The following is a 56,257-nucleotide window of genomic DNA, read 5'->3' on the forward strand; positions in this document are numbered from 1 at the left end:
TGAACACCAACGGCTCGGTTGGCGGCTTAAACTCCAGCTCGCTGGCGTGGTCGGCGTAGTTCAGCCCCAGCGCGAACAGCGTGCCGTCAGCAGGCGGCAACCAGCGGAATTCGCCTTCTTTTAACACCGTGCCATCGTCCAGGTGAACCTGATCGCGTTCATCGACCAGCACGTCGCGTACTCGTCCCTGCCATTCAATGCGTGCCTGTTTCATGCCAGCTCTCCTTCTGCGACAACCGGATTTTCCAGCGCCGGGAAACCGTCGGCGAGAATACGTACGCGGTCGCCGGGGCGCAGCGTGACGCGGGAGTGGGGCGTACCGATGAGGATCGCGTCGCCAGGATTGAGGGTAGCGAACTCGCTTAAGGCGCTCAGCAGCTGCGCGGCGTTACGCTGCAGATCGCCGGTATGCCAGCTATCCGCCTCGCGGCCGTTGATTTCGGTGATGATGGTCAGGTTATCGACGTTGCGCACCGCCGACAGCGCGCCGACGGGGCAGAAGCCATCGCGGCACTTCGCCTTGATCGCCGGGCGATAAAAACTCTCTTCCGGCAGGCTCACGTCGTTAGCCAGCGCGTAGCCGGCGATATAGTTCGCCGCCTGTTCCGCCGCCACTTTACGTGCGGTTTTGCCGACAATCAGCGCCACGGTGGCGCCGCTTTGTACGGTTTCGCCCTGCGGATAGGGGATCGACTCGCCATCGCCAATCACGGTATTGCGCGGCTTGATAAACCAGACCGCGGTTTTCGGCGGGGTCTTGTAGGGGGCCTGTTGAAACGCTTCGCGCCAGGCGTCGAGCTGGCTGCGATGATTGAGCGCAACGGCGAAGATGGTACCTTTCATTCACCACTCCTCTGGAACTCATTTCGGATTCGAAGGGATTTCATTAATATGTTAATGATCATCTTTTATGCTTTGCGGCCAGGTTTAGCAACTGGAAGTGAATGTTTTGTGATCTGATTAACACAATATTTACACTTCAATTACTTATTCGTTTTTAATCAATAAGTTGAATATTTTTCAGGAAAAGGCTGGTACTTTTCAGGTGCAGAAACCGGTTGTACATGGCAGGATTAAAGCTAATTGTTAAGTTGTTAATAAGTTTTGGATGAGGCTGTAGAGGGGATACTATGCATGATTCATTAACCATTGCCTTGTTGCAGGCGCGTGAGGCGGCGATGGCCTACTTTCGGCCGATCGTCAAACGGCACAATCTCACCGAACAGCAGTGGCGGATCGTGCGAATTCTCGCCGAACGTCCGTCGATGGACTTTCACGATCTGGCCTTTCGCGCCTGTATCCTGCGCCCCAGCCTGACCGGGATTCTGACGCGCATGGAGCGGGATGGGCTGGTGCTGCGCTTAAAGCCGGTTAACGATCAGCGCAAGCTGTACGTCTCGCTGACGCCTGCCGGAACCGCACTGTATGAAAGCGCCCAGGCCGAAGTGGAAGAAACCTATCGCCTGCTGGAGGCCCAGTTCACCACGGAAAAGCTGCAGCAACTGACCTCGCTGCTGGAGGAGTTTATTGCGCTTGGCGTCCCTGCCGGGCGCGGTGATGAAGAAGAGTAGCGGTTACGGCTCGGCGCTCAACCTGGCGAGGGCAATAAGCGTTTCCGTGCGGGCGGGAGCCAGCGGTTCTCTTGGCTGCGGCAGCGGCCAGCCATACAACCAGCGGGCGCTGGCGGCGCAGGTGCGCCCCTGACAGGCGCCCATTCCGCAGCGCTGGGTCAGTTTGGCCTGCGGCCAGCCTCCGGCGGCCGCCACATCGCCGCAGCGTACATCTTCGCAGCGGCAGAGCAGGCTCTCCGGCGTCGCCGCGTTTTTCAAAGATTCCGCCAGCCGGAAGGTACGGTTAATGGCCGCGGCGAAGCGCTGCCAGCGGGCGCGACGGATAAATAACGCCTGCGCTTGCTGGCTGGCCCCGGCGGCGGCATACCCGGCGATTTCGCCCTCCGCCTGCGCCAGCTCGCTACCACCGAAACCGGTGCACTCGCCGGCGGCGTAGATATCCGCGATGCTGGTTTGCTGCCAGCGGTTAACCTGGATCGCCTCCTGTGCCGTGGCGCAGCCAAACAGCAGCCCCGTCTCGATATTGGGCACCAGCCCGTAGCCGATAGCCAGCCGATCGCAGGCGATAGTTCGCTCAACGCCGCGCTGGCGCAACGTCACGGCTTCCAGCCGCGTTGTGCCGTGAGCGCGGATCGCCTGCGCGCCGCTCAGATAGCCTTTCGGAGCCAGCGTCGCTAACTGTCGCAGCTTCTGCGGCCAGCGCCACAGCCCGCTGGCGAAGCGCAGCAGCGCCGGGAGCGGCGCTTGCTCAATGATATTAGTTACGTCGCCTCCGGCCTTGTTCACCGTATCCGCCACCGCCAGCAGCAGCGGACCACTGCCGGCAATCACCACCTTTTCTCCTTTCAGCGACAGGCCCTGTTTGATTTGCGCCTGCAAGCCGCCCGCGCCGGTTACGCCGGGTAAGGTCCAGCCGGGAAAGGGCAGCGACAGCTCGCGCGCGCCGCAGCAGAGGATCAGTTTTTGCCAGTAAACCACGCCAGCGCCGTCGACGGTTTCAAACAGCACGCTGTGCGCGGAGGGACGGGCAATCAGCCGCGCGCCGTTCACCACCCGGATGGCGGCAGACGCGGCGATGGCGTCGCGGTAGCGCCGGGCCAGGACGGGCAGCGTCGCCTGCGGACCGGCACGCCAGATTTGCCCGCCAGGGGCGGGGTTATCGTCGAGAATAATCACCTGTTTATCGCAGGCGGCGGCGGAGAGCGCGGCCGCCATGCCGGCGGGGCCGGCGCCGAGGATTAAAATGTCACAGCGCAGCGTGTTCATCGCGGCTCCTTTCTATTTGCATATCGGACCGGCACAGGGTCTGGCAGGCCAGCACCCGTAGGCCATCGACGGTGACCCGGCACTCCTGGCAGACACCCATGCCGCAAAACGGCGCGCGTGAGTCGCCCTTGACCGCCTGGCGGGTGGTGGGATCGCCGGTCAACGCCAGCGCCGCCGCCACGCTAATGCCTTCCGGCACCGTCAGCGCTTCGCCATCAATGGTGATAGTGAGAGTGGTCTTCATGCGATCGCCTCCTGTTGACACAAACGGGCCGGGAGCCAGGCGTCTGGCGCCAATGGGCAGCGTTCATCGAGGATCTGCGCCGCCAGCAGTTCAGCCGTGGCCGGGGCGGTGGTGACGCCCAGCCCTTCATGGCCCAGCGCCAGCCATACGCCACGGCGCGTGGGATGCGGGCCGATCAGCGGGTTGCCATCCTGCGAGGCGGCGCGCAGGCCGCTCCAGCAGCGGATGATATTCAGCGTCGCCAGCGCCGGCACAAAATGGCGGGCGCGGTCGAGCATCTGCCCCAGTAAGGGCAGATCCAGCAGCCGCTCGCGGTTATCAAACTGACGCGACGAGCCAATCAGCAGCTGGCCGGTCGGCCGCGGCTGAAGGTTAAACGCCACTGAGGTGCCGCCGCCGTGGGCGCTGGCGCCGTAACCCAGCTCAACCAGCTGATGATGCACCCGCGGCCGGTAGCGATCGGTAATCGCCAGCTGGCCCTTTTTCGGTCGCAGCCAGTTTTCCGCTAACAGCGCGTTGGCTTCAAGTCCGCAGGCCACCACGATTGCCCGCGCCTGGAGTCGTTTGCCGCTGGCGAGCAGCACCTGCGGCTCTTCAATCGCCTGGGCGCTGTCGTGCAGGCAGGTGAGATGGTTTCCGGCATCGGCCATCAGCCAGCGGGCGACGTTTGGCGCGTAGACGATACCATCGCCTGGCACCCACAGGCCGCCCGCCAGCCCGCCGCGCAGCAGCGGCTCGCGCCCGGCGATCTGCTGAGGGGTCTGGCGTTCGCTGGGTACCTGATAGCTGGCCATCCGCCGCTGTTTTTCGCCCGCGACGGCCATCTCTTCTTCGCTTTCCGCCAGCCACAGCGTGCCGCAGCCGCGCCAGGCGCAATGGTCGGGCATTCGCGGCGTGATAGCGCGCCAGCGTTCCAGCGACCACGCCGACAAGGCAAGCTCGGCGGGGTCATCATCCATGCACACCAGATGGCCCATACCGGCCGCCGTCGCGCCTGGCTGACCGTTATCGATAAGCGTCACGCTCTGCCCCCGCTTCGCCAGCTGCCACGCGCAGGCGGCGCCGATGATCCCGGCGCCGATCACGATGACATCGCACTGCTTCACGGTGCGATCCCCCAGCAGAAGGGATCGTCAGGGTTGAGGATCAACTGGTTATCGCCGCATACCCAGGCTTCGCCGCGGATCGTTGGAATGATGCCTTCAGCGGTGCGCTGGTAGCTGGCGGTAAACTGGCTGCCGATGATGCTGGCCTGACGCCAGATTTCTCCTGGCTGCAGCTTGCCATCCTGCGCCAGGCAGGCCAGCTTGGCGCTGGTGCCGGTACCGCACGGCGAGCGATCCCAGGCCTTTCCCGGACAGAGTACGAAGCTGCGGCTGTCGGCGGCATCGTCAGCGGCGAACAGCTCGATATGGTCGATAATGCCGCCGTCATCGCCGCGGATCCCCGCCGCTTCCAGCCCCTCGCGTACCGCCCAGGCGTAGTCGGTGAGCTGTGGAATCTGTTCGGGGGTAATGGCGAACGGGTGGTCGTTAATCAGAAAAAACCAGTTACCCCCCCAGGCAATATCGCCGATGACGGGACCCAGCGCGGTCTCAACGCGGATCTGTTTTTTCCAGCGGCGGGCCGGGACGTTTTGCACCGATACGCTGCCATCGTCGTGCAACGTGGCGCTTACGTCGCCGACCGGGGTTTCAATCAGATGTACGCCGGGCTGGATACGCCCAAGCCAGGCCAGCGAGGCGATAAGCCCGATGGTGCCGTGACCGCACATATTCAGAAAACCGGCGTTGTTGAAGAAAATCACGCCAGCGGTAGCCGCCGCCGAGACCGGTTTGCACAGCAGCGCGCCGACCAGTACGTCATTGCCGCGCGGTTCGAGAATGGCCGCCTGACGCCACTGGTCGAAGTCGCGGGCAAAGCGGTCGCGGCGCTCCTCCATGTTGCCGCCGCCGAGGTCGGGGAAGCCGTCAACGATCAGGCGGGTCGGTTCGCCGCCGGTATGTGAATCAATAGCTCTCAGCGTAACAGGGGGGCGTGGCGCGATCATCAGACTCTCCGGAAGTTAACAACATGTTTCATCATGCTGGCGCAACCTTCCCCGGCCTGCTTGAGCGCTTTCGTCAGAGAAAATGACGAAATCTGCACAGTAATCAGCACGGTATTTTTCAATTTTTCATAGTTATTTCTTATTAATCATTTGCTTAATGCTGTGGTAAACCGAAAGTGACCATTGCGCCAGTGGATAAATCAGGGGAAGGCGTAAAGCGGATCCAGGATCGCAAAACCGAGGGTTGCTGCTTGAGGTGTTAACAGAAAGTGAATAAATATCCTCCGGTCACTTACATGAGGAGGCCTTATGATCGGTGTTTCTGATGCGGCGCCGCCGCGCGCGGTTAACCAACCTGAGCTGGCCGTCGATGAGTTGAGCCAGATCTGCGAAGGGCTGGCGCGCCAGCGGCCGGAAAATATGCCAGCGCTGCTGAATGCGCTGGCGCTGATTGCGCCCCTGCTCAATGCCATTCCTAATGTGGTCTTTTTTATCAAAGATCGTCAGGCGCGGTATCTGCTGACGAACCTGACGCTGGCCCGCCGCTGTGGTTTCAAAAGCGTCTCCTCGCTGCTGGGCAAAACCTCCGCCGATGTCTTTCCTTCCGCGCTGGGTCAGGGCTACACCGAACAGGATCTTCGGGTGTTGCGGGAAGGGGTGACCCTGCGCGATCAGCTGGAAATGCATCTCTACAATGGCCGCGAGCGCGGCTGGTGTCTGACGCAGAAACTGGCGCTGCGCGATATCAGCGGCCAGGTGATCGGCATGGCCGGGATCTCTCACGATCTGCAGGAGGCCCACGCCCGCCATCCGGCGTGGCAGCGGCTGGCGATCGTCGACGATCATATCCGCCGCCACTATCACCGGCCGATCGCCATGGAAGAGTTAACCGCCTTAAGCGGGATGTCGATTGCGCAGATCGAACGCTACTGCAAACGGATCTTTCATCTCACCCCGCGGCAAATGATCCACAAAGTGCGCCTGGAAAAAGCCACCGAACTGCTGGCTGGCGATACGCCGATTACCGATATCGCCCTGCAGTGCGGGTATACCGATCACAGCGCTTTCAGCCGCCAGTTCAAGGCGATGACCGGCTCGACGCCGCGTGATTTTCGCCTCACGCTGCTCGGATAAACGCTGGCTCACACTTTTGTCGACTGTGCTAATTTCGTCATCGTATTGAGGGAAAACCGACAAGCCGCCGGTTCCGCGACACGTCAATCTGTCAGTGAATATTCACCATTCATTCACTTCGACTTAACAAAATGACGACAAGGAACTGAGCATGAGCAAAAAAGCGATTCACTGGAGCGGCGTATTCCCGGCGGTCAGCACGCAGTTTCGTAGCGATTTCACCCTCGATTTAGACGCCACTCACGCGGTGATGAAAAACCTGGTCAAAGATGGCGTTTCCGGGCTGGTGGTGTGCGGCAGCGTAGGTGAAAACACCTCGCTGAGCACCGATGAAAAACTGCAGATTATCGAGGTGGCGAAGGATGCCGCGGGCGGCAAAATTCCGGTCATCGCCGGGGTGGCCGAGTTCACCACCGCCTTCGCCCAGAAAATGGCGAAAGAGGCGGAGCGCGTCGGCGTCGACGGGATCATGGTGATGCCGGCGCTGGTCTACTCCTCAAAACCGCATGAAACCGCGGCCCACTTCCGCAGCGTGGCGAGCGCTACCGACCTGCCGATTATGGTCTACAACAACCCGCCGATTTACAAAAACGACGTGACGCCGGACATTCTCGCCACCCTGACCGACTGCGACAACATCGTCTGCTTTAAAGACTCCTCCGGCGATACCCGCCGCTTTATCGACCTGCGTAACACCGTTGGCGACCGCTTCGTACTGTTTGCCGGGCTGGATGACGTGGTGGTGGAAAGCATCGCCGTCGGCGCGGAAGGCTGGATCTCCGGAATGTCCAATGCCTTCCCGCGCGAAGGGGAAACACTATTCCGCCTCGCCCGCCAGCAGCGTTACGAAGAGGCGATGGCGCTGTACCGCTGGTTCATGCCGCTGCTGCATCTCGATGCGCGTCCGGATCTGGTGCAGTGCATCAAGCTGTGTGAAGAATTGCTGGGTCGCGGCAGCGCCATTACCCGTCCGCCGCGTCTGGCGCTGGAAGGCGAAACGCGCCAGCAGGTGGTGGCGATCGTTGAACAGGCGCTGGCCACTCGTCCGACGCTGCCGGATGTCGGCCTCTGAGCACAGGAGTCAATATGAATGCATCTCAGACCATGGCGGGACGGCAGTTTATCGCCGGACGCCGTATTGCCAGCGGTGAGGCGACGCTATTGAGCCTGCGGGCGGTGGACGGCGAAGCCACCGGCCACCGCTTTTATCCGGCTTCCCGCGGGGAAGCCGCACAGGCCGCAGAAGCCGCGCAGCAGGCCTTTGCTGTTTATTCACAAACCACGCCGCAGCAGCGGGCGCACTTTCTCAACGCCATTGCTGATGAACTGGATGCGCTGGGTGAGGCGTTTTTTGCTATCGCTGGGCAGGAGACCGCGCTGCCGCAGGCGCGGCTGCAGGGTGAACGGGCGCGCACCAGCGGCCAGTTGCGGATGTTTGCTGGCGTGATCCAGCGCGGCGATACCTTCGCCGCCCGTATTGATACCGCCTTAGCCGACCGTCAGCCGCTGCCGCGCCCGGACCTGCGCCAGTATCAGCAGGCGTTAGGGCCGGTGGCGGTGTTTGGCGCCAGCAACTTTCCGTTGGCCTTTTCCACCGCTGGCGGCGATACCGCCTCGGCGCTGGCGGCTGGCTGCCCGGTGGTGGTGAAGGCCCATCCGGGCCATATGGCCACCGCCGAGCTGACCGCCGAGGCGATCGTCAGGGCGGTGGCGCGGTGCGGTTTACCCGGCGGCGTATTCAATATGATTTTTGGGACCGATATCGGCGCCGAATTGGTCCGTCATCCGGCGATTCAGGCCGTTGGCTTTACCGGTTCGCTGGCCGGCGGTAAGGCGCTGTATCAGTTGGCGCAGCAGCGCCCGCAGCCGATCCCGCTGTTTGCTGAAATGTCGGCGATTAACCCATTGATTATTCTGCCGCAGGCGCTGCAGACCCGGGCCGAAGCGCTGGCGAATGAGCTGGTGGCGTCATTTACCCTCGGCGGCGGGCAGTTCTGTACCCGTCCGGGGCTGATTCTGGCGCTGCGCGGCGCCGGGCTGGAACGCTTTAAGTCGGCGCTGTGCGCGGCGATAGCGGGCTCTTCGCCGCAGGTGTTGCTCAATGCGCCGACCCTTCAGCACTACCGCCAGGGCGTGGCGGCACTGGCGGCGCACCCGCGTATCGAGAAGCTGGCGAGCGGCATCGCTGCCGGCGCCGGGCAGGCGCAGACCCTGCTGTGGCAGGCTCAGGTCGAGGATCTGCTGGCGCAGGATACGCTGCTGCAGACCGAAGTTTTCGGCCCGCTGTCGCTACTGGTGGAAGTGGACGACGCGGCCCAACTGCAGGCGGTGGTGAAAGCGCTGCAGGGGCAGCTCACCGCGACGCTGCACGCCGAGGCGGATGATGGCCCGCTGGCGGCGAGCCTGCTACCGCTGCTTTGCGAAAAGGCCGGACGGGTGCTGTTTAACGGTTATCCCACCGGCGTGGAAGTGTGCGATGCGATGGTCCACGGCGGTCCGTGGCCGGCGACCACCGACGCACGCGGGACCTCGGTCGGCAGCCGGGCGATTGAACGCTTTCTGCGCCCGGTCTGTCTGCAGAACGCGCCCGCCGCCCTGTTACCGCCGGCGCTGCAGGATGCGAACCCTTTGAACCTGCTGCGCCTGGTCAACGGCCAGTGGACCCGGGAAGCGATTTCCTCCTCTCATTGACGCAAGGGCATCACCATGACCATTCACTCTACGCATAACAGTCAAACCCGCGTTGCAGAGTCGGGTAAGTTTAAAAAACAGCTGACCCTAACCGATCTCACGTTTATCGGCCTGGGAGCGATTTTCGGCTCCGGATGGTTATTCGCCGCCAGCCACGTGGCCTCCATTGCCGGTCCGGCCGGGATCGCCTCGTGGGTAATTGGCGGTTTTGCGGTATTGCTGCTGGGGATTGTCTACTGCGAGCTGGGGGCGGCGCTGCCGCGCGCCGGCGGTATCATTCGCTACCCGGTCTTTTCCCACGGTGAGCTGATGGGCTATCTGCTGGGGTTCATCACCCTGATTGCGTTCTCCAGCCTGATCTCGATTGAAATCGTCGCCGCCCGGCAATATGCCGCCGCCTGGTTTCCGGCGCTGACCCAGCCGGGCTCCAGCTCGCCGACGCTGCTGGGGTGGGTGGTGCAGTTCTTGCTACTCTGTTTCTTCTTTGCGCTTAACTACTACAGCGTCAAGACCTTCGCCCGTTCAAACAACTTCATCAGCGTGCTCAAGTTTTTGGTGCCGCTGCTGGTGGTGGTGACGCTATTCACCTTCTTTAAACCGGAGAACCTGCACGCGCAGGGAATTGCGCCGTTTGGCATGTCCGGGGTGGAAGCGGCAATTAGCGCAGGCGGGATTATCTTTGCCTATCTTGGGCTGACGCCGATTATCTCGGTGGCCAGCGAAGTGCAAAAGCCGCAGCGAACCATTCCGATCGCGCTGATTTTATCGGTGGTGCTGTCGACAATTATCTATGTGCTGCTGCAGATTGCGTTTCTCGGCAGTATCCCCACCGAAATGCTGAACGGCGGTTGGGCCGAGGTGAGCAAACAGTTCTCGCTGCCGTATCGCGATATTGCCATTACCCTCGGGATGGGCTGGCTGGCCTTTATGGTGATAAGCGATGCGATCATCTCCCCGAGCGGCACCGGCAATATCTATATGAACGCGACGCCGCGGGTGATCTACGGCTGGGCGAAGGCGGGTACCTTCTTTAAAGCCTTTACCCATATTGATAAAGAGTCCGGTATTCCGCGCCCGGCGCTATGGCTGACTTTTGGACTGTCGATTTTCTGGACGCTGCCGTTCCCCTCCTGGGAACAGCTCATTAGCGTGGTGTCGGCTGCCCTGGTGCTGAGCTACGCCATCGCCCCGGTGACCGCCGCCGGGCTGCGCCGCAACGCGCCGGATCTGCCACGGCCGTTCCGCGTGCGCGCCTTCGGCATCATCGGCCCGGTATCGTTTATGATCTCGGCGCTGATTGTCTACTGGTCCGGCTGGAATACGCTCTCGTGGCTGTTGGGGCTGCAAATCGTGATGTTTGTCGTCTATGTGATGTGCAAAGGTAAGGTGCCGGAACATACCGTGAGCCTGGCGCAGCAGGTGAAATCGTCGCTGTGGCTGATCGTGTTTTATGCGTTGATTATCCTCTTTTCCTGGCTGGGCAGCTTCGGCGGGCTTAATGTTATCGGTCACCCCTGGGATACGGTGCTGGTGGCGGCGATGTCGTTGGGGATTTACTACTGGGGCGCGCGCAGCTGCCTGCCGCAGGCTAATTTTAGCGGAGATGAAGAAGAGTAAGGAGAGCACGATGGAGTCGGTAACCCTTTCGTTACCTGAAGCTTATGACCTGGCGCTGGAAATGCTCAGCGCCAATGGATTTAGCGCCGACCACGCGGCGGCCATTGCCCGTAATGTGGCCGCCGGGGAGCGCGACGGCTGCGCTTCCCACGGCCTGTGGCGGCTGTTGGGTATTGTCGATACCTTGCGTAAAGGTAAGGTATCGCCTGATGCCGAGCCGCATATCCACGACCAGGCGCCGGCGATTGTGCGGGCGGATGCCGGGGGCGCTTTTTCGCTGCTGGCCTACGAGCGAGCGCTACCACTGCTGCTGGAGAAAGCGCGGCACAGCGGTATTGCGGCGCTGGCAATTAACCGCTGCGTCCATTTTTCCGCGCTGTTTGCCGATATTGAGCCGTTGACCGAGGCAGGGCTGGTGGGGCTGGCCTGTACGCCAAGCCACGCCTGGGTCGCCCCGGCGGGCGGCACCCGTCCGCTGTTCGGCACCAATCCTATCGCTTTTGGCTGGCCGCGGCGGGACAAACCGCCGTTTATTGTTGATATGGCGACCAGCGCCGCGGCGCGCGGTGAGATCCAGCTGCATCAGCGTGCCGGCAAAGCGCTACCGGAAGGCTGGGGAATCGACAGTCAGGGACAGCCAACGACCGATGCCGCGGAGGTGCTGAACGGCGCGATGTTAACCTTTGGCGGGCATAAGGGCTCGGCGCTGGCGGCAATGGTCGAGCTGTTGGCCGGGCCGCTTATCGGCGATATGACCAGCGCCGAATCGCTGGCGTGGGATAACGGCGCGGGCGGTCTCCCCTACGGCGGCGAGCTGATCCTGGCGCTGGATCCGCAGCGTTTTCTCGGCGCGCAGGCACAAGAGCAGCTGGCGCGCGCCGAAACGCTGTTCAAGGGGATGCAGGAGCAAGGGGCGCGGCTGCCTGGCGAGCGGCGTTTCGCCTGCCGTCAGCAGAGTGAACGGCAGGGGGTCACTATCAGTCGTTCATTGCATGATGAGATTTGCGCCTTGCGGCCATAGTAAAGCGCGGAGCGCGGCGGGCCGACCATCAGAGCGACAGGCGCATGGCGCAGCGCGACTCGGGCGGCAGGCCGTGTCGGGTCTCCTGTTCCCTTTTTGCCGCCAGCCCGGCAGGCAGGGTCAGCTCATCGAGCATGGTGAATCCCAGACGGGTATAAAACGGCGCATTCCACGGCACCTCGCGGAAGGTGGTGAGGGTTACCGCTGGGTAGCCCATCTGCCGTGCGCCCTCGATAACCTGCTTCAGCAGCATCCGGCCGATGCCCTGATGCTGCCAATCCTCGTGGACGGCGATTTCGACGATAAATAAGGCATCGTCGAGCGGTTCGGTCAGAATAAAGCCAATCGGTTGCCCGGCGGCTACCGCCAGCAGGCTATGCTCTGTTTCCAGATAATCATGATGACGCGCAACGCTAATCACCTCGCTGTCCGCCAGCCAGGCGAGAGAGGGGATCTGGCGAAATGCCTGGGCGGCAGAACGTTCAATGGCGGGCAGAAGGGCGATATCGCTCTCCTGAGTCAGGCGTAATACGGCACCGGCAGTTATAGTGTTAGTTTTCATCACCTCAGCATAGCAGCCCTCGGGAGAAAAGTATGGAGCTGACCGCCGTTCCCGCCACGCAGTTCAGCAGCGTGCAGTTAACGGATATTCTCAATGCCTGTTTTGAAGCCTATCTGGTGCCTGTTACCCAGTCGGTAGAGGGATTTGTACAGCGTTTTAGCGCCGAGGGGATGAGCCTGATCGATTCCCGCGTCTGGCTGGCCGGAGATGAACCGGCGGCGATCGCGATTGTCGCGCGCCGGGGAAGCGCCGCTCGCCTGGCCGCCTTTGCCCTGCGCCCGGCCTGGCGCGGCAAAGGCCTGGGCCGGGAACTGATGCAAGAGCTGCTAATGCGCCTGCAACAGCAGGGGATCGAGACGGTATCCCTGGAAGTGATCCGCGATAACCACGCGGCTGTCGCGCTATATCAGGCGCTGGGCTTTACGCGACGCTATGGGCTCTGCGGTTACCTGAGCAATGAACCTCTGGTTCCGGTAGCGGGTGTATTACAGCTTTATCCCACCCTGGCCCTGCTACGGCGCGCCATTGACGAGAGTAATAGTCAGCTCCCCTGGCTGCTGGATCCGCTCACCTTCGCCACCCTGCCCTGTCAGGTCGTGACGCTGGAACAGCGCGCCTTCGCGGTACTAACGACGGCGGGCTCGCGGCCTGTATTGCAGTTTCTGTGGGTGGAGCCCGCCGCCCGCCGTCAGGGGCTGGCGCGTGAGCTACTGGTGACGCTGGCGCAGCAGTTCCCGGGTGTGGGTACTTCGGTGACGATCCCGGAAACGTTTACGCCGCTGTTTGCCGCGGCGGGATATGCGCCGCTATCGCTGCAGCAGTATGAAATGAGCGCAACGATGAATGCCCTGCGGTCAGCAGGGCGTTAAGATTCAGTCGTTACGCGGGTCACTAATCGGCTGGCGAACCAGGAAAATGTAGGCCAGTGCGCCGAGAGCGGTCACACAGCCGCATATAACCAGTGCCAGCTGGAAGGAATGGGTGGTATCGACAATAAATCCGGTCACCACCGGTGCGAATGAAGCGCAGATAAAGCTGGCGAAATTCTGAATACTGCCGACGGAAGCCGTCATTCTTGATGCTACGGCGACGTGGATCAATCCCCAGCAGGACGTTCCGGCAAAATGAATACAGAACAACGCCATACCGATTAACAGCACCGCCGCGATTGAGGTGGTGGCATGGGGCACGATCAGCGTAAACGCCGCGGAGCAGAACATCCCGGCAATAATGCAGATCTTGCGGCTTTTGATCGGGGCCATGCCGCCTTTGACCAGCCAGTCGGTGACGTAGCCATTGATCAGCATACCGGCGGCACCAAACAGGAAAGGAATGGCGGCCATAAACCCGGTACTTTTCAGATCGAGGTTATACGCCGTTTGCAGGTAACCCGGCAGCCATGCCAGATATAGCCACGCGGTATAGTTGATGCCGCTGAAGCCGAACATCATTCCCCACATGGTTTTGTTTTTAAACAGACTGCGCCATTCGGCAAAGCTCAGCGGGTCACGGCGCACGTTGACGCTTCCGGCATTAAGGTAGGCCTGCTCATCGGCGGTGAGGGGGATATCCTCCCGGTTGCGATAAAGCATATACCAGCCGATAGCGACAAAGATCCCCAGTACGCCGATGGTAATAAACATCCAGCGCCAGCCCATCATCAGCATCATCGCGGCAAGGATCGGCGGGCTGATCGCCACGCCAATCGTCGAGGCGGCGTTAAAGAAGCCCATTGGGCGACCGCGCTCTTTAATATTAAACCAGTCGTTGATCACCTTGACGCCGCACGGGTTCATCGGCGCTTCGCCGATCCCCATGCCGATACGCACCAGGACAAACTGGGTAAAGCTGTGCACCATCCCGGAGACCGCCTGAAATAGCGACCAAAAAAACATGCCCAGCCCCAGCATGATGCGTGGACCTTTGCGATCCAGCAGCGGCCCGCAGGGCAGTTGCGCAATGCCATAGGCCAGAGAGAAAACCGATAACAGCGCCCCGATTTCAGTGGCGGTAAGCCCTAACTCCTCGCGAATCGTTAAGTTCGCAACGGACAATGAACTTCGGTCGAGGTAGTTAATCACCGCCGCCAGAAATAACAGAATCATTGCCGTTGTTTGAATCTTTTTAATACGAGAACTACGTTGTAGTGTATTTTCTAAGGGCGCTGAAAGGGTTTCCGCTTCCCCCTTTTTAAAGTCGGTCTGCGGGTCTATGGTTATATTTTGTGATTCCACGCCTGACTCCTGATTATTATGTTTGAATGTCAAGTGACAACGAAGTGTTTAAACATCACCCACCTGTTTCACAGTAAAGTAAGTCGACTTGTTTTCAGCATAAATAACCTTTTTGAGGGCGCCGGATTACGTTTTTGGATTTGTGCTGTTGCTAATCATTTTCTGTTTTTAATCGGTACTTAATGCGCCAGCGATTCATTTTGCTTGAGAGAGTTAATCATGGATTGCTTCGCGGAGTTCAGGTGGTTACGTAGCGCCAGGTTGGCATCCAGATCGCTGCGACAGATGAGTGCGCTCAGGATCGTCATATGTTCATCAATGGCGATGATATTGCGCTGTTTAAGGTCGCTTTCATCCCACTGATAGTGGAAGTGAAAGATCACGGAAATAATTTCAAGTGATTGATTAAAAAATATATTATCAGCAGCGGAAAGCAGCAGCGAATGAAAATCACGATCGAGCTGGGAGAACATACGAAAGCTGTTGCCGATGCTGTCCCGCAGGGTGCGGTGGCGCTCGAGCAGGGTTTTGGCCTGCAGCCAGCGGGCATCGCTGTCCGGCAGATTAAGAAAATGTTGAAGTGCGTGGGTTTCCAGCATTTCCCGCAATTCGAACAGTTGTTCGGCCCAGGATTGCTCAAATTTCTTCATGTTCCACTGGCCGCGTTTTTCGCTTTCAATCAAGTTGTAGCGGCTGAATTTCAGTAAAAATTCTCTGACCACGACCGGGCTGACGCCCGCGGCACGCGCCAGTTGCAGTTCGGAGAACCGCTCCCCGGCGCGTAGCTGACGCTGGTTAATCATGGTGAAAAACGCTTGTTCAAAGAGACGGTTTTGTTCGGTCAGCGAGGCGCTGGAACCATCGAAGCCGTCCTGTACTTCTGGCTGACGAAGGATCTGGTAGTCGTGATTGACCTGGCTCAAGACGCCGCGCTCGCATAAGTGGCAAAGGATATGGCGCACCGTGGTACGGCTGATGTTATACATCTCCGCCAGTGCGCTTTGCGAGGGTAGCGGCGAGGGGATAAAGCCACGCGCCATATCGTTGATGACCTGGTTAATAACATTGTGACGTAGGTTTTGTGAGCGACTCATAACGTTTTCCTTTTTTATCCATTAAAGCCGGATTTAAAACAGTTTTGTGCGCGACATTTCACAGATTTTGCAATGACTTTCACTCTTTTTCTATTTTTCATTGATATCTAAGCCAACAAATACGGAGGCAATTATTATGACGTCGATGAATACTTTAGTGTGTCAGGAACCTAAAAAACTACACTGGGAAAAACGCCAGATTCCCATTCCCGGTGACGATGAAGTGCTCATTAAAATAAAAACGGTGGGGATTTGTGGCACGGATATTCACGCATGGGGCGGCAACCAACCTTTTTTTAGCTATCCGCGCGTTCTTGGACATGAAATATGCGGTGAGATAATTGGGCTGGGTAAAAATATTCTTAATTTGAAGAGCGGCCAACAGGTTGCTGTGATTCCCTATGTCGCCTGCCGCCAGTGTCCGGCCTGCCTGAGCGGCCGGACAAACTGCTGCGAGAAGATTTCGGTGATCGGCGTGCATCGCGACGGCGGGTTTAGCGAGTATCTCTGCGTGCCGGTCAAAAATCTGCTGGTGGTGGATGACGTCGAGCCGGAAGCCGCAGCGCTAATTGAACCCTTCGCCATCAGCGCCCACGCGGTGCGCCGCGCCGCTATCCGGGCAGGGGAGCAGGTGCTGGTGGTTGGCGCGGGCCCCATCGGCCTTGGGGCGGCGGCGATCGCTAAGGCTGACGGCGCGCAGGTGGTGGTGGCGGATACCAGCCCGGCGCGGCGCGATCATGTGGCGCAGCACCTTGGTCTGACAACGCTCGACCCTTCCGACCCGCAGTTTATCGAACAGCTGTGCGCAGCCTTCGGCGGTTCCCTGGCGCAAAAAGTGATCGACGCCACCGGAAATCAGTATGCGATGAATAACACCGTTAATTTAATCCGTCACGGCGGCAGCATTATTTTTGTTGGTCTGTTTAAGGGGGAACTGCAGTTCTCTGACCCGGAATTTCATAAGAAAGAGACGACGATGATGGGCAGTCGTAATGCGACGGAAGAGGACTTTGCCAAAGTCGGGCGGCTGATGGCCGAGGGGAAAATCACCGCCAGGATGATGCTGACCCACCGTTACGATTTCAGGTCGCTGGCGGACATTTACGAAAGCGAAGTGATTAATAATCGCCAGCTGATCAAAGGCGTCATTCATTTTTAGCAGGTAATCTTATGAAATCGTTAAACAGACAAGATTTTCCCGGGCCGCAGTACCCGACGCGCGCGATTCAGTTCGGCGAGGGCAACTTTCTGCGGGCGTTTATCGACTGGCAGTTGGATCTGCTGAACGCGCAAACCGATCTGGCGGCAGGCGTGACCATCGTTCGCCCGATCAACACCGCGTTTCCGCCGTCGCTCAATACCCAGGATGGACTCTACACCACGGTGATCCGCGGACTGGACGAACGCGGCGAGGCGGTGAGCGAGGCGCGGATTATTCGCTCCGTTAATAACGAGATCAATCCCTGGCAGGATTTTGCCGGCTATCTGGCGCTGGCTCGAAATCCGGCGATCGCGTTCGTATTTTCAAACACCACCGAAGCGGGCATCAGCTATCACGCCGGAGACCGGCCTGACGATAAGCCGCCGGTTAGCTTCCCGGCGAAACTGGCCCAGCTGCTGCTCGAACGGTTCCGCCATTTCAACGGCGCAGTGGATAAGGGGTGGACGATTATCCCCTGCGAGCTGATCGACTACAACGGCGAAGCGCTGAAGGCGCTGGTGCTACGCTACGCCAAAGAGTGGCAACTGCCTGCGGCTTTTCGCGACTGGGTTGAGACCGCCAATACATTTTGTTCGACGCTGGTTGACCGCATCGTCACCGGCTATCCGCGTGAGGATGCGGAAAAGCTGGAGGCGGAGCTGGGCTACCATGATGCTTTCCTTGATACCGCCGAATACTTTTGGTTATTCGTCATTCAGGGTCCGCAGGCGCTGGCGGAAACGCTGCGGCTGGATCGCTACCCGCTTAATATCCGCATCGTAGAGAATATCCGGCCCTATAAAGCGCGCAAGGTTGCCATTCTTAACGGTGCGCATACCGCGCTGGTGCCGGTAGCATGGCTGTGCGGGGTGAATACCGTTGGTGAAGCGATGCAGGACGAAGCCATTCGCCATTATGTACAGCAGACGATTGATGAAGAGATTATCCCGGCGCTCGATTTACCGGCCGAGGAGCTTCGTCAGTTTGCCGATGCGGTCACCGGGCGCTTTCTTAATCCCTATATTCGCCATCAATTGCTCTCCATCGCCCTGAATGGCATGACTAAGTTCCGCACCCGGATCCTGCCGCAGCTGCTGACGACTATCCGCCAGCACGGCGCGATCCCGCCGCGGCTAACGTTTGCCCTGGCGGCGCTTATCGCCTTCTATCGCGGCCAACGCGACGGACAGGTGTATCCGCTGCAGGATGATGACGTCTGGCTAACCCGTTTTGCCGAAGGATGGGCTCAGGTGGCGAACGGCAGCCCACTGCATGAACTGGTCACGGACGTCCTGCAGGATGCAGCGCACTGGGGTGAGGATCTGACGGCCATTCCCGGCCTTGCCGACCAGGTCACGCGCTATCTGGAAATGATTTTGAGCGCGGGGATGCGGGAGGCTATGGCGCGGCTGTAACGGGGCTGTTGATGGCGGCCAGCCGGGCTGGCCGCCATGCTATTCTCCGAGGCGCTTCCCAGAAAATTATCGTCAAACCCCACCGGGCAAAAACCGGTGGTAGAGTCCGGCTTTCCTTCTCTTTCAGGCAAGCGGATGGCCATGAAAAAACGGATGACCTCGACGCCGCACGATGCGGTCTTTAAACGATTTCTTCGCCACCCGGAGACGGCGAATGATTTCCTCACCCTCTACCTTCCAGAAGCGATCCGCCAGCGGTGCGATTTCGCGACCCTGAGACTGCAATCGGCGAGCTTTATCGATGAGGATCTGCGCGCCTGGTATTCGGACGTCCTCTGGTCGGTACAAACCACCTGCGGTGCGGGGTATGTTTACGTGGTGATAGAGCATCAGAGCTCGCCGGATAACCATATGGCGTTTCGCCTGATGCGCTATGCGATTGCCGCGATGCAGCGCCACCTGGATGCCGGACACAAAACGCTGCCGTTGGTGGTGCCGATGCTTTTTTATCACGGTGTGACCAGTCCATACCCCTTTTCCCTCAACTGGCTGGATGAGTTTGCCGACCCGCAGCTGGCGAAGACGCTGTATGGCTGTCCGTTTCCGTTGATCGACGTTACGGTGATGCCAGATGATGACATCGTGCAACATCGGCGAGTCGCCTTGCTGGAGCTGATGCAAAAACATATTCGCCAGCGCGATCTCAGCGGCATAACGGAGTCGTTGGCGGCCGTTGTGATGCTGGGATACACTAACCGTCGGCAGTTGAGAATACTGTTTCACTATATGCTGCAGTACGGTAATACGGCCGAGCCGGGCGTGTTTCTCCGCCGGCTGGCCCGCCGTCTGCCACAGTATGAGGAGACACTGATGTCTATCGCGCAAAAGCTTAAGCAGGAAGGTCGGCAAGAAGGTCGTCAAGAAGGTCGACTAGAAGGCCGGGAAGAAGGGCACCAGGAGGGCTTGCAGGAAGGAAGCCGGCGCGAGGCGCTGCGTATTGCCGGCAGTATGTTACAAAATGGCCTCGACAAAGAGATGGTACAGAAAATCACAGGGCTTTCGGCTGATGAACTACAGCCGCTGTAGGGTTAACGCTCTGCCACGGCAACCGTTGCCCGGCGCGCAAACCCGCCGGGCAGGATGATTTTAGCCTTCGCTTTTCACCACTTTGATCTCCACCATGCCGATCCCCAACTGACGTGGGGAGTGACCAAGGATATTCCCCTCGTTGGTGGACTGCGGGTCCGGCGGAGTGATGGTCAGGGTGTTGCTGTGCGACGGGTTGTCGAAATGCAGCGTCGTAGTGGTTACGTCATTGGCCAGTGTAAGCACTTGCTCACTGTCTCCCACCCGCACCGGGATCGGCTTATTGGCGTTTGGGCCGTAGGCTTTGGCGGTGATCACCAGATCAAATTTTTCCGGTAGCGGCTCTTTATATTCAATCTTCACGTCGCTGCCCAGCTGGGCGTTGGACCACCGACCCCAGGACTCGGGACGCGAAATGCCGCTGAACTGCTTGACCTCTTCCGGGGCGCCGGCGACGTTAAACACGAAGCTGTCGGCCTTGTAGCGAATATCGTTGTCGACGACTTTTAGCGTCTCGACGTTCCCCTTATAGCGCTCCATATCGATAAGGGTGTCCCTGAAAGCGGTTTTGCCTTGCCACTGCGGCTTATCGACGTGCTGGACCTTCTGCTCACCGCCCAACTGCCCCTGCGAGACGCACCAGTCGGTGGAGAGCGCCAGCTCAGGCGACCACAGTTGCCCCATTTTATAGCAGCGATCGACCCACACGAAATTGTCCCGCGGCGCGAAATCGGCCAGCTGGAAGCGCAACGGCGCGGAGTATTCGCTCTCCGGCAGCGGTTCAACGCGCTGGTCCGATACCCGCAGCAGCAGCGGCAAACGGAAATGGCTGCCGGAGAAAGCGATCATGTTCTTCTGCGAGTCGATAGTGAAGTTTTTCATCTCTTTCGGGAAGTTCCACAGGCGGATCACGTCCGGTTTCCAGGCCAGCACTTTCTCTTTCATATTCAAGAAAATACCGGAGAGCGACTGGCCGGAGAGGCTGCTGCGCCCGAGGCCGATAAAGTTATCGCCGCCGAGAATATCCAGCACCGTCGCGCCGTTATCCATGGTGTTGCGTTTCACCGCCAGCGTCTCCTGCTGCGGTTGATCGCCGCGCAACACGAAGAACAGATTGCTGCGATCGTGCTTGTTGAGATAATCCCAGGCGCTGTTTTTCATGGCCAGGTGATCGGAAGAGACCACGATGACCGTGTTTTTGAAATAGGGTGAGGCTTTGATCTTCTCGATCAGCGCGGCGATATGTTCCTGGCTGCAGCTAACGGCGCTGAAGGAGAGGTTTTTCTTACCGTCCACGTCATAGCGTTTACGCTCGCAGGTGCGCGAGATAAAGCCGTCGGGGTGGTGAGTATCCACCGTCAGGGCGAACAGTGAGAAGCGTTTACCGGAGCGCGACAGCTCTTCGAATTTTTTCCACGTCTCATCGAGCACGGTGTCGTCATAGAAACCCCAGTCGTTGCGATAGGCGGGATCCGCTACCGTAGTTTTGAGCTCTTCCGCCCCGTACAGGTGATCGAAGCCGTGGGATTTGAGAAACACGTCTTTGCCGGCAAAGCGCAGGTTGGCTCCCTGCACAAAGTAGTTTTCATAGCCGGAGTTTTTCAGGATATCGCCAAGGCAGATATTCTGCGGGAAGAAGCTGGAGACCGAGGCCGAGGCGTTGCCTTCAAACGGCGCGAACAGCGGAATGCCGCACTGCGAGGCGACCATACCGGCGATGGTGTAATCCGTCCCCGGGAGCTGCATGGTATTGCTGAAATCGAGGCCCTGATCTTTTATTTTGCCGAGCTCAGGGGTGAGGTTAGGAAAGGCGTCGTTATCAAAATAGGTACGCTCGAGGCTTTCGCCATAGATATAGACCAGGTTCAGCTGTGGATTGTCGATACGCTTCGACGGCTCTTTGTAGTATGCGGCAAAGTCCGGGTCACCTTCCCGTGACTGCGATTTCACCAGCTCGCTGATCTGATGGAAGGCCGGGCTGGCATCAACGGAGGCCAGCGCCAGCAGCAGCGCCGCCAGGCTGTAACCGACGTGATGAGGATGATGCCGACGGCGGCGCAGCACCCAGCCCAGCGCGCCAAAGACGGCAACCAGCGCGACGCCCACCCCGACGCCCGGCAGAATGTATTTGCCGATCCCGGCGCCAGTCAGGCTGTTGGTCAGGGTATAGAGCACCGCGTCGTTGATGCCGTCGCCGGTAAAATAGTCGCTGGCGTAGAGGGTGATGTTCAGCACCACGAACAGACCTAACACCGTGAGCGTGGCGGCAAACCACCAGGTGTTACGACCCGCTTTCCAGGCATAAAGCACCACCGAAGCTAAAAATAAGGCGATGGATAACAACTCTGACACAGCTCATCCTCATTAGCGCCAGTTGTCGGCTGGCAGAACAGATTACTTTTCACGCCACACTGTAATTGCAGCGCCATCTTGCTGCAATTCTAGCGTCATGAAACTGTGCAGTTATTCAGAATTGGTTTAGATGTTGCCTTTTTTGATCGGTGTCGCATCGGGTGTGGCGGGGAAGCGGAGAGGGAAAAAGGGTAAAAAAACCGTTTCAGGCCGCGCTGCCGTCGCGAAGGCGACAAACGCGGCATTAGCAGTACGTATCAGGAGAGGAAGTTAACGCCTTGTTTTAAGACCAGATCGCAGGCTTTGGTTTTCACCTGCTTCGCCAGCGAGCTGTTGCCAAGCGTATTCAGGTCCAGCTGCTGGCCGTTATTACTGTTGAGCAAGCCCTGCAGGCCATCGAGGTAGTTGGTGTCTTGTTTCTGTTTTTCCGGCGTGCTGAGTCCCAGTTTATCCAGTACCTGGTTTTTGACGTTATCGGCGCTGGTCACGGAGGCCAGCTTCTGTTGCGCGCAATATGACAGGATCCCGGCCGCATTATTCATGCTGCTGGCGGTCAGAGACTGGTTGCTGCCGCTGAGCAGGCTGGTTAGCGAGGAGACGGACATGCCGCCGCTGCCGGCCTGGGTGCTGCTGCCGCTAAGCTGGCTGGCGGCGCTGTTAAGAGAATCCTGCCAGGAGGCAGCGTGGGCGCCGGCGAGGGTAAATGCACTGGTGGCAAGCGCGGCAAGTAAGCCATTTTTAAACGATTTCATAGACGGACTCATAAGCGTGACTGAATAATCGCTTTAGTATAACGCCGTCGTCGTCCGGAAATCTCTTAATACTCCTTGCCAGTGACGCGGTGTCGGTAACTTTCCCAGTTGAAGATAACCCACAGGCTGTTCCCCAGCCGCATACGGTCCATTACCCGCTCGCCGAGCAGCTTGTTCATCTCTTCCATATTGCTGTTGGTGAGCATCCCGGTAGGCCGTTTGGATGAAGAACGACGGTCAACTATCTGATTGATAATGACCTTCTCATAGCGAGACTCCGTCTGCATACCAATTTCATCAATCACCAACAGGTCGACTTTGCTGAGGTCGCTCAGCAACTGCTCTTCGCTCGTTTCCCGGTTGCCAAAGGTATCTTTCATCGCCGACATAATATCGGCCACGGTGATGATTAAGACCGACTTCCCGCGCAGCAGCAGCTCGTTGCAGATGGCTGCCGCCAGGTGGTTTTTGCCGGTGCCAGGTTTGCCGGAGAAGATAAAGCTGGCGATATTGCCATCGAACTCTTCCACATACTGACGTGCGCGGGCGAGGGCGTTCATCTGTCCTTCGCACTCGACGCGGTAGTTATCAAAGGAACAGTTCTGATGCAGCGGGCGGATCCCTGAGCGGTTGAAGGTGCGCTGCATTTTCATCGCGCGGTTCTCCCGCTCCAGCGCTTCGGAACGCAGCCGGCCTTGCTCTTTTTGCCAGGCCAGCAGCTCTTCGCCGGTTTTAAACGCCGGTTCGATATGGGCCGGCATCATTTTCTGCAGACGCTTCATCAGGTCGCCCACGTTTTTCATGCTCATCCTCGGAAACCTCGTGGAATATGACTGTCGGGTTCGCTCACGCTGTTCACATCGCGCTTCGGCTGTCCGCCGTTGCTGGTGCGGCTGATTTGCACGCTGCGCGCCAGCTTCTGCTGCCACTGCACGTGGTGAAACACTTTACCTTCCGCCTGCCAGTAAGCGACGAAGGCGGCCAGCTCTTCCGGCGTGACTGGCTGGCTCAGGGCAATGCCCCACAGCGCGGCCAGGCGCTGAAAATCGGCGTCCGGCTGCCAGTCCGCGTACATGGCAAATTTGCCCATAGGCACCGCAACCGGCGCCGCGGCGGGCTCCTCGAAAAACTGCGGGTCAAGCGCGATGTCGCTGCCGGGGCGCGCCAGCCGGGCTTCCAGCTCCAGCAACTGCGCCAGCCGCGCTGGCGTCAGCGCATAGAATGCCGGCGCGTTATTGGCAAAAACGGCAACGGTGCCGTCAGTCGATTTCGCCAGCAGCGTCGCGTGCTGCTGGAGGAACTCTTCCAGGCCGCTAAAATGGGAGGTTAAAATTCGCGAAGACATAACTCTATCTCAACTCTGAACTGCAAAGAGTGGGGTGATCTGCACATAGTAGCACAGAGCCCATCGCGGAAGGAGCGTCGCGGCTGTACCGCGACGCCGGGGTCAGACGCGAGGGCGCTTGCGATACAGCCACAGACCGGGTATCGACAGGCCAATAGAAAGGGCGCCCACAATAGACGACGCCTTTAAAAAATTGCTCAGCAGCAAAATCATCATCTCTTCAGAATAGCCAAAATGGCTGATCTTTACCGCGGAGATCATCGCGGTATAGGCCGAGATGCCGGGAAACATCGGGATCACGGCGGCGACGGTAAAAATCTTCGGATGCGCCAGATACCAGCGTGACCACTGAATGCCGATGCTGCCCACCAGCAGAGCGGCGAGAAAGGTGGCCCATTCAATGTTAAAACCGGCGCTCATCATGACCATGCGCGAGCCGTGGCCGATCGCCCCCAGCAGCGCGCACCAGCGCAAGGCGCGCTGGGGGACATTAAAGACCATGGCAAAACCGACGGCGGGGATAGCCGCCAGCAGCATGTCTTCCGCCAGTGCGAAAATAAACGAGATTATGCCCATCCGCGCAGCCCCCATACGGTCATCGCCATCACCACGCCAATGCAGGTGGCAAGGGTTAACAGGCTGGCGATCGCCCAGCGGGCGAGCCCCGTATTAATATGCCCTTTAAACATATCGGCGACGGCGTTGATCAAAGGAAAACCCGGAACCAGCAACAGAACGCTGGCGGCCATGGCAATGGTTGGCGTGCTGGCAAAGGCCGGGAGGCGCAGCAGCAGCCCGGAGATGGTGGTGGCGACAAAGGCGGTGATGCAGAAGTTGATCTGCGGATGCATGGACCGGTGAGTCAGCACCTGACGAATGTACATGGCTACCGTACTGGCGCAGAAGCTGACCAGCGCGCCGTCCCAGCCGCCGTTATTCAGTTTGCAGAAACAGGCGCAGGAGAGCCCCACCATGATGACCAGCAGCCAGCGCGGATAACGCAAGGGAACGATCTGTGCAAAGCGCTTCTCGACGTCGCGATAGTCCAGCAGCTTATGTTCGGCGAGGATCACAATATGCTGCACTTCCGTCACCACATGCATATTGATGCCGCGGTCGACATTTTTACGCGTTGAGGTGAGACATTCGCCATCTTTAATGGTGGTCAGCACGATGGCATTAGACGAGATGGCGCTTTCGACGCTGTCCATTCCCAGCGCCCGTCCGAGGCGGGTGGAAAGCTCTTCCACCAGCGCACTTTCGGCGCCGTGCTGTAACAAAAAAAGACCACACTGGATGCACAATCGTGTGATTGCCCGCTGCTGTGACCGATCAACCTGCATAATTCCTCTGCTGTCCGCGACGTCTGGTTATCTGTCGATACTTTAACCTGAAGCGCCGTAGCGGCTGAGGGGGGCGGGATCAAATAATATGCAAAAATGTCCCAGCTGGCGGGGCGGCAGAATTTGAAGCGTCCCACACTTTTGCCAGTTTGGTGAAAAGTGCAATTTTTGTCGCCATTCATCCCTTCTTTTTCCCGTCTGACTTATCAAAAATGCAGGAAAGAACTTTTATTAAACAAAAATTATACAAATAATTAACCCTGCAAGAGTGAGACAACCCTATGAAAACACAGGTCGCGATTATTGGCGCAGGCCCCTCCGGGCTGCTGCTGGGGCAGTTGCTGCACAATGCCGGGATCCATACCGTGATCCTCGAGCGTCAAACGCCACAGTATGTGCTGGGGCGCATCCGCGCGGGAATTCTGGAAAGCGGCACCGTCGATCTGCTACGCGAAGCGGGCGTGGCGCAGCGGATGGATGCCGAAGGCCTGGTGCATCATGGGGTGGAGTTTCTGTTTGACGGCCAGCGGGTACCCGTCGCACTGAGCGAGCTGACTGACGGCAAGAGTGTGATGGTTTATGGCCAGACGGAAGTGACCCGCGACCTGATGGCGGCTCGGGCCGCCAGCGGCGCGCCGATCGTCTATGGCGTGAGCGAGGTGGCTATTCATGACGCGAAAAGCGACCGACCGACGGTCACCTACCTCAGCGAAGGTGAAACCTGCCGCCTGGAGTGCGACTTCATCGCCGGTTGCGACGGTTTTCACGGGGTGTCACGGCAAAGCATTCCCGCTGACATTCTCAAAACCTACGAGAGCGTGTGGCCGTTCGGTTGGTTAGGTCTGCTGGCGGATACGCCGCCGGTCAATCCGGAGCTTATTTATGCACACCATCAGCGGGGGTTTGTATTGTGTAGTCAGCGCTCACTTACGCGCAGCCGCTATTATCTGCAGGTTCCGCTGAGCGATAAGGTTGAAGCATGGTCGGACGAACGTTTCTGGCAGGAGCTGAAATGCCGCTTGCCGGAGGACCTGGCCTCCAGGTTAGTGACTGGTCACTCACTTGAGAAGAGCATTGCCCCGCTGCGTAGTTTCGTGGTGGAGCCGATGCAGTATGGGCGGCTGTTTCTGGTGGGAGATGCCGCACATATCGTTCCGCCAACCGGCGCCAAAGGGTTAAACCTGGCGGCATCGGACGTTAACTACCTGTGGCGGATCCTGCGCGAATACTACCATCGTGGCCGCAGCGATCTGCTGGCGACCTACTCGCAACTGGCGCTGGATCGGGTCTGGAAAGGGGAACGTTTTAGCTGGTTTATGACCCGCCTGCTGCACGATTTCCCGGACCAGAACGCGTTCGACGCCAAAATGCAGGCCGCCGACCGCCGCTACTATCTTGGCTCCCGTGCCGGGCTGACCACCATCGCGGAAAACTACGTGGGCTTGCCCATGGAACGCGTTACCTGACTAAAGAGGAGTGATTATGCCGCCCATGCAAGCCGTCCCCGTATTTAAGCTGTATGGCGAAGAGCGCGGCTGGCCAACGCCGGACCTGTTGCACTGTGAGTCAATTTTGCAGCGTAGCAGTCTGTACGAGTGGCATATTCGCGTTCATCAGCATGCGGAAATGGTCCAGCTCCTGTATCTGCATCAGGGCCGGGCAGAGATCGAAATTGAAGGTACCACCGCGGTGATGACGGCGTCCTGTATCCAGGTGGTTCCCGCCCTCTGTATTCATGGGTTTCATTTTTCGCCCGGGACGCAGGGGTATGTGCTCTCTCTGGCGCTGCCGCTGCTGAGCCGGTTTGAAAATCAGTTCGGTCGGCCGCTGGATGTGCTTAGCGTACCGCAGTGCGTGCCGGTAGGCCGTTCCCGGGGGCGTATGCATACACTATTTTCCGCGCTTCGCGAGGAGTATTGCGAAGAGCATGATGCGCGGGAGATGATGCTGTACTCGCTGCTGGGGACGCTGCTGGTCTGGCTGAACCGGCAGTGCCACCCCGCACCGCCCGCGGAAGATAAAGCGGAGCGGAAGCGCAGTATGATGCGTCACTTTTCCCGGCTTATTGAGAGTCACTACCGACAGCATCTCCCGCTGGCGGAGTATGCGAAGCTGATTGGGTTGTCGGTCACGCACTTAAATTATTTATGCCGCGAGTTTTATGGCTGTAGCGCTCTGGGGGTATTGCATCAACGCCTGATGCTTGAAGCGCGACGTAATCTGCAGTACACCCGCATGACGGTAACGCAACTCTCTGATTACTTAGGGTTTAGTGATGCCGCCTATTTTTCTCGCTTTTTCCGCCGCTATAGCGGCATGTCGCCTAAAGCATTTAGGGAAACAATCAAAGATAATGCTTTATAACGTTGGTGCCTGAAATTACTTTTGCTAAATGATAGTTTTATCTTTTCTAATTTATTAGCGCAGGAGCGTCTGTGTTAATATTAATCGCAAGTATACACAGTAATAATATTTACACGGTATGACCACGGTTCGGTCGTTACGTATACCGTGTACGCAGGCCATGAATATAGTTTTTATATTCATTCAAAGAATGATATGGCGGTGATGTTAAGCGCCAATTGTTTTTCGGTAGGCGAAGGAACTTCGACAGGAAGCGGAGGTGTTATGTTACCAGGACAAGGTAAATTTGGTGTCGTTATTAGTAAAATTCCCGTCATGCAGTCAGGGTTAAAGGTTATCTTCAATGAAAATCTCCCTGACTACGAACTCAGCTTTTGTCGTTCTCATGATGAGCTCACCCTTTTGCAACTGCGGCGGGCGGTGCTGGTCGTCGCGGATATCTCCGGCGAGATTGCGCATCCCCGGGCCGTTTGCGAGCGTTATTACTCCCTGATGACCCAGTATCGCGATATTCACTGGGTTTTTATGGTCAGCGACAGCCTCTATCCATTGGCCGTTGAGCTATTAATTCGCCCTGAAAGCTCGCTGATCTCCGAGAGCGAGCCGGTTAACCGGCTGATTGAGGTGATTTGCGCCGGCAGTCGTGCTGCCGAGCAAATTAGCCGGACGTTGTTCACCGGAGACGAGGATAGCGATTTCGCAAGCTACCACTCTGCGGCGATGCTGACCCTTTCGGAACGCAAGGTCTTGCGTCTTCTGGCAAAGGGATGGGGAATTAATCAGATCGCCGCGCTGTTGAAAAAGAGTAATAAAACCATCAGTGCGCAGAAAAATAGCGCAATGCGACGCTTATCACTGCGAAGTAATGCTGAAATGTATGCCTGGATCAACAGCGTGCAGGGAATGCAAGAGCTGAATATCAATTCAGCTTACGGGGAGCAAATGGAATGGAAAAAAATAGCACAACCCGCCATGTCGCCATCGTAGAAAAATGTGTGATGACGGAAATGGCCTGGCGCTATATCTTTAGTCGTGAAGATAATAGCCGATACCATATTCATTTTTTTAAAAATGTCAGTACGCTCAGGGCAGTGGAAACATCATTTCCCTGGTCAGCAATTATCTTTTCACTTTCGGGGAGTCGTTCATCAAGAGCCGAGAGTTTACTTTTTCTTCATGAAATGGCGCGAGGCCGACCGGAAGTACAAACGATTATTCTCGCTAATAATGAAAGTGAAATGCACCTGATCGGCCATCTTATGCCGGCCTGCCTGCATGGCATATTGAATAAATCCGCACCGCGACGCGGATTACAGGAGAGTTTGTTACAGCTGCTGGACAATCATCATCTCAGCGGCAGCGAGCAATTTTGCGACAGAGAGGCGTGCAACGATCCGTTAAGCCCAACGGAGCACGCCATTCTTCGCTATATGTCCTGGGGATATTCACTTTCTGAAATTGCGATACAGCTGAACCGGAACATTAAAACTATCCGCGCGCATAAATTTAACGCCATGACCAAGCTCGGCGTTCGCTCAGACATTGGTTTATTAAACGCGGCGGATATCTTGCTGCATTTACCGGTGAATGGCGCGAACAACGCCGTTAAACAGGTGGCGTAACGCGGCTATAAACACACATCTACCCATGTCGCATCGGTGAGCTGCGCCATTCGTTCTGGTTCAATACGAACGGCGCTGTGAATGGCTCCCGCTGCGGGTAGCACCTCCTGATAGTGCCTGAGCGAGACGTCGCAATAGACGGCCAGCGGGTTTTCCAGACCAAAAGGGCACACGCCGCCTACCGGATGACCGGTCCAGGTCACCACCTCATCGCTGCTTAACATTCTGGCTTTCGCACCAAAGGTCTCTTTCAGCTTTTTGTTATCCAGCCGCGCATCGCCCCTGGCGACGATCAGTACAATCTTATCCTTGATCTTGAGCGACAGCGTTTTGGCGATTTGTCCCGGCTCAACATTGTGCGCGGCAGCGGCGAGCGCGACGGTGGCGGTACTCTGATTTAACTCAATAATTTCGATATCGGGGGCGTGTTCGGCAAAAAACTGCCGTACAGACTGCAGACTCATTGGATTCTCCTGATTTAAGCCTGGTTAAATCTGTCACAAGCCTGGCGGAGTGTAAATAACAGCGCGGACAATCCAGATTCTTTCTATTTTGTCGATCTCCTTCACATTCACCGTAACCGGTTACTGTAACCGGTTGCGGTTGGGCGCGTAGAGATGAATACTGGAACAGTCACTTCTCACTTTATTTATAACATAAGAGCCGTGTATGAATCGTTGCGTCATGAGCAGTATAGCCGGTAATCCATCAACGGCCTGCTGCATCAAAAAAGGTCATCGTAACGGCAGGGTAATCGTTGTTGGGCCAGTATCAATAGCCTGTCAGGAGGGCTACTATGTCTGCTAACCATGCTGCGTTTAATTTGATATTTCGCTTTGTAGAAAATTACATAAGCCCCATAGCAGGGCGGATCTCATCGCAGCGTCACGTCATGGCTATCCGTGACGGTTTTATCTCAGCGATGCCATTTATGATCGTCGGATCGTTCCTGCTGGTGTTTGCTTATCCACCTTTCTCACCGGATACCACCTGGGGTTTTGCCCGCGCCTGGCTGGATCTGGCAAAAGAGTTTGAGGGACGAATTCTGACCCCCTTTGATATGACGATGGGGATCATGTCGATCTACATCTGCGCGGCGATCTCTTATAACCTCGGTAAACACTACGAGAAATCCAATCAGCTTGATCCCTTTATGTGCGCAATGTTGTCGATCATGGCCTTTTTGTTGGTTGCCGCGCCGAAGACGCAGGGTACGCTACCGGTGGATAGCCTCGGCGGGACGGGGATCTTTACCGCCATTCTGGTGGCGATCTACTGCGTGGAGATGATGCGTTTTCTTAAGGCGCATAATATCGGCATTCGCTTGCCGGATCAGGTTCCGCCGATGATCAAAAACTCGTTTGATCTGTTGATCCCGGTGCTGGTGGTCGTGCTGACGCTCTATCCGCTGAGTCTGTTTATCCAGCACCATTTTGACATGCTGATCCCGCAGGCCATTATGGCCATCTTCAAACCGCTGGTTTCGGCAGCCGACTCTCTACCGGCAATTCTGCTGGCGGTGCTTATTGGCCACCTGCTGTGGTTTGCCGGGATCCACGGTGCCGCGATTGTCTCCGGGATGCTGCAGATGTTCTGGCTGACCAACCTCGGTATGAACCAGCAGGCGCTGGCCCAGGGGGCGCCTCTGCCGCATATCTTCATGGAGGCGTTCTGGACATTCTTCATAGTGGTTGGTGGTTCCGGGGCGACCATGGGGCTGGTGTTCTGTTATCTGCGTAGCCGCTCAGCGCATTTGCGCTCCATTGGCCGTCTGAGCGTGGTGCCAAGCCTGTTTAACATTAACGAGCCGGTTATCTTTGGGACGCCTATCGTCATGAATCCGGTGTTCTTTATTCCGTTCCTGCTGGCGCCAATGGTGAACGCGGTGCTGGCCTGGGCAGCAATGAAGCTGGATCTGATTGGCCGCGTTATCTCGGTGGTACCGTGGACGGCGCCAGCACCGATTGGCGGCGCCTGGGCGCTGGGCTGGGATTTTCGGGCGGCGGTTCTGGTGATCGTTCTGGCCTGCGTGTCGGCGATTATCTACTTCCCGTTCTTTAAGGTGTATGAGAAACAGCTGCTTGCTCAGGAAGCGGAAGAGGCCGAGCGGGCAGAGCAGGAGAGTCAACAGACCGCATAAATAGCAACGGGCGGCAAGGGCCGCCCGTTAATTTTAGAGGTAGGGGGCGTTATTTCAGCGTGCAGTCGCCGCACTGTTGGACATCCGGCAGGCGGTAGCGCTGGCAGCAGGTGCGTCGGACTAACTGCCCTTCACGCAGCACCACCGTTCGCCACAGCGGGTTATCCTGACCATCGGCGAGCTGTTTTTCAAAGAAGCAGTGCTGACGCAGAGCAGCGACCTGCTCATCGCCCAGCAGCGTGCGCATTTCACCTAAATACCAGTTGATCAGATAGCCGGTATTACTCCAGATAAGTTTGCCATTGATCTCGCCCGTCGCTTCCAGCGCCTCAACCACCGGCTGCAGGGTACGAATCACCAGGGCATCCATCCGCGCTGGCGATGAAAGCGCTGCTATCCTGGCATCGCTATGCACGTCAATCCAGAAGCAGGCAGCCCGGCCGCTCTCGTGAAATTCGACATGCAAATGTTCTGGCGCCAGGCTGAGTCCCTGCGGTTCATTAAGCAGCGCCAGCATCAGCGGCGGCACCAGCAGACCAATATACCACTGGGCCCAGAGTGAGAGCAGGGGCTTCGGTTCACGCGGCTGCGTGGGTTGATGACGGTAGATGTGATCGGACCAGGTGGCCAGCAGGGAGCGTAACGCGGTGGGTTGCGACCACTCGGCGAGCGTTAACGCATGCGGTGGGGCAGGTTCATCCAGACGCAGGAAATCCAGCAGATGAGGGCGCAGGGCAGTGATTTTTTCCCGAATACTCTCCGCCAGCGCACGTTCAGCCGTCGGGAAGGGAGCCCGCCAGATAAGTTCATCGCTAAGAGAAAGGGAGCGCCAGGCCATTTGATTTCCAGATACAAATCTAAATGATAATGATTCCTGATATTAGTTGTTTGCAGGCGGCATGGCAAGGAGTTTGTCGGCGCCGCGATACCGCGGCGCGCGAAGGTAAAGCTAACTGGCAAGAATAATATTGCGTCCTTTATTTTTGGCCTCATACAGTGCGCCGTCAGCTCGTTCCAGCGCTTGCTCAATATTGTCATCAATTAACGGCGTCAGACCAATGCTGATGGTGACGTTGGTGGCGACACTTTCATTAAACATATGCGGGATCTTCAGATCATAGACCCGCTGACGAATGCGTTCGGCAGCCTGCCAGGCGGTTTCCTCGCTGCTGTTGGTCAGCAGCACCATAAACTCTTCCCCACCAAAGCGAGCGACAATATCGCGCGAGCGCACGGCGTTGCGGATCGCGGCAGAGACGCGAATCAGCGCCTGGTCGCCCATCATATGGCCATAGTGGTCGTTATAAGCTTTAAAGTGATCGATATCGAGGAGCAGCACAAAGTGGTTGTCGCCGTCCAGCGCCAGCAGGGTGTCGAGGCGGTTCTGCAGCCCGCGGCGATTATACAAACCGGTCAGGGGGTCCAGCATACTGAGATCGTTGAGCGTGTTGCGTTCCTGCATCAGTTTATCCATTAATCCTTGTGTGAAGGCATCGTTGCGCTTCTGGATAATATTTTGCAGGGTAATACCGGCAATAGGCAGCACAAAACAGTAGGTCATGCGCAACCATTGTTCCCCCTCTGACATTATCAGGCAGACAAGGAAAGTCGGTAAAGAGTGAAGGGTAAAGGCAGTGATATTATTGGAAAAAGCGATGGTGCCGATAAACAGAATGCTTAATAGGGCGATCACCAGATAGTTAAAATGTGGCGGTGTCAATAGCATCGCTTTTGCCACCACGTGCCATGCCCAGAGCATACCAAATAACAATGAGATAGCCGGAATATTTATTTTCGCTTGCGGCCATTTCCAGTGCCAGAGCAGCAACAGCCCGCTGCAGGCCACGATCAGGGCACAGGGCAGCGTAAAACGAACTACCGTAAATAGTGGGCTGACCAGCGACAGAGTGGAGGAAATGAAATTAAGCAGTAAAAAAAGCCGTAAGGAATATTGATATTTTTGTGCGTAGTGTGCTCGCCAGGTTTGTGCAGTCATATCGGAAGAATCATTATTAGTCGTTAAATTTCAAAATGATGAAAGCCAAAAATGAAGAGTCTGATAACAATGTGCAAAAAAAGGTTATTTGCAAAATAAGCAAAATATTTAATATATATCGGTAATCCGCTTAATTTATCACCTTCATGAATGTATGTCATTACCGCGAACGTAAAGAATAAGCTGCGGGCGCAGGGTAAATGACAAATGATAAAAATTATCATATGATATTGGTTATCATTATCGATATGAGAGGTGAAGCCATGTTGCAGCGAGCATTAGGGAGTGGTTGGGGTGTGGTGGTTCCCGGCGTGCTGATTGCCGCTCTCGGGTATGCCGGGGTATCGGCCGATGTGTGGCGAGCGCTGGTCGCGGTGGGCATGCTGATGTCCGCGGCGATGATATGGCATCGCCAACTGCGCCATTTTATCCTGCTGCCATCTTGCGTTGCATTGATTGGTGGAATAATGCTGATGATTCTGGATGTCAAACTGAGGGGATAATGCCAGAAGAGAGAAGAATATTGGTGCGAGGGGGGGGACTTGAACCCCCACGTCCGTAAGGACACTAACACCTGAAGCTAGCGCGTCTACCAATTCCGCCACCTTCGCACAGTATTCTTTCTTTAGGATATTGCCTCGTTGGTGCGAGGGGGGGGACTTGAACCCCCACGTCCGTAAGGACACTAACACCTGAAGCTAGCGCGTCTACCAATTCCGCCACCTTCGCCCAGTGCGAGCAATATCTTTGTGGATTATGGTGCGAGGGGGGGGACTTGAACCCCCACGTCCGTAAGGACACTAACACCTGAAGCTAGCGCGTCTACCAATTCCGCCACCTTCGCATACCATCGACACTATGAAAGTATCGTTACCACGGAGGCGCATTCTAGTGGTTTTCGGCGGCACGTCAATAGTTAATTATGCAGGTTGTATCGATTGCTGCAAAAATGGTCGGGTTTGCCGCGAAGAAGAGCCAGCGGCACCGCAAGTGGGCCGCTGGCGCCAGAAGACGATTATTTTTTCGCCTGGCGGGTCATGATGGTGCGATAGACCTTAAACCGTCCTGTTTGGGCGATCACTTCATGGAAGCCAAATGTCTCATCCAGTACCTGGGGATACGGCAGGAAGGCGTTGGCGACAATGCGCAATTCGCCGCCGCTGTTCAGATGGCGAACCGCGCCGCGGATCAGCGCCTGGGCCGCTTCGAGGCTGGTCTGCAGCCCATCATGGAATGGTGGGTTGGAGATGATCATGTCGAAGCGACCATTGACCTCCGAAAAGACGTTGCTGGCAAACACATCGCCTGCAAAACCATTAGCGGCAAGCGTCGCGCGGCTGGCTTCGACCGCCGGGGCGCTGACGTCGCACAGGGTCAGACGCACCTTCGGCGAATGGCTGGCCAGCACTGCGGCCAGCACGCCCGCGCCGCAGCCGACATCCAGCACTTTCCCTTTGGTATGCGGCTCGAGAGTGGACAGCAGCAGCTGACTGCCGACGTCCAGACCGTCGCGACTAAACACGCCAGGCAGCGTTTTAATCGTCAGATTATCCAGCGCATACTCGCCCCAGAATGCTTCGGCGTCGAAGGTCGGCTGCTTTTCCAGACGACCATGGTAGAGGCCACAGCGACGGGCGCTGTCGATTTTATTCAGCGGGGCATATTCGGCCAGCATTTGCTCTGCGCTGCGAACGCCGCTACGGTTTTCCCCGACGACGAAAATATCGATTCCCACCGGCAGCAGAGAGAGCAGGTTCATCAGCTGGAACTGCGCCTCGGGTTTGTTCTTCGGCCAGTAGTAGATCAGGGTGTCGCAATCGGCGACGTCGGCGGCCTCGGCCACTAAGCTAAAACGGACGTTGTCACCCATCTGACGGTTCAGCACCTGCCAGTGGTGGAACTGTTGGGTATGAGCGCGGCTGGCCGCGGTATCCAGACGCGCAGGCAGGTCATCCTGCAGGTCACCGGCAAACAGAACGCGGGCGGACTCGAAATCATCACTGTGGCGCAGCAAGACTTCACTTGCCGGGGTAAAAGCGGACATGAAACACTCCTTCATTAAGACTGGCGCCGATTATAGTAGTTTGTTGGCGCAGATACGACGGATTTGCTATATTGCGCGCTTGTTTACCAGGAGTGTTTCGCTATGACATCCCGACGAGACTGGCAATTACAGCAGCTGGGCATTACCCAGTGGTCGCTGCGCCGACCGGGGGCGTTGCAGGGCGAAATCGCTATCTCGCTTCCTGAACATATTCGTCTGGTGATGGTGGCAGAAACCCCGCCGTCGCTGACAGAGCCGCTGATTGGCGACATATTACGCGCGCTGGCCGTGACGCCAGATCAGGTCCTGCAGCTTACCCCCGAGCGGGTGGCGATGCTGCCGCAGGACAGCCGTTGCAACAGCTGGCGGTTGGGCACAGAGGCGTCGCTGCCGCTGGCGGGCGCCCAGGTGTCCACCCCCGCTTTTGATGAACTTCAGACCAGCGCGCCCGCTCGCAGGGCGCTCTGGCAACAAATCTGCGCACATGAACACGATTTCTACCCTCAGCACGGCTGATTTATCCAATGCCTGGCAAATCGAAAAACGCGCCCACGCTTTTCCGTGGAGCGAACAGACCTTTGCCAGCAATCAGGGTGAACGTTATCTGAATTACCAACTGGCAGTGGATGGGGAAATGGCGGCGTTCGCCATTACTCAGATAGTCCTCGATGAAGCGACGCTGTTTAATATCGCGGTCGACCCGGCATACCAGCGCCGTGGCCTGGGACGGGAACTGCTGGAACATGTTATTGATGAAGTTGAAAAACGCGGCGTCGTCACGCTGTGGCTGGAGGTGCGCGCTTCCAACGCTGCCGCCATTGCGCTCTATGAAAGCGTGGGTTTTAACGAAGCGACCATCCGCCGCAACTACTATCCGACGGTCGACGGGCGCGAAGACGCCATCATTATGGCTCTGCCAATCAGTATGTAAGACAAGGTGATACGATGAAATGGGACTGGATTTTCTTTGATGCCGATGAAACGTTGTTTTCGTTTGATTCTTTCAGCGGCTTACAGCGGATGTTTCTCGACTACAGCGTGACATTTACCGCCGAAGATTTTCAGGACTATCAGGCCGTGAATAAGCCGCTGTGGGTGGATTATCAAAACGGCGTCATCACCTCGCTGCAGCTGCAGCACCAGCGCTTTGACAGCTGGGCGGAACGTTTGAACGTTAAGCCGGGTGAGCTCAACGACGCGTTTATGAATGCGATGGCGGAAATCTGTGCCCCGCTGCCGGGGGCGGTCTCGCTGCTCAACGCGCTGCAGGGCAAGGTCAGGATGGGCATCATCACCAACGGTTTTACCTCGCTGCAGCAGACTCGTCTGGAACGCACAGGTTTACGCGATCACTTTGATTTACTGATTATTTCTGAAGAAGTCGGCGTCGCCAAGCCGGATGCGCGCATCTTCGATTACGCGCTGGCGCAGGCGGGTAATCCGTCGCGCGACAGGGTATTGATGGTCGGCGATACCGCCGAGTCGGATATCCGCGGCGGCGTCAATGCCGGGCTTGCCACCTGCTGGCTGAATGCGCACCAGCAAACGCTGCCGGCAGACCTGCGGCCCGACTGGACGGTGACCTCGTTAAGCGAACTGGAGCAGCTCCTGTGTAAACACTGATTGCCTCCCCCCCATTGATGGGTAAAATAGCCGCAATTTTTCGTATTCCACATGCGCAGCCCGTTGCTGCGTTTACTTAGAAGATTAATTATGACGTTGTCTCCTTATCTGCAAGAGGTGGCCAAACGCCGCACTTTTGCCATTATTTCTCACCCGGATGCCGGTAAGACCACCATCACCGAAAAGGTGCTGCTGTTCGGACAGGCGATTCAGACCGCCGGTACCGTAAAAGGCCGTGGCTCCAGCCAGCATGCAAAGTCCGACTGGATGGAGATGGAAAAGCAGCGTGGGATCTCAATCACCACCTCGGTGATGCAGTTCCCGTACCACGACTGCCTGGTGAACCTGCTGGATACGCCGGGGCACGAAGACTTCTCCGAAGATACCTACCGTACTCTGACGGCGGTTGACTGCTGTCTGATGGTGATTGACGCGGCGAAAGGCGTTGAAGACCGGACCCGTAAGCTGATGGAAGTTACCCGTCTGCGCGACACGCCGATCCTCACCTTTATGAACAAACTTGACCGCGATATCCGCGATCCGATGGAGTTGCTGGATGAAGTTGAGAATGAGCTGAAAATTGGCTGCGCGCCGATTACCTGGCCTATCGGCTGCGGCAAGCTGTTCAAAGGCGTTTATCATCTCTACAAAGACGAAACCTACCTGTATCAGACTGGTAAAGGCCACACCATTCAGGAAGTGCGCATCGTGAAGGGGCTCAACAACCCGGATCTCGACGCGGCGGTGGGGGAAGACCTGGCGCAGCAGCTGCGCGACGAGCTGGAGCTGGTGCAGGGCGCGTCGAACGAGTTCGATAAAGATCTGTTCCTGGCTGGCGAAATCACCCCGGTGTTCTTCGGGACCGCGTTAGGCAACTTTGGCGTTGACCATATGCTCGATGGCCTGGTGGAGTGGGCGCCGGCGCCAATGCCGCGTAAAACTGACACCCGTGAAGTGACGGCCGCAGAAGAGAAATTCACCGGTTTCGTGTTTAAAATTCAGGCCAATATGGACCCGAAACACCGCGACCGCGTGGCCTTTATGCGCGTGGTGTCCGGCAAATATGAGAAAGGCATGAAGCTGCGTCAGGTGCGTATTGGCAAGGATGTGGTGATTTCCGACGCACTGACCTTTATGGCTGGCGACCGTTCTCACGTTGAAGAAGCGTATCCGGGCGATATCATCGGCCTGCATAACCACGGTACCATTCAGATTGGCGATACCTTCACCCAGGGCGAGATGATGAAGTTCACCGGTATTCCGAACTTCGCACCGGAACTGTTCCGTCGTATTCGCCTGAAGGATCCGCTGAAGCAGAAACAGCTGCTGAAAGGGCTGGTTCAGCTCTCTGAAGAGGGTGCGGTACAGGTCTTCCGTCCGATCGCCAATAACGATCTGATCGTCGGCGCCGTTGGTGTGCTGCAGTTTGACGTGGTGGTAGCGCGTCTGAAAAGCGAATACAACGTGGAAGCGATTTACGAATCGGTCAACGTGGCCACCGCGCGCTGGGTTGAATCCACGGACGTGAAGAAATTCGAAGAGTTCAAACGTAAAAACGAAGTTCAGCTGGCGCTGGATGGCGGCGATAACCTGACCTATATCGCCCCGACGATGGTCAACCTGAACCTGACGCAGGAGCGTTATCCTGACGTGGTGTTCCGCAAAACGCGCGAACACTAATCCCTGATGAAGCGCGGCATAGCCCGCGCTTTTTTCTTCCCAGGTCCGCGTTTCCCTCCTTCTGGAAAGTTCTTAAAACACCGCTAATTCGTCTGTTTTTTGTCCATATCATCCGCAACCCCTTCGTCTGTCTACTATATTTAATTCGTGATTTTAAAAATGCTGGCGTAATTCACTGCTTTCAGACGCCAGCGCTGGTGAAAAAACGAGGACATCACGATGACCAGACTAAAGAATGCCAATATGTTGCTGGCGCTCTTCTTAGGCTTAGCCGCGTTGAACGCCTCGGCAGAGACGGAAAAAACAACGGTAGACAGTGCGAAGTCGGCTGCCAGCAATGCGGGAGAGGCGGTAGACAATTCGATTAACAAAGTCGGCGATTTTATGGATGACAGCACCATTACCGCGCGGGTAAAAGCGGCGCTGATCGACCATAAAGATATTAACTCCGGCGATATCTCGGTGAAAACGGAAAACAAAGTGGTCACCCTCAGTGGCAACGTCAACAGCGCTGAGCAGAAAAGCCAGGCACTGAGCGTAGCGAAAGGGGTCGAAGGCGTCTCTCGCGTCGACGATAAGCTGAAGGTCCATCACACCTCATCGAGTGAGACAGCGACGCTGAAAGGGTATGCCGGGGATACCGCCATTACCAGTGAAGTGAAAGCCAAGCTGCTGGCGGATGATATTGTTCCTTCACGCAATGTGAAAGTCGAAACCAACGCCGGCGCGGTGCGCCTGACCGGTACGGTGGCTTCCGCGGCGCAGGCGGAGCGTGCGGCAGAGATTGCGAAAGCGGTCTCCGGCGTGAAAAGTGTCCGCAACGATCTTAGCGTTAAGTAAATCGAGTTATTAACAAAAGTGTTGTCTGGCCAAGGTTGCCGAACGAATAGCAGCATCCACTGAGCGATGAGCTATACAGAAAGGGTGCGAAAACCGCTGTTCACCGTCCATTATGGTAAGGAGAAAAGTATGTTTCGATGGGGAATTATTTTTCTGGTCATTGCATTAATTGCTGCGGCCCTGGGCTTTGGTGGTCTGGCGGGTACTGCCGCTGGCGCCGCGAAAATCGTCTTTGTCGTCGGGATTATCCTGTTCCTGGTGAGCCTGTTTACAGGACGCAGACGTCCTTAGGCGGCCCACAATCCGGGCGATGCTGAAGCCTGAGCGTTTTTACTGACACGTCATCTTACACAAAGCCAGTCCTGCGGACTGGCTTTCGCGGTTTAAGCGACAGACAAATTGCGTTACTTTGTCAGGAGAAGACCAATCGAACAGGAAAGCAGGGTGGGGCAACGCATTCCCGTCACGCTGGGCAATATCGCCCCGCTGGCGGTTAAACCCTTTCGACCGGGCAAGCTGGCGCTGGTGTGCGAAGGGGGAGGTCAACGAGGGATTTTCACCGCCGGGGTGCTGGACGAATTCATGCGCGCCGGATTTAACCCCTTCGACCTGATGCTGGGCACCTCCGCCGGCGCGCAAAATCTCTCTGCCTATATGTGTAATCAACAAGGGTATGCCCGTAAAGTCATTACCCGCTACACCACCTCACGCCAGTTTTTCGATCCGATGCGCTTTGTCCGCGGCGGCAACCTTATCGACCTCGACTGGCTGGTGGAGGCCACCTCACAGCAAATGCCGCTGGCCATGAACTACGCCGAAGCGCAGTTCGCGTTGGGGAAAGAGCTGTGGATGTGTGCCTGCCGCGGTGACGATTACTCTGCCAGCTATTTTTCGCCGACGCCGCAAACGTGGCTGGACCTGATCCGCGCCTCCAGCGCCATCCCCGGCTTTTATCGCAGCGGCGTGTTGCTTGACGGTGTCAGCTACCTTGACGGCGGTATTAGCGATGCCGTCCCGGTGCAGGAGGCGGCCCGCCGTGGTGCGCAGACCATCGTGGTGATCCGTACCGTCCCCTCGCAGATGTTTTATACCCCGCAGTGGTTTAAGCGGATGGAGCGCTGGCTGGGGGAGAGCAGCCTACAGCCGCTGGTCAATCTGGTGCACCACCACGAAAACACTTACCGCGCTATCCAGCAGTTCATCGAGAAGCCGCCCGGTAAGCTGCGGATCTTCGAAATCTACCCGCAGCGGCCGTTGCGCAGTATGGCACTTGGCAGTCGGCTGCCGGCGCTGCTGGAGGACTACAAAACCGGCCGTCAGTGTGGCCGCTATTTCCTGGCGACGGTAGGTAAACTGCTGGCTGATCGGCCGCCGCTGCTGCGCCATGCGCCGCGTATTGTCCGGCCTGCGCCGGTGGTGGTGCCGCCCGTACCGGTGGCCAATGAAGCGCCTCAGGCGACCATCATTCCTGCACCGCAGGCGAATGACGCCAGCTTTGATCATGAGGATCTGGCATGAGCCACCGTTTTATCGATACCCACTGCCACTTTGATTTTCCTCCCTTCGCCGAGGATGAAACCGCCAGCCTGGCGCGAGCGGCGCAGGCTGGTGTCGGGCAGATCATTGTCCCGGCTATCTCCGCTGCGCGTTTTAACCGGGTGCTGGCGCTGGCGGCGCAGCATGAGGCGCTGTACGCCGCGCTGGGCATGCATCCGATCGTCATTGAGCAGCATGCCGATGAGGGGCTGGCGCAGCTGGAGAGGTGTCTGTCCCTGCGCCCGCCAAAACTGGTGGCGGTGGGGGAGATTGGCCTCGATCTCTATCGCGACGATCCGCAGTTTGACCGTCAGCAAGCGCTGCTGGAGGATCAACTGAGGCTGGCGAAGCGTTACGATCTGCCGGTGATCCTCCACTCCCGACGCACCCACGATAAGCTGGCGATGCTGCTGAAAAAACATGCCCTGCCGCGCACCGGCGTGGTACATGGCTTCGCCGGCAGCCTGCAGCAGGCCGAGCGCTTCGTTCAGCTCGGCTATAAGATTGGCGTTGGCGGCACCATTACCTATCCCCGCGCCAGCAAAACCCGTGAAGTGATGGCGCGTCTGCCACTTTCCGCGCTGCTGCTGGAGACCGATGCGCCGGATATGCCGCTGAATGGTTTTCAGGGCCAGTCGAACCGCCCTGAACAGGTGGCGCGCGTATTTGACGCGCTATGTGAACTGCGCGCGGAACCCGCACCGACGATTGAAGCCGCGATGATGGCGAATACAAAAAGCCTCTTTTCCGCGCTGGCGGCCTAAGTTCCCCCTTTTCCGTCCGAGGCGAAGCAGGCCTCGGGTTGCGCCTGTTGTGATAATTCCATCATTTTTTATCCATCTAAAATTCTTTATATCTCAACAATAAAGTGTTGTTTATGGCGACGGTGTGCACAAATTGTGCGCCGTAGCGTCGAGAAACTTCAGTGGAATATGTTAGAATAATAACATCATCACTCACTGCGCTTTGCCGGTTATGCTTAAACAGGACGTAAAGGTAAGTGTCGCGATAACTGATGATTAATTGTGACTTATATCACATTACAGTAATGCAAATTAGTAAGTAGTTTTCATTAACTGTGATGAATGTCGAAGTGTAGCGGCGAGTGGATGTTACAATAGTAACAGACTCGCAAGGTGAACAAACTATTGATCCGGCATGACGCCGGCGGAGTATGAAATGACTGATTTAAAAGCAAGCAGCCTGCGCGCGTTAAAACTGATGGATCTGACCACTCTGAATGACGACGACACCAATGAGAAAGTCATTGCCCTGTGTCATCAGGCGAAAACCCCGGTGGGTAACACTGCGGCGGTGTGCATCTACCCGCGCTTCATCCCGATTGCCCGTAAAACGCTGAATGAGCAAGGGACGCCGGATATTCGCATCGCTACGGTCACCAACTTCCCGCACGGTAATGACGATATCGACATTGCGCTGGCGGAAACCCGCGCAGCGATCGCTTACGGTGCAGATGAAGTGGACGTGGTCTTCCCGTACCGCGCGCTGATCGCCGGCAACGAGCAGGTTGGTTTCGACCTGGTGAAAGCCTGTAAAGAGGCTTGTGCGGCGGCCAACGTGCTGCTGAAAGTGATCATCGAAACCGGTGAGCTGAAAGAAGAAGCGCTGATCCGCAAAGCGTCTGAAATCTCTATCAAGGCAGGCGCTGACTTTATCAAAACTTCGACCGGTAAAGTGCCGGTGAATGCGACGCCGGAAAGTGCGCGCATCATGATGGAAGTGATCCGCGATATGGGCGTTGAGAAAACCGTTGGCTTCAAGCCTGCCGGCGGCGTACGCAGCGCGGAAGATGCGCAGCAGTTCCTGGCGATCGCAGATGAACTGTTCGGTGCCGACTGGGCCGATGCCCGTCACTATCGTTTTGGCGCATCCAGCCTGCTGGCTAGCCTGTTGAAAGCGCTGGGCCACGGCGACGGCAAGAGCGCCAGCAGCTACTAATCCCTTGATTTGCCGGATGGCGCTGCGCTTATCCGGCCTACGAATTGATGCCTGTAGGCCGGATAAGGCGCTCGCGCCACCATCCGGCAATTTATTCTCTTTGGGAGGTTACCGTGTTTCTCGCACAAGAAATTATTCGTAAAAAACGTGATGGTCATGCATTAAGCGATGAAGAGATCCGCTTTTTCATCAACGGCATCCGCGACAATACTATCTCAGAAGGACAGATCGCCGCGCTGGCGATGACCATTTTCTTCCACGATATGTCTATGCCGGAGCGTGTTTCGCTGACCATGGCGATGCGGGATTCCGGCACCGTTCTCAACTGGAAAAGCCTTAACCTCAACGGCCCGATCGTCGATAAACACTCCACCGGCGGCGTGGGTGACGTGACCTCGCTGATGCTGGGGCCAATGGTGGCCGCCTGCGGCGGTTATGTACCGATGATCTCCGGGCGTGGCCTCGGCCATACCGGCGGTACGCTGGATAAACTGGAAGCGATCCCGGGCTTCGATATCTTCCCGGACGACAACCGCTTCCGCGAGATTATTAAAGATGTCGGCGTGGCGATTATCGGGCAGACCAGCTCGCTTGCTCCGGCCGACAAACGTTTCTATGCCACCCGCGATATTACCGCGACGGTGGACTCCATCCCGTTGATTACCGCCTCGATTCTGGCCAAGAAACTGGCGGAAGGGCTGGACGCGCTGGTGATGGACGTCAAAGTCGGCAGTGGTGCCTTTATGCCGACTTATGAACTCTCTGCCGCGCTGGCCGAAGCGATCGTGGGTGTTGCCAACGGCGCCGGCGTGCGTACCACAGCGCTGCTGACCGATATGAATCAGGTGCTGGCATCCAGCGCCGGCAACGCCGTTGAAGTTCGCGAAGCGGTGCAGTTCCTGACCGGCGAATATCGCAACCCACGCCTGTTCGACGTGACGATGGCGCTGTGTGTGGAAATGCTGATCTCCGGCAAGCTGGCGGCGGATGACGCCGAGGCGCGCGCGAAGCTGCAGGCGGTGCTGGATAACGGTAAAGCGGCGGAAGTCTTTGGCCGCATGGTCGCGGCGCAGAAAGGGCCGACCGACTTTGTCGAGAATTATGATCATTATCTGCCGACGGCGATGCTGAGCAAAGCGGTCTATGCTGATACTGAAGGTTTTATTAGCGCGATGGATACTCGCGCGCTGGGAATGGCAGTGGTTTCTATGGGCGGCGGCCGCCGCCAGGCATCAGACACCATTGACTATAGCGTTGGCTTTACCGATATGGCGCGTCTGGGTGACCGCGTCGACGGACAGCGTCCGCTGGCGGTGATCCATGCCAAAGACGAGAACAGCTGGCAGGAGGCCGCGAAAGCGGTCAAAGCGGCCATTAAACTGGACGATAAAGCCCCGGAAATTACACCGACAGTCTATCGCCGCATCACTGAATAGCGATATACTGATCTGATCGCTTTTTTGCAGCGCAAGATGTATGGAGAACAAGATGAAACGTGCATTTATCATGGTGCTGGACTCCTTTGGGATTGGTGCAACGGAAGACGCTGACCGCTTTGGCGACGTCGGCGCCGATACGATGGGCCACATTGCGGAAGCCTGCGCCAAAGGCGAGGCTGACAATGGCCGCAAAGGCCCGCTGAATTTACCGAACCTGACCCGTCTGGGTCTGGTGAAAGCGCATGAAGGTTCTACCGGTAAAATTGCCGCCGGAATGGATGGCAATGCCGAAGTGATTGGTGCCTATGCCTGGGCGCATGAACTCTCTTCTGGTAAAGATACGCCGTCCGGTCACTGGGAAATCGCCGGTGTGCCGGTGCTGTTTGACTGGGGCTACTTCAGCGATCATGAAAACAGCTTCCCGCAGGAGCTGCTGGATAAGCTGGTGAAGCGTGCGAACCTGCCGGGCTACCTCGGCAACTGCCACTCTTCCGGGACGGTGATCCTCGATCAGCTCGGCGAAGAGCACATGAAAACCGGGAAACCGATTTTCTATACCTCTGCTGACTCAGTGTTCCAGATCGCCTGTCACGAAGAGACCTTTGGCCTCGATAAGCTGTATGAGCTGTGCGAAATCGCGCGTGAAGAGCTGACCGAAGGCGGCTACAACATTGGCCGCGTCATCGCCCGTCCGTTTATCGGCGATAAAGCCGGTAACTTCCAGCGTACCGGCAACCGTCACGATCTGGCGGTCGAACCGCCGGCGCCGACCGTACTGCAGAAGCTGGTTGACGAGAAAAACGGCCACGTGGTGTCCGTCGGTAAAATCGCCGACATCTACGCCAACTGCGGCATCACTAAGAAAGTGAAAGCCACCGGGCTGGACGCGCTGTTCGACGCGACCATCAAAGAGATGAAGGAAGCGGGCGACGAGACCATCGTCTTCACTAACTTCGTCGACTTTGACTCCTCCTGGGGCCACCGTCGCGATGTCGCCGGCTACGCAGCGGGTTTGGAGCTGTTCGACCGCCGTCTGCCGGAGCTGATGGAGCTGGTAGGGGAAGACGACATTCTGATCCTCACCGCCGACCACGGCTGTGACCCGACCTGGACCGGTACCGACCACACTCGCGAGCATATCCCGGTGCTGGTGTACGGCCCGAAAGTCAAACCGGGTTCGCTCGGTCACCGTGAAACCTTCGCGGACATCGGCCAGACTATTGCGAAATACTTTGGTACGTCTGACATGGAATATGGCAAAGCCATGTTCTGAGGTCATTGCCCGGTGGCGCACAGCGATCCGGGCCTACGATTTGTAGGCCGGGTAAGGCGTAGCCGCCACCCGGCAAAAACAACAATGTAAAAGGAACTGAAGATGGCAACTCCTCACATTAACGCAGAAATGGGCGATTTCGCTGACGTAGTTTTGATGCCGGGCGACCCGCTGCGCGCGAAGCACATTGCAGAAACCTTCCTTGAAGACGTGCGTGAAGTGAACAACGTGCGCGGCATGCTGGGCTTCACCGGTACCTACAAAGGCCGCAAAATCTCCGTGATGGGCCACGGTATGGGTATCCCATCCTGCTCTATCTACACTAAAGAGCTGATCACCGATTTCGGCGTGAAAAAAATCATCCGTGTCGGCTCCTGCGGCGCGGTACGTGAAGATGTCAAACTGCGTGACGTGGTGATCGGCATGGGCGCGTGCACCGACTCTAAAGTCAACCGTCTGCGCTTCAAAGACCATGACTTCGCGGCGATTGCCGATTTCGGCATGGTACGTAACGCGGTAGACGCAGCCAAAGCGCTGGGCGTTGACGCGCGCGTCGGCAACATCTTCTCCGCTGACCTGTTCTATACGCCGGACCCGTCCATGTTTGACGTAATGGAAAAATACGGCATCCTGGGCGTGGAAATGGAAGCGGCCGGGATCTACGGCGTCGCGGCGGAGTTCGGCGCGAAAGCGCTGACCATCTGTACTGTTTCCGACCACATCCGTACTCACGAGCAGACCACTGCCGCTGAGCGTCAGACGACCTTCAACGATATGATCAAAATCGCGCTGGAATCGGTACTGCTGGGCGATAAAGAATAAGACCTGTTGTGCCGGGTGGCGGCTTCGCCTGACCCGGCCTACGGTTTTCCAGGCCCGCTGCGCGCAGCGGGCTTTTTTATTAGCGCACCGCGCCGGCCATCCACGCCGACAGTTCTTTGAGTTCCGCTTCCTGCTCCGGGAAATCGCCGACCAGCGCCTCACACTGCTGCTGCAAGACTTTCGCCCGATACTGACAGCCAACTAAGCGTGCCGCCAGGGCCTCCAGCGGCGCCGGGTTCAGGCTATCGGTAAAGGCTTGCGCGCGGGTGATATGGCCTTTCTCGACATCAAAATGCAGCTCAACGCCGCCCCAGCGAAAGCGCTCGTCCAACAGATGAGAGAAGGCCGGCGCCTGACCGAAGTTCCACTCCCAGCTGCTCTGGCGGGCGAAGGTCTCGGCAAAATTTGGCAGGTCCGGCGTGTTGTCCGGGGAGATCACCTCGGCGTCCACCCGTTCGCCGTAATGGCTGAAGAACGCCTCCTGAATCGCCTCGCAAATGTGCTGATGAGTAATACCCGGCAGCAGCTCAACCAGGTTCGCCACGCGACCGCGCACCGAGGTAATGCCTTTGGTCTGTAGCTTTTTTTGGTCCGGGTTAAGGTAGTTAGCGAGGCGACTTAAATCGGCATTCAGCAGCAGGGTGCCGTGATGGAAACCGCGGTCGATGGTCTCGCGATAGGCGGATCCAGACACTTTGCGGTCGCCGCTGTCGGTTTTGACCACCAGATCGTTGCGCCCGGAGGCTTCGGCGGTTACGCCGAGTGAATTGAGCGCCGCCAGCACGATAGCGGTGGAGACGGTTTTGTCGTACTCCGGTTTGCCTGCCATAAAGGTAAAGCAGGTATTGCCGAGGTCGTGGAACACCGCGCCGCCGCCGCTGCTGCGACGGGCCAGCCGCACGTGATCTTCCTCCATGCGGCGAGTATTACACTCCTTCCACGGATTCTGCGCGCGGCCGATGACCACGGTATCGGCATTGCGCCACAGGAACAGCACCCGCTGGGTGGCGGGCATCTGGCGGAAAATACACTCCTCGACCGCCAGGTTGAACCACGGGTCGTAAGAGTCAGAGAGCAGGAGGCGCAATGTGGACATTATAGATTTCCTTTCTTTTCATCGTCTTCATCCTCAACCGGCTTGTTGGCGGTGAGCAGGAAGGGCGATTGCTGCCAGCGGGTGCGTTTACCCTGCAGCAGCGTGCGGGTTAGCACCACGCCGATAGCCAGGGACAGTAACAGCATCAGGCGTAATATATTGGTGGTATTATCCACCTGCTTCGCCTCGGTCGCCAGGGTATGAGTATCGAGGGTCAGACGCAGGTAGCCCAGCGGGCCGTTTTTTCCCGGAACCGGCTCGACAATCTGCTGGTTGAAGTAGCCGCCGGCTTTTTTGCCATCCAGCGCCAGCCGGTCGCGAACCTCGACGCTTTCGCCAGAGCGTGCCACCAGGTCGCCCTGTTCGTCATACACGCCGGCGTCCAGTACGCGGCTGTTATGGGTCAGCTGCGTCAACAGTTGATTAATGCGCTTCTCGTCCGGTGTTTCGTTGCGCATCAGCGGTACGAGATTCAGTACCACCTGCTGCGCCAGCGTGCGGGCCAGCTCTTCCAGCTGCGGATTGCGTTGTTTCTGACTGTTCTGACTGAACCACGAAGCGCCCTGCATCAATGCGACGAGCAGGGCGAGACAGATAAGGACAATGACCGCACGATGCAGCCGGAATTTCAGTTTTGCGCGAACCATATTCCACCTTTGAAAATTTGCAGCTTAATGTTGCCAGAAGCGCTGGTTACAAGGTAGCCTCATGCGTTATTTTCCTCGCCTGAATGAAGAGATGTGGAGCCGTAATGCCTAACAGTTTGACCTGGTGCGACCTGCCTGAAGACGTTTCCCTGTGGCCTGGGTTGCCGCTTTCCCTGAGCGGCGATGAGGTCATGCCGCTGGATTATCACGCCGGGCGCAGCGGCTGGCTGCTGTACGGGCGTGGGCTGAATAAGCGCCGTCTGACGGACTGGCAGCGCGAGCTGGGCGCCGCGTTAGTGATCGTTGCCTCCTGGGTGGTCGAGGATTACCAGGTGATCCGCCTGGCCGGTTCGCTGACTCCCCGTGCGACGCGACTGGCGCATGAGGCGGGGCTGGACGTCGCGCCATTGGGTAAAATCCCCCATCTGCGCACCCCAGGGCTACTGGTGATGGATATGGACTCCACGGCGATCCAGATCGAATGCATTGATGAGATTGCGAAACTGGCCGGCACCGGCGAGCTGGTCTCGGAAGTGACCGAGCGGGCGATGCGCGGGGAGCTGGACTTCACCGCCAGCCTGCGCCAGCGCGTGGCGACGCTGAAAGATGCGGATGCCAATATTTTGCTGCAGGTTCGCGACGCGCTGCCGCTGATGCCGGGCCTGGCACAGCTGGTGCTCAAGCTGGAAACGCTGGGCTGGAAAGTGGCGATCGCCTCCGGCGGCTTCACCTTCTTTGCGGAGTACCTGCGCGACAAGCTACATCTCGACGCGGTGTTCGCCAATGAACTGGAGATCCGCGACGGCAAGCTCACCGGCAACGTGCTCGGCGATATCGTCGATGCGAAATATAAAGCCAATACGTTGCGCAAGCTGGCGGAAAAGTATGAGATCCCAACGGCGCAAACCGTGGCTATCGGTGATGGCGCCAACGACCTGCCGATGATTAAGGCGGCAGGCCTCGGCATCGCCTATCACGCGAAGCCTAAAGTGAATGAACAGGCGGAAGTGACTATCCGCCACGCTGACCTGATGGGGGTATTCTGTATTCTCTCGGGCAGCATGAACCAAAAGTAAGAGGTAAACGTGGCGAAAGCTCCAAAACGCGCATTTGTCTGTAATGAATGTGGTGCGGATTATCCGCGCTGGCAGGGGCAGTGCAGCGCCTGCCATGCCTGGAATACCATCACCGAGATGCGCATCGCCGCGTCGCCGCAGGTGGCGAGAAACGAGCGTCTGTCAGGCTATGCCGGTAACGCCGGCGTGTCGAAGGTACAGAAGCTGTCGGACATCAGCCTGGAAGCGCTGCCGCGTTTCTCCACCGGCTTTAAAGAATTTGACCGCGTGCTGGGCGGCGGCGTAGTGCCGGGCAGCGCTATCCTGATTGGCGGTAACCCCGGCGCGGGGAAATCGACGCTGCTGCTGCAAACCCTCTGCAAACTGGCGGAGGGGATGAAAACCCTGTACGTCACCGGGGAGGAGTCCCTGCAGCAGGTGGCGATGCGTGCCCATCGTCTCGGGTTGCCAACGGCGAACCTGAACATGCTCTCGGAAACCAGCATTGAGCAGATCTGTCAGATTGCCGATGAAGAAAAGCCGCAACTGATGGTGATCGACTCCATTCAGGTGATGCATATGGCCGACGTGCAGTCGTCGCCGGGCAGTGTCGCCCAGGTACGTGAAACCGCAGCCTATCTGACACGCTTTGCCAAAACTCGCGGCGTGGCGATTGTGATGGTCGGCCACGTTACCAAAGACGGCTCGCTGGCCGGTCCGAAGGTGCTGGAGCACTGTATCGACTGCTCGGTGCTGCTGGACGGCGATGCCGATTCTCGTTTCCGCACCCTGCGCAGCCATAAAAACCGTTTTGGCGCGGTCAATGAACTCGGCGTCTTCGCGATGACCGAGCAGGGCCTGCGCGAAGTCAGCAACCCCTCCGCCATCTTCCTCAGCCGGGGTGATGAAGTCACTTCCGGCAGCTCGGTGATGGTGGTCTGGGAAGGGACTCGCCCGCTGCTGGTGGAGATCCAGGCGCTGGTGGATCACTCGATGATGTCCAACCCGCGCCGCGTGGCGGTGGGGCTGGAACAGAACCGTCTGGCGATCCTGCTGGCGGTGCTGCACCGCCACGGCGGCCTGCAGATGGCCGATCAGGACGTCTTCGTCAACGTGGTTGGCGGGGTCAAAGTCACAGAAACCAGCGCCGATCTGGCGCTGCTGCTGGCGATGGTTTCCAGCCTGCGCGACCGCCCGCTGCCGCAGGATCTGGTAGTCTTTGGCGAAGTCGGGCTAGCCGGCGAGATCCGCCCGGTGCCGAGCGGTCAGGAGCGTATCTCCGAAGCGGCGAAGCATGGTTTCCGCCGCGCCATCGTCCCGGCGGCCAATGTGCCGAAAAAAGTGCCGGAAGGCATGCAAATCTTTGGTGTGAAAAAGCTTTCAGACGTGCTAAGCGTTTTTGACGACTTATAATAAGTTAAAAGGAGATTAGCGATGTCGTCATTTGACTATTTAAAAAGCGCCATTAAGCAGAAAGGCTGTACGCTGCAGCAGGTGGCGGAAGCCAGCGGGATGACCAAAGGGTATCTCAGCCAGCTGCTGAATGCCAAAATCAAAAGCCCGAGCGCGCAGAAGCTTGAAGCACTGCATCGTTTTCTCGGGCTGGAGTTCCCCCGCCGACAGAAAAGCGTCGGTGTGGTGTTTGGTAAGTTTTACCCGCTGCATACCGGGCATATCTACCTGATACAGCGCGCCTGTAGTCAGGTCGATGAGCTGCATATCATCATGGGCTATGATGACACCCGCGACCGCGAGCTGTTTGAAGAGAGCGCCATGTCGCAACAGCCGACGGTGCCTGACCGCCTGCGCTGGCTGCTGCAGACCTTTAAATATCAGAAGAATATTCGCATCCACGCCTTCAATGAAGAGGGAATGGAGCCCTATCCGCACGGCTGGGACGTCTGGAGTCATGGGATCCGCGCTTTTATGAGCGAAAAAGGGATCGAGCCGAACCGGATCTATACCTCGGAAGAGGCCGATGCGCCGCAGTACCTTGAGCATCTGGGGATCGAGACGGTGCTTATCGATCCTAAGCGGACCTTTATGAATATTAGCGGCGGGCAGATCCGTGAGAATCCGTTCCGCTACTGGGAATATATTCCGACGGAAGTGAAACCGTTCTTTGTGCGGACGGTGGCGATCCTCGGCGGCGAGTCGAGCGGTAAATCGACGCTGGTCAATAAGCTCGCCAATATCTTCAATACCACCAGCGCCTGGGAGTATGGCCGGGATTATGTCTTTTCGCATCTCGGCGGCGATGAGATGGCGCTCCAGTATTCGGATTACGATAAAATTGCCCTCGGGCATGCACAGTATATTGATTTCGCAGTGAAATATGCCAACAAAGTGGCATTTATCGATACCGATTTCGTCAGCACTCAGGCCTTCTGCCTGAAGTACGAAGGGCGTGAGCACCCGTTCGTGCAGGCGCTGATTGATGAATACCGTTTCGACCTGGTGATCCTGCTGGAGAACAATACCCCGTGGGTGGCCGATGGACTGCGCAGTCTTGGGAGCTCAGTGGATCGCAAGGAGTTTCAGTCGCTGCTGGTGTCGCTGCTGAAAGAGAACGAGATCGAGTTTGTCCATGTTAAGGAGTCGGACTACGATGCGCGCTTCCTGCGCTGCGTCGAGCTGGTGAAGCAGCTGATGGGGGAGCAGGGGTAGGTCCTCTGCGGGCTGTTGCCCTCACCCCAACCCTCTCCCGGTGGGGGAGGGAGCAAATACAAAAAAAGGCAACTTGTGTTGCCTTTTTGCATTTACCTTACCCTCACCCCAACCCTCTTCCGGTGGGAGAGGGAGCAAACCCTAAAAAAGGCAACTTGCGTTGCCTTTTTGCATTTACCTTACCCTCACCCCAACCCTCTCCCGGTGGGAGAGGGAGCAAACATTAAAAAAGGCAACCGAAGTTGCCTTTTTGCGTTTTATTTCGCGATACGCTTGTACTTGATTCGCTTCGGCTCCAGCGCGTCGGCGCCGAGAGTGCGTTTCTTGTACTCTTCGTACTCGGTAAAGTTACCTTCGAAGAACTCAACCTTACCTTCATCCTGGTAATCCAGAATGTGGGTGGCGATACGGTCAAGGAACCAGCGGTCGTGCGAGATAACCATCGCGCAGCCCGGGAACTCCAGCAGGGCGTTTTCCAGCGCGCGCAGGGTTTCGATATCCAGGTCGTTGGTCGGTTCATCGAGCAGTAGGACGTTACCGCCGACCTGCAGCAGTTTCGCCAGGTGCAGACGACCACGCTCACCGCCGGACAGCTCGCCAACGCGTTTGCCCTGATCGACGCCTTTGAAGTTAAAGCGGCCCACGTAGGCGCGGCTCGGCATCTCGGTGTTGCCGATCTTCATGATATCCAGGCCGCCGGACACTTCTTCCCACACGGTCTTGCTGTTGTCCATCGCGTCGCGGAACTGATCGACGGAGGCCAGCTTAACGGTTTCACCCAAGGTGATGGTGCCGGAATCTGGTTGTTCCTGGCCGGACATCATGCGGAACAGGGTGGATTTACCCGCGCCGTTCGGACCGATGATACCGACGATAGCGCCTTTCGGTACCGAGAAGCTCAGATCGTCGATCAGCAGACGGTCGCCGTAGGATTTACGCAGGTTGCTGACTTCCAGAACTTTATCGCCCAGACGCGCGCCTGGCGGAATGAACAGTTCGTTGGTTTCGTTACGTTTCTGGTATTCGACGTTGTTAAGCTCTTCAAAGCGTGCCAGACGGGCTTTGCCCTTGGACTGACGGCCTTTGGCGCCCTGGCGAACCCACTCGAGTTCTTTCTCGATAGATTTGCGACGCGCCGCTTCCTGAGACGCTTCCTGTGCCAGGCGCTGATCTTTCTGCTCCAGCCAGGAGGAGTAGTTACCTTCCCACGGAATACCTTCGCCGCGGTCAAGCTCGAGGATCCAGCCAGCGACGTTGTCGAGGAAGTAACGGTCGTGGGTAATTGCTACGACGGTACCTTCAAAGTCGTGCAGGAAGCGTTCCAGCCAGGCGACGGACTCGGCATCCAGGTGGTTAGTCGGTTCGTCGAGCAGCAGCATGTCTGGTTTTTCCAGCAGCAGGCGGCACAGCGCGACGCGGCGGCGTTCACCACCGGAAAGATTAGCGATTTTTGCATCCCAGTCCGGCAGGCGCAGGGCATCGGCCGCGCGCTCAAGCTGCACGTTCAGGTTGTGACCGTCGTGCGCCTGGATAATCTCTTCGAACTTGCCTTGCTGAGCAGCAAGCTTATCGAAATCCGCATCCGGCTCGGCGTATTTGGCATAGACTTCGTCCAGACCCTTCAGCGCGTTAACCACTTCGGCGACCGCTTCTTCAACGGACTCGCGCACGGTGTGCTCCGGGTTGAGCTGCGGCTCCTGCGGCAGGTAGCCGATTTTGAGGCCAGGCTGCGGACGCGCTTCACCTTCGATCTCGGTGTCGATACCGGCCATGATGCGCAGCAGGGTAGACTTACCGGCGCCGTTCAGACCCAGCACACCGATTTTCGCGCCAGGGAAGAAGCTGAGGGAGATATTTTTCAAAATATGACGTTTCGGCGGAACCACTTTGCCGACACGATGCATGGTATAAACGAATTGAGCCACGTTGGACTTCGCCTCTTTCTATTTTGATAGATAGTTCAAAGCCGAAGTGTAGCCTTTTTCGCGCGCTAATCCCAGCGAGGCGACAGGATTCACAGAAGCGTAAAAAAATGTCCAGGACATGGCGCGTTTAGCGTTGTCTGATTAGCATAAGTAAAGCTGCCTGCCGAACCGGCAGGGGCTTTTAAGCGGCACGATGCTGCGAAAATGCACCGGAAAGAGGAAGAGCTTGTGGAAAAAGCCAAAAAAATAGCGTGGCATCTTTTGGCTGCCAGCGTTGGTCTGTTGACGTTGAGTCAGCTGGCGCATGCGGATTCACTGGATGAACAACGCAGTCGCTACGCACAAATTAAGCAGGCGTGGGATAACCGGCAGATGGATGTGGTCGACCAGCTGATGCCCACGTTAAGCACCTATCCCCTGTACCCCTATTTGCAGTACCGGCAGATCACCGACGATCTGATGAACCAGCCGGCGCTGGTGGTGAAAAACTTTATTGACGCCAATCCGACGCTGCCCCCGGCGCGTTCCTTACGTTCGCGCTTCGTGAATGAACTGGCCCGGCGCAGCGACTGGCGCGGCCTACTGGCGTTTAGTCCCGATAAGCCGACCAGCACCGAGGCACAGTGCAACTATTACTACGCCAAGTTGAGCGTGGGGCAGTCGCAGGAAGCCTGGAGCGGGGCGAAAGACCTGTGGCTGACGGGCAAGAACCAGCCTGGCGCCTGTGAGCCGCTGTTCAGCGCCTGGCGCGACTCCGGCCAGCAGGATCCGCTGGCCTATCTCGAACGGATCCGCCTGGCGATGAAGGCTGGCAATATCGGGCTGGTCAGATCGCTGGCTCAGCAGATGCCCGCCAACTATCAGAGCATCGCTTCCGCCGTCGTCGCGCTGGCTAACGATCCAAACAGCGTCCTGACCTTCGCCCGCACCACCGGAGCGACCGACTTTACCCGCCAGATGGCCGCCGTCGCCTTCGCCAGCGTCGCCCGTCAGGATGTGGAAAATGCCCGCCTGATGATCCCTTCGCTGGTGCAGGCTCAGCAGCTCAATGAGGATCAGACTCAGGAGCTACGTGATATTGTCGCCTGGCGCCTGATGGGTACCGATGTAACCGAAGAGCAGGCTATCTGGCGCGATGACGCGATTATGCGCTCACAGTCCACGCCGCTAGTGGAGCGGCGCGTGCGGATGGCGCTGGGAACGGGCGATCGCCATGGCCTGAACACCTGGCTGGCGCGCCTGCCGATGGAGGCGAAAGAGAAAGACGAATGGCGCTACTGGCAAGCGGATCTGCTGCTGGAGCGCGGTAGGGACGAGGAGGCGCAGGCGATCCTTCGCTCGTTGATGCAACAGCGAGGCTTCTATCCGATGGTCGCTGCGCAGCGACTTGGCGAGGAGTATACCTTCCGCATCGATAAAGCCTCGGGAACGATCGATCCGGCGCTGGCTTCCGGTCCGGAGATGGCGCGGGTACACGAGCTGATGTACTGGAATATGGATAACACCGCGCGCACCGAATGGGCGAACCTCGTCACCAGCCGAACCAAATCCCAGCAGGCGCAGCTGGCGCGTTACGCTTTTGATCAGCACTGGTGGGATCTGAGCGTGCAGGCGACGATCGCCGGCAAACTGTGGGATCAGCTGGAGGAGCGCTTCCCGCTGGCGTATAACGATCTGTTCGCGCGTTACATCAGTGGCAAAGATATCCCGCAGAGCTATGCGATGGCGATTGCCCGCCAGGAGAGTGCCTGGAACCCGAAAGTGCGCTCGCCGGTTGGCGCCAGCGGACTGATGCAGATTATGCCGGGCACCGCGACGCATACCGTCAGCATGTTCAGCATTCCCGGCTACAGCGGCCCGTCGCAGCTGTTGGATCCGGAAACCAACATCAACATCGGCACCAGCTATCTGCAGTATGTCTACCAGCAGTTCGGCAATAACCGTATCTATGCCTCGGCGGCCTATAACGCCGGGCCGGGCCGGGTTCGTACCTGGCAGGGGAACAGCGCCGGACGGATCGATGCGGTGGCGTTTGTCGAGAGTATTCCTTTCTCTGAAACCCGCGGCTACGTGAAGAATGTCCTCTCCTATGATGCCTACTATCGTTACTTTATGGGGCAGCAGGATAAGCTGTTCAGCGATGCGGAGTGGCGGCAGCGTTACTGATCGCCGGGAAGTATGTTATGCTTTGTACTCGTTGAAGAGTACATTCGACGGGTAGCGTAAGCTGCCCGTCTCAATATGGTGGCGCGATATGACCCAACAATCTCCTTATTCCGCGGCCGTTGCCGAACAACGTCATCAGGAGTGGCTGCGCTTTGTGGCGCTGTTACAGCAGGCCTATGCTGAGGATCTGCATCTGCCATTGCTGCAGCTGATGCTGACCCCCGACGAGCGCGAAGCGCTGGGCACCCGGGTACGCATTATTGAAGAGCTGCTGCGCGGCGAGATGAGCCAGCGCGAGCTGAAAAATGAGCTCGGCGCCGGGATTGCGACCATTACCCGCGGGTCGAACAGCCTGAAATCAGCGCCGGCCGAACTGCGTCAGTGG

Annotated in this window: 56 protein-coding genes, 3 tRNA genes and 1 pseudogene (2 of these 60 only partly in view); 33 read left to right on the plus strand and 27 right to left on the minus strand. The window is 57.5% G+C overall.

Translation table 11 applies throughout. The features are described 5' to 3' along the window. The 3 genes and pseudogenes from CWM54_RS23795 to CWM54_RS28845 form a co-directional block, all read right to left on the minus strand. Positions 1–214 carry the start of a fumarylacetoacetate hydrolase family protein gene (locus CWM54_RS23795; protein WP_100681843.1) on the minus strand. Its footprint begins 551 nt before the window's first position, so only the first 214 of its 765 coding nucleotides appear in the window; it begins with the start codon at positions 212–214; its stop codon lies off the left edge, out of view. Continuing rightward, the gene (locus CWM54_RS23800) at positions 211–843 is read right to left on the minus strand and encodes a fumarylacetoacetate hydrolase family protein (protein WP_100676424.1); all 633 of its coding nucleotides are present in this window, start codon (positions 841–843) and stop codon (positions 211–213) included. Before CWM54_RS23800 ends, CWM54_RS23795 begins: the two co-directional genes overlap by 4 nt. 58 nt (positions 844–901) lie before the next feature. Further along, positions 902–1,066, minus strand: a pseudogene (locus tag CWM54_RS28845) (hypothetical protein). 64 nt (positions 1,067–1,130) lie between these two features. Between CWM54_RS28845 and hpaR the strand changes: the two are divergent. Continuing rightward, positions 1,131–1,571 carry a homoprotocatechuate degradation operon regulator HpaR gene (gene hpaR / locus CWM54_RS23805; protein ID WP_002887503.1) on the plus strand — a complete coding sequence of 147 codons (441 nt, stop codon included), beginning with the start codon at positions 1,131–1,133 and terminating at the stop codon, positions 1,569–1,571. A gap of 3 nt (positions 1,572–1,574) precedes the next feature. Here hpaR and CWM54_RS23810 read toward each other — a convergent pair whose 3' ends face one another. The 4 genes from CWM54_RS23810 to CWM54_RS23825 are packed head-to-tail and all read right to left on the minus strand — an operon-like array spanning position 1,575 to position 5,131. Further along, the gene (locus CWM54_RS23810; RefSeq protein ID WP_100681844.1) at positions 1,575–2,837 is read right to left on the minus strand and encodes an FAD-dependent oxidoreductase; all 1,263 of its coding nucleotides are present in this window, start codon (positions 2,835–2,837) and stop codon (positions 1,575–1,577) included. After that, the gene (locus CWM54_RS23815; RefSeq protein WP_100681845.1) at positions 2,818–3,081 is read right to left on the minus strand and encodes a (2Fe-2S)-binding protein; all 264 of its coding nucleotides are present in this window, start codon (positions 3,079–3,081) and stop codon (positions 2,818–2,820) included. The genes CWM54_RS23810 and CWM54_RS23815 overlap by 20 nt, the downstream gene beginning before the upstream one ends. Continuing rightward, positions 3,078–4,187, minus strand: a complete 1,110-nt coding sequence (locus CWM54_RS23820; RefSeq protein WP_100681846.1) for an NAD(P)/FAD-dependent oxidoreductase — start codon at positions 4,185–4,187, stop codon at positions 3,078–3,080. Before CWM54_RS23820 ends, CWM54_RS23815 begins: the two co-directional genes overlap by 4 nt. Next, complete coding sequence (locus tag CWM54_RS23825) at positions 4,184–5,131, minus strand: 4-hydroxyproline epimerase (RefSeq protein WP_100698706.1); 948 nt, start codon at positions 5,129–5,131, stop codon at positions 4,184–4,186. The genes CWM54_RS23820 and CWM54_RS23825 overlap by 4 nt, the downstream gene beginning before the upstream one ends. 309 nt (positions 5,132–5,440) lie before the next feature. Here CWM54_RS23825 and CWM54_RS23830 point away from each other — a divergent pair, with 309 nt between their 5' ends. The 5 genes from CWM54_RS23830 (at position 5,441) to CWM54_RS23850 (ending at position 11,594) form a co-directional block, all read left to right on the plus strand. After that, a complete protein-coding gene (locus tag CWM54_RS23830; protein WP_061155870.1) occupies positions 5,441–6,265 on the plus strand; it encodes an AraC family transcriptional regulator in 825 nt (274 codons plus the stop codon). A 151-nt stretch (positions 6,266–6,416) separates the two neighbouring features. Next, positions 6,417–7,337 (plus strand): dihydrodipicolinate synthase family protein, encoded by a 921-nt coding sequence (locus CWM54_RS23835; protein WP_100681848.1) that lies wholly within the window; start codon positions 6,417–6,419, stop codon positions 7,335–7,337. A gap of 14 nt (positions 7,338–7,351) precedes the next feature. After that, positions 7,352–8,956 (plus strand): aldehyde dehydrogenase (NADP(+)), encoded by a 1,605-nt coding sequence (locus tag CWM54_RS23840; protein ID WP_100681849.1) that lies wholly within the window; start codon positions 7,352–7,354, stop codon positions 8,954–8,956. 15 nt (positions 8,957–8,971) lie between these two features. Further along, complete coding sequence (locus CWM54_RS23845; RefSeq protein ID WP_100681850.1) at positions 8,972–10,573, plus strand: APC family permease; 1,602 nt, start codon at positions 8,972–8,974, stop codon at positions 10,571–10,573. A 10-nt stretch (positions 10,574–10,583) separates the two neighbouring features. After that, entirely contained in the window at positions 10,584–11,594 is a 1,011-nt protein-coding gene (locus CWM54_RS23850) for an Ldh family oxidoreductase (protein WP_100681851.1), read from the plus strand. 28 nt (positions 11,595–11,622) lie between these two features. Here CWM54_RS23850 and CWM54_RS23855 read toward each other — a convergent pair whose 3' ends face one another. Further along, positions 11,623–12,156, minus strand: a complete 534-nt coding sequence (locus CWM54_RS23855) for a GNAT family N-acetyltransferase (RefSeq protein WP_100698708.1) — start codon at positions 12,154–12,156, stop codon at positions 11,623–11,625. A gap of 32 nt (positions 12,157–12,188) precedes the next feature. Between CWM54_RS23855 and CWM54_RS23860 the strand changes: the two genes are divergently transcribed. Continuing rightward, on the plus strand, positions 12,189–13,025 hold the full coding sequence (locus tag CWM54_RS23860) for a GNAT family N-acetyltransferase (RefSeq protein WP_100698710.1): 837 nt from the start codon (positions 12,189–12,191) through the stop codon (positions 13,023–13,025). A gap of 3 nt (positions 13,026–13,028) precedes the next feature. On the opposite strand, the gene CWM54_RS23865 is transcribed toward CWM54_RS23860, so the two are convergent. Both CWM54_RS23865 and CWM54_RS23870 read right to left on the minus strand, forming a co-directional pair. Then, positions 13,029–14,390 carry an MFS transporter gene (locus tag CWM54_RS23865; RefSeq protein WP_061155863.1) on the minus strand — a complete coding sequence of 454 codons (1,362 nt, stop codon included), beginning with the start codon at positions 14,388–14,390 and terminating at the stop codon, positions 13,029–13,031. 179 nt (positions 14,391–14,569) lie between these two features. Next, positions 14,570–15,484: a GntR family transcriptional regulator gene (locus CWM54_RS23870; protein ID WP_100681854.1), complete on the minus strand. Its 915-nt coding sequence runs from the start codon at positions 15,482–15,484 to the stop codon at positions 14,570–14,572. 136 nt (positions 15,485–15,620) lie between these two features. Between CWM54_RS23870 and CWM54_RS23875 the strand changes: the two genes are divergently transcribed. The 3 genes from CWM54_RS23875 (at position 15,621) to CWM54_RS23885 (ending at position 19,186) form a co-directional block, all read left to right on the plus strand. Beyond that, on the plus strand, positions 15,621–16,643 hold the full coding sequence (locus CWM54_RS23875) for a zinc-binding alcohol dehydrogenase family protein (protein ID WP_100681855.1): 1,023 nt from the start codon (positions 15,621–15,623) through the stop codon (positions 16,641–16,643). 11 nt (positions 16,644–16,654) lie between these two features. Then, positions 16,655–18,100: a tagaturonate reductase gene (locus tag CWM54_RS23880; protein WP_100698712.1), complete on the plus strand. Its 1,446-nt coding sequence runs from the start codon at positions 16,655–16,657 to the stop codon at positions 18,098–18,100. A gap of 135 nt (positions 18,101–18,235) precedes the next feature. Then, on the plus strand, positions 18,236–19,186 hold the full coding sequence (locus tag CWM54_RS23885; RefSeq protein ID WP_165785960.1) for an Rpn family recombination-promoting nuclease/putative transposase: 951 nt from the start codon (positions 18,236–18,238) through the stop codon (positions 19,184–19,186). Positions 19,187–19,246: 60 nt separating this feature from the next. Here the strand turns inward: CWM54_RS23885 and opgB are convergent, their stop codons facing one another. From opgB to CWM54_RS23915, 6 genes are all read right to left on the minus strand, one after another. Beyond that, positions 19,247–21,538: a phosphatidylglycerol--membrane-oligosaccharide glycerophosphotransferase gene (opgB, locus tag CWM54_RS23890; protein WP_100698715.1), complete on the minus strand. Its 2,292-nt coding sequence runs from the start codon at positions 21,536–21,538 to the stop codon at positions 19,247–19,249. A 257-nt stretch (positions 21,539–21,795) separates the two neighbouring features. Further along, positions 21,796–22,290: a DUF2501 domain-containing protein gene (locus CWM54_RS23895; RefSeq protein WP_100698717.1), complete on the minus strand. Its 495-nt coding sequence runs from the start codon at positions 22,288–22,290 to the stop codon at positions 21,796–21,798. 65 nt (positions 22,291–22,355) lie between these two features. Further along, positions 22,356–23,093, minus strand: a complete 738-nt coding sequence (gene dnaC, locus CWM54_RS23900; protein ID WP_008807545.1) for a DNA replication protein DnaC — start codon at positions 23,091–23,093, stop codon at positions 22,356–22,358. A gap of 2 nt (positions 23,094–23,095) precedes the next feature. Continuing rightward, positions 23,096–23,635: a primosomal protein DnaT gene (gene dnaT, locus CWM54_RS23905; protein WP_100698719.1), complete on the minus strand. Its 540-nt coding sequence runs from the start codon at positions 23,633–23,635 to the stop codon at positions 23,096–23,098. A 102-nt stretch (positions 23,636–23,737) separates the two neighbouring features. After that, positions 23,738–24,211, minus strand: coding sequence for a threonine/serine exporter (locus CWM54_RS23910; protein WP_012542936.1), 474 nt, complete (start codon positions 24,209–24,211; stop codon positions 23,738–23,740). Continuing rightward, on the minus strand, positions 24,202–24,978 hold the full coding sequence (locus tag CWM54_RS23915; RefSeq protein WP_008807542.1) for a threonine/serine ThrE exporter family protein: 777 nt from the start codon (positions 24,976–24,978) through the stop codon (positions 24,202–24,204). Before CWM54_RS23915 ends, CWM54_RS23910 begins: the two co-directional genes overlap by 10 nt. Positions 24,979–25,259: 281 nt before the next feature. Between CWM54_RS23915 and pobA the strand changes: the two genes are divergently transcribed. The 4 genes from pobA to bglJ all read left to right on the plus strand — a co-directional run bounded on the left by pobA (position 25,260) and on the right by bglJ (position 28,964). Further along, complete coding sequence (gene pobA, locus CWM54_RS23920) at positions 25,260–26,444, plus strand: 4-hydroxybenzoate 3-monooxygenase (RefSeq protein ID WP_061155856.1); 1,185 nt, start codon at positions 25,260–25,262, stop codon at positions 26,442–26,444. A gap of 16 nt (positions 26,445–26,460) precedes the next feature. Next, complete coding sequence (locus CWM54_RS23925) at positions 26,461–27,342, plus strand: helix-turn-helix domain-containing protein (RefSeq protein ID WP_061155855.1); 882 nt, start codon at positions 26,461–26,463, stop codon at positions 27,340–27,342. Between the two features lie 264 nt (positions 27,343–27,606). Then, positions 27,607–28,329 carry a helix-turn-helix transcriptional regulator gene (locus CWM54_RS23930; protein WP_008807539.1) on the plus strand — a complete coding sequence of 241 codons (723 nt, stop codon included), beginning with the start codon at positions 27,607–27,609 and terminating at the stop codon, positions 28,327–28,329. After that, positions 28,290–28,964, plus strand: coding sequence for a DNA-binding transcriptional activator BglJ (gene bglJ / locus CWM54_RS23935; RefSeq protein ID WP_061155854.1), 675 nt, complete (start codon positions 28,290–28,292; stop codon positions 28,962–28,964). Before CWM54_RS23930 ends, bglJ begins: the two co-directional genes overlap by 40 nt. A 5-nt stretch (positions 28,965–28,969) precedes the next feature. Here the strand turns inward: bglJ and CWM54_RS23940 are convergent, their stop codons facing one another. Next, positions 28,970–29,428, minus strand: a complete 459-nt coding sequence (locus tag CWM54_RS23940) for a YbaK/EbsC family protein (RefSeq protein ID WP_004151383.1) — start codon at positions 29,426–29,428, stop codon at positions 28,970–28,972. 332 nt (positions 29,429–29,760) lie between these two features. Between CWM54_RS23940 and CWM54_RS23945 the strand changes: the two genes are divergently transcribed. Further along, the gene (locus tag CWM54_RS23945; protein ID WP_061155853.1) at positions 29,761–31,104 is read left to right on the plus strand and encodes a PTS sugar transporter subunit IIC; all 1,344 of its coding nucleotides are present in this window, start codon (positions 29,761–29,763) and stop codon (positions 31,102–31,104) included. A 49-nt stretch (positions 31,105–31,153) separates the two neighbouring features. Here CWM54_RS23945 and fhuF read toward each other — a convergent pair whose 3' ends face one another. From fhuF to CWM54_RS28850, 3 genes are all read right to left on the minus strand, one after another. Further along, positions 31,154–31,942: a siderophore-iron reductase FhuF gene (gene fhuF, locus CWM54_RS23950; protein WP_100698721.1), complete on the minus strand. Its 789-nt coding sequence runs from the start codon at positions 31,940–31,942 to the stop codon at positions 31,154–31,156. A gap of 111 nt (positions 31,943–32,053) precedes the next feature. Continuing rightward, entirely contained in the window at positions 32,054–33,100 is a 1,047-nt protein-coding gene (locus CWM54_RS23955; RefSeq protein WP_061155851.1) for a GGDEF domain-containing protein, read from the minus strand. 23 nt (positions 33,101–33,123) lie between these two features. Next, entirely contained in the window at positions 33,124–33,261 is a 138-nt protein-coding gene (locus CWM54_RS28850; protein ID WP_226682212.1) for a hypothetical protein, read from the minus strand. Positions 33,262–33,363: 102 nt separating this feature from the next. Here CWM54_RS28850 and CWM54_RS23965 point away from each other — a divergent pair, with 102 nt between their 5' ends. Then, entirely contained in the window at positions 33,364–33,603 is a 240-nt protein-coding gene (locus tag CWM54_RS23965; protein ID WP_061156421.1) for a DUF1435 domain-containing protein, read from the plus strand. A 21-nt stretch (positions 33,604–33,624) separates the two neighbouring features. On the opposite strand, the gene CWM54_RS23970 is transcribed toward CWM54_RS23965, so the two are convergent. The 4 genes from CWM54_RS23970 to rsmC form a co-directional block, all read right to left on the minus strand. Further along, positions 33,625–33,711, minus strand: a tRNA-Leu gene (locus CWM54_RS23970). 31 nt (positions 33,712–33,742) lie between these two features. Beyond that, positions 33,743–33,829, minus strand: a tRNA-Leu gene (locus CWM54_RS23975). 28 nt (positions 33,830–33,857) lie between these two features. After that, positions 33,858–33,944: transfer RNA gene (locus CWM54_RS23980), tRNA-Leu, on the minus strand. Between the two features lie 171 nt (positions 33,945–34,115). Beyond that, complete coding sequence (gene rsmC / locus CWM54_RS23985; protein ID WP_012542927.1) at positions 34,116–35,144, minus strand: 16S rRNA (guanine(1207)-N(2))-methyltransferase RsmC; 1,029 nt, start codon at positions 35,142–35,144, stop codon at positions 34,116–34,118. Between the two features lie 102 nt (positions 35,145–35,246). Between rsmC and CWM54_RS23990 the strand changes: the two genes are divergently transcribed. The 12 genes from CWM54_RS23990 (at position 35,247) to deoD (ending at position 46,316) form a co-directional block, all read left to right on the plus strand. Beyond that, the gene (locus tag CWM54_RS23990) at positions 35,247–35,660 is read left to right on the plus strand and encodes a DNA polymerase III subunit psi (protein WP_004146046.1); all 414 of its coding nucleotides are present in this window, start codon (positions 35,247–35,249) and stop codon (positions 35,658–35,660) included. Continuing rightward, entirely contained in the window at positions 35,629–36,075 is a 447-nt protein-coding gene (gene rimI, locus CWM54_RS23995) for a ribosomal protein S18-alanine N-acetyltransferase (RefSeq protein ID WP_008807531.1), read from the plus strand. The genes CWM54_RS23990 and rimI overlap by 32 nt, the downstream gene beginning before the upstream one ends. Positions 36,076–36,089: 14 nt before the next feature. Next, the gene (gene yjjG, locus CWM54_RS24000) at positions 36,090–36,767 is read left to right on the plus strand and encodes a pyrimidine 5'-nucleotidase (protein WP_061155848.1); all 678 of its coding nucleotides are present in this window, start codon (positions 36,090–36,092) and stop codon (positions 36,765–36,767) included. A 90-nt stretch (positions 36,768–36,857) separates the two neighbouring features. Then, the gene (gene prfC, locus CWM54_RS24005) at positions 36,858–38,447 is read left to right on the plus strand and encodes a peptide chain release factor 3 (RefSeq protein WP_100698723.1); all 1,590 of its coding nucleotides are present in this window, start codon (positions 36,858–36,860) and stop codon (positions 38,445–38,447) included. Positions 38,448–38,666: 219 nt separating this feature from the next. Then, positions 38,667–39,287, plus strand: coding sequence for a molecular chaperone OsmY (gene osmY / locus CWM54_RS24010; protein WP_100698725.1), 621 nt, complete (start codon positions 38,667–38,669; stop codon positions 39,285–39,287). 129 nt (positions 39,288–39,416) lie between these two features. Next, entirely contained in the window at positions 39,417–39,578 is a 162-nt protein-coding gene (locus CWM54_RS24015) for a DUF1328 domain-containing protein (RefSeq protein WP_002887716.1), read from the plus strand. A 153-nt stretch (positions 39,579–39,731) separates the two neighbouring features. Next, on the plus strand, positions 39,732–40,805 hold the full coding sequence (locus tag CWM54_RS24020; protein ID WP_061155845.1) for a patatin family protein: 1,074 nt from the start codon (positions 39,732–39,734) through the stop codon (positions 40,803–40,805). Continuing rightward, on the plus strand, positions 40,802–41,587 hold the full coding sequence (locus tag CWM54_RS24025) for a TatD family hydrolase (RefSeq protein ID WP_100698727.1): 786 nt from the start codon (positions 40,802–40,804) through the stop codon (positions 41,585–41,587). The genes CWM54_RS24020 and CWM54_RS24025 overlap by 4 nt, the downstream gene beginning before the upstream one ends. A 415-nt stretch (positions 41,588–42,002) precedes the next feature. Beyond that, complete coding sequence (gene deoC, locus CWM54_RS24030) at positions 42,003–42,782, plus strand: deoxyribose-phosphate aldolase (RefSeq protein ID WP_077274749.1); 780 nt, start codon at positions 42,003–42,005, stop codon at positions 42,780–42,782. 113 nt (positions 42,783–42,895) lie between these two features. Then, positions 42,896–44,218, plus strand: a complete 1,323-nt coding sequence (deoA, locus tag CWM54_RS24035) for a thymidine phosphorylase (protein WP_077274709.1) — start codon at positions 42,896–42,898, stop codon at positions 44,216–44,218. 52 nt (positions 44,219–44,270) lie between these two features. After that, on the plus strand, positions 44,271–45,494 hold the full coding sequence (gene deoB, locus CWM54_RS24040) for a phosphopentomutase (protein WP_012542922.1): 1,224 nt from the start codon (positions 44,271–44,273) through the stop codon (positions 45,492–45,494). A gap of 102 nt (positions 45,495–45,596) precedes the next feature. Continuing rightward, positions 45,597–46,316, plus strand: coding sequence for a purine-nucleoside phosphorylase (gene deoD / locus CWM54_RS24045; RefSeq protein WP_002887789.1), 720 nt, complete (start codon positions 45,597–45,599; stop codon positions 46,314–46,316). A gap of 79 nt (positions 46,317–46,395) precedes the next feature. Here the strand turns inward: deoD and lplA are convergent, their stop codons facing one another. Together lplA and CWM54_RS24055 are read right to left on the minus strand one after the other, a co-directional pair. Continuing rightward, entirely contained in the window at positions 46,396–47,412 is a 1,017-nt protein-coding gene (gene lplA / locus CWM54_RS24050; protein WP_100698728.1) for a lipoate--protein ligase LplA, read from the minus strand. Beyond that, positions 47,412–48,059, minus strand: a complete 648-nt coding sequence (locus CWM54_RS24055; protein ID WP_100698729.1) for a YtjB family periplasmic protein — start codon at positions 48,057–48,059, stop codon at positions 47,412–47,414. Before CWM54_RS24055 ends, lplA begins: the two co-directional genes overlap by 1 nt. A 104-nt stretch (positions 48,060–48,163) precedes the next feature. On the opposite strand from CWM54_RS24055, the gene serB reads away from it, so the two are divergent. The 3 genes from serB to nadR are packed head-to-tail and all read left to right on the plus strand — an operon-like array spanning position 48,164 to position 51,781. Beyond that, positions 48,164–49,135, plus strand: a complete 972-nt coding sequence (serB, locus tag CWM54_RS24065) for a phosphoserine phosphatase (RefSeq protein WP_100698730.1) — start codon at positions 48,164–48,166, stop codon at positions 49,133–49,135. A gap of 9 nt (positions 49,136–49,144) precedes the next feature. After that, positions 49,145–50,527, plus strand: a complete 1,383-nt coding sequence (radA, locus tag CWM54_RS24070) for a DNA repair protein RadA (protein WP_100698732.1) — start codon at positions 49,145–49,147, stop codon at positions 50,525–50,527. Positions 50,528–50,548: 21 nt separating this feature from the next. Then, positions 50,549–51,781, plus strand: a complete 1,233-nt coding sequence (gene nadR, locus CWM54_RS24075; RefSeq protein WP_002887802.1) for a multifunctional transcriptional regulator/nicotinamide-nucleotide adenylyltransferase/ribosylnicotinamide kinase NadR — start codon at positions 50,549–50,551, stop codon at positions 51,779–51,781. Between the two features lie 257 nt (positions 51,782–52,038). On the opposite strand, the gene ettA is transcribed toward nadR, so the two are convergent. After that, complete coding sequence (gene ettA, locus CWM54_RS24080; RefSeq protein ID WP_061155838.1) at positions 52,039–53,706, minus strand: energy-dependent translational throttle protein EttA; 1,668 nt, start codon at positions 53,704–53,706, stop codon at positions 52,039–52,041. Positions 53,707–53,934: 228 nt separating this feature from the next. On the opposite strand from ettA, the gene sltY reads away from it, so the two are divergent. Both sltY and trpR read left to right on the plus strand, forming a co-directional pair. Continuing rightward, positions 53,935–55,872 (plus strand): murein transglycosylase, encoded by a 1,938-nt coding sequence (gene sltY, locus CWM54_RS24090; protein WP_100698750.1) that lies wholly within the window; start codon positions 53,935–53,937, stop codon positions 55,870–55,872. An 88-nt stretch (positions 55,873–55,960) separates the two neighbouring features. Beyond that, a protein-coding gene (gene trpR, locus CWM54_RS24095) for a trp operon repressor (RefSeq protein ID WP_012542918.1) crosses the window boundary here: on the plus strand, positions 55,961–56,257 show its 5' portion. Its footprint extends 33 nt past the window's final position; the window shows 297 of its 330 coding nt (coding positions 1–297); the start codon lies at positions 55,961–55,963; the stop codon falls past the right edge of the window.

This window comes from Klebsiella sp. D-Nf1 (genome assembly GCF_002810515.1).
Taxonomy (GTDB): Bacteria; Pseudomonadota; Gammaproteobacteria; order Enterobacterales; family Enterobacteriaceae; genus Klebsiella; species Klebsiella variicola.

Coding starts and splice junctions, on each gene's coding strand:
- CWM54_RS23800 (WP_100676424.1), bottom strand. CDS start 843: ATGAAAGGTACCATCTTCGCCGTTGCGCTCAATCATCGCAGCCAGCTC.
- hpaR (WP_002887503.1), top strand. CDS start 1,131: ATGCATGATTCATTAACCATTGCCTTGTTGCAGGCGCGTGAGGCGGCG.
- CWM54_RS23810 (WP_100681844.1), bottom strand. CDS start 2,837: ATGAACACGCTGCGCTGTGACATTTTAATCCTCGGCGCCGGCCCCGCC.
- CWM54_RS23815 (WP_100681845.1), bottom strand. CDS start 3,081: ATGAAGACCACTCTCACTATCACCATTGATGGCGAAGCGCTGACGGTG.
- CWM54_RS23825 (WP_100698706.1), bottom strand. CDS start 5,131: ATGATCGCGCCACGCCCCCCTGTTACGCTGAGAGCTATTGATTCACAT.
- CWM54_RS23830 (WP_061155870.1), top strand. CDS start 5,441: ATGATCGGTGTTTCTGATGCGGCGCCGCCGCGCGCGGTTAACCAACCT.
- CWM54_RS23835 (WP_100681848.1), top strand. CDS start 6,417: ATGAGCAAAAAAGCGATTCACTGGAGCGGCGTATTCCCGGCGGTCAGC.
- CWM54_RS23840 (WP_100681849.1), top strand. CDS start 7,352: ATGAATGCATCTCAGACCATGGCGGGACGGCAGTTTATCGCCGGACGC.
- CWM54_RS23845 (WP_100681850.1), top strand. CDS start 8,972: ATGACCATTCACTCTACGCATAACAGTCAAACCCGCGTTGCAGAGTCG.
- CWM54_RS23850 (WP_100681851.1), top strand. CDS start 10,584: ATGGAGTCGGTAACCCTTTCGTTACCTGAAGCTTATGACCTGGCGCTG.
- CWM54_RS23855 (WP_100698708.1), bottom strand. CDS start 12,156: ATGAAAACTAACACTATAACTGCCGGTGCCGTATTACGCCTGACTCAG.
- CWM54_RS23860 (WP_100698710.1), top strand. CDS start 12,189: ATGGAGCTGACCGCCGTTCCCGCCACGCAGTTCAGCAGCGTGCAGTTA.
- CWM54_RS23870 (WP_100681854.1), bottom strand. CDS start 15,484: ATGAGTCGCTCACAAAACCTACGTCACAATGTTATTAACCAGGTCATC.
- CWM54_RS23875 (WP_100681855.1), top strand. CDS start 15,621: ATGACGTCGATGAATACTTTAGTGTGTCAGGAACCTAAAAAACTACAC.
- CWM54_RS23880 (WP_100698712.1), top strand. CDS start 16,655: ATGAAATCGTTAAACAGACAAGATTTTCCCGGGCCGCAGTACCCGACG.
- CWM54_RS23885 (WP_165785960.1), top strand. CDS start 18,236: ATGGCCATGAAAAAACGGATGACCTCGACGCCGCACGATGCGGTCTTT.
- CWM54_RS23895 (WP_100698717.1), bottom strand. CDS start 22,290: ATGAAATCGTTTAAAAATGGCTTACTTGCCGCGCTTGCCACCAGTGCA.
- dnaC (WP_008807545.1), bottom strand. CDS start 23,093: ATGAAAAACGTGGGCGACCTGATGAAGCGTCTGCAGAAAATGATGCCG.
- dnaT (WP_100698719.1), bottom strand. CDS start 23,635: ATGTCTTCGCGAATTTTAACCTCCCATTTTAGCGGCCTGGAAGAGTTC.
- CWM54_RS23910 (WP_012542936.1), bottom strand. CDS start 24,211: ATGGGCATAATCTCGTTTATTTTCGCACTGGCGGAAGACATGCTGCTG.
- CWM54_RS23915 (WP_008807542.1), bottom strand. CDS start 24,978: ATGCAGGTTGATCGGTCACAGCAGCGGGCAATCACACGATTGTGCATC.
- pobA (WP_061155856.1), top strand. CDS start 25,260: ATGAAAACACAGGTCGCGATTATTGGCGCAGGCCCCTCCGGGCTGCTG.
- CWM54_RS23925 (WP_061155855.1), top strand. CDS start 26,461: ATGCCGCCCATGCAAGCCGTCCCCGTATTTAAGCTGTATGGCGAAGAG.
- CWM54_RS23930 (WP_008807539.1), top strand. CDS start 27,607: ATGTTACCAGGACAAGGTAAATTTGGTGTCGTTATTAGTAAAATTCCC.
- bglJ (WP_061155854.1), top strand. CDS start 28,290: ATGGAAAAAAATAGCACAACCCGCCATGTCGCCATCGTAGAAAAATGT.
- CWM54_RS23940 (WP_004151383.1), bottom strand. CDS start 29,428: ATGAGTCTGCAGTCTGTACGGCAGTTTTTTGCCGAACACGCCCCCGAT.
- CWM54_RS23945 (WP_061155853.1), top strand. CDS start 29,761: ATGTCTGCTAACCATGCTGCGTTTAATTTGATATTTCGCTTTGTAGAA.
- fhuF (WP_100698721.1), bottom strand. CDS start 31,942: ATGGCCTGGCGCTCCCTTTCTCTTAGCGATGAACTTATCTGGCGGGCT.
- CWM54_RS23955 (WP_061155851.1), bottom strand. CDS start 33,100: ATGACTGCACAAACCTGGCGAGCACACTACGCACAAAAATATCAATAT.
- CWM54_RS28850 (WP_226682212.1), bottom strand. CDS start 33,261: ATGACATACATTCATGAAGGTGATAAATTAAGCGGATTACCGATATAT.
- CWM54_RS23965 (WP_061156421.1), top strand. CDS start 33,364: ATGTTGCAGCGAGCATTAGGGAGTGGTTGGGGTGTGGTGGTTCCCGGC.
- rsmC (WP_012542927.1), bottom strand. CDS start 35,144: ATGTCCGCTTTTACCCCGGCAAGTGAAGTCTTGCTGCGCCACAGTGAT.
- CWM54_RS23990 (WP_004146046.1), top strand. CDS start 35,247: ATGACATCCCGACGAGACTGGCAATTACAGCAGCTGGGCATTACCCAG.
- rimI (WP_008807531.1), top strand. CDS start 35,629: ATGAACACGATTTCTACCCTCAGCACGGCTGATTTATCCAATGCCTGG.
- yjjG (WP_061155848.1), top strand. CDS start 36,090: ATGAAATGGGACTGGATTTTCTTTGATGCCGATGAAACGTTGTTTTCG.
- prfC (WP_100698723.1), top strand. CDS start 36,858: ATGACGTTGTCTCCTTATCTGCAAGAGGTGGCCAAACGCCGCACTTTT.
- osmY (WP_100698725.1), top strand. CDS start 38,667: ATGACCAGACTAAAGAATGCCAATATGTTGCTGGCGCTCTTCTTAGGC.
- CWM54_RS24015 (WP_002887716.1), top strand. CDS start 39,417: ATGTTTCGATGGGGAATTATTTTTCTGGTCATTGCATTAATTGCTGCG.
- CWM54_RS24025 (WP_100698727.1), top strand. CDS start 40,802: ATGAGCCACCGTTTTATCGATACCCACTGCCACTTTGATTTTCCTCCC.
- deoC (WP_077274749.1), top strand. CDS start 42,003: ATGACTGATTTAAAAGCAAGCAGCCTGCGCGCGTTAAAACTGATGGAT.
- deoB (WP_012542922.1), top strand. CDS start 44,271: ATGAAACGTGCATTTATCATGGTGCTGGACTCCTTTGGGATTGGTGCA.
- deoD (WP_002887789.1), top strand. CDS start 45,597: ATGGCAACTCCTCACATTAACGCAGAAATGGGCGATTTCGCTGACGTA.
- lplA (WP_100698728.1), bottom strand. CDS start 47,412: ATGTCCACATTGCGCCTCCTGCTCTCTGACTCTTACGACCCGTGGTTC.
- CWM54_RS24055 (WP_100698729.1), bottom strand. CDS start 48,059: ATGGTTCGCGCAAAACTGAAATTCCGGCTGCATCGTGCGGTCATTGTC.
- serB (WP_100698730.1), top strand. CDS start 48,164: ATGCCTAACAGTTTGACCTGGTGCGACCTGCCTGAAGACGTTTCCCTG.
- nadR (WP_002887802.1), top strand. CDS start 50,549: ATGTCGTCATTTGACTATTTAAAAAGCGCCATTAAGCAGAAAGGCTGT.